This window comes from Moraxella cuniculi DSM 21768, assembly GCF_900156515.1.
GTDB classification, from domain to species: Bacteria; Pseudomonadota; Gammaproteobacteria; order Pseudomonadales; family Moraxellaceae; genus Moraxella; species Moraxella cuniculi.
The window spans coordinates 57,672-101,302 of the sequence record NZ_FTNU01000008.1 but is presented as its reverse complement, the minus strand read 5'-3'; the positions used below and the strand labels follow the sequence as shown (position 1 = coordinate 101,302).

Genomic DNA, 43,631 nt, shown 5'->3' with positions numbered 1-43,631 from the left:
AAGTAATGGTAATTTGTGTCTTCATAACCGTAAATTACCAACTTTTGTGCAAGTTGTCTTTTTAGTTTTTGTTACAGCATACTTTTTGGACTACTACCAGTTCTTTTAGCTTGGCATTTTCCCAATGACTCAAATAATTCCACCTTGTCTGCCCCACATTATTCACCGTGCTTGCTGTACTGTCGCCTATGGTTGTGCCTAGGGTTGCTGATAGGGTTCCTACTACCTATCATAAATTATAACCCCACCGATCAAAAACATTCTCCTTTAGGCTACCACTTTTACAAACACATTACAAATAAAAACTCTAACAAAATATATAAATACGGCAAAAAAGATAATTTAATCGTTTTATAAAGAGGAAGGGTTTCCAACAAAGATTTTTATTTAAATCACACCCCACCCTTCGACCATCAGGCAAGCAAACTAAAATAACTTAGGCAAAACCAAGCACAAAAGCCAAACTCTGTATCATACAAAACTAAGCCTTATGGCTTGGTTGCCAAGTTTAGATTTTGGTCTTTAAACCCATCAAAATCAAGCATGATTCAATAGACCAAACACAATCACTGCTTATGCTTATCACTATAGCCAACCCAAAAATCAGCATTGTCAATACCCACCTTTCTTGGGTCAAAAACAGGATTTATGCCTTTTTTCATTTGTGCATCATAGTCTTTTAGCACCTTAAAGGCGGTTTTGCCAAGCAATACGATGGCGATAAAATTAAGGTAACACATGGCACCAAAGCCAATATCGCCCAATGCCCACATCATGCCCGTTGATTGCACACTGCCAACATAGCAAATAATTAAAAATACAATTTTTAGTATTACTTTTAAATACGGATAACGCAGTTTATTATCCAAATACACCAAGGTTGTTTCGGCAATATAATAATAAGCAAGCAGGCAAGTCCATGCAAATAAGAATATGGCTATTGCAACGAACGCAGGGCCAAAATCCAAAAACACGGTTGAAATCGCCGCCTGTGTAAATGCCGTACCAGCCGCCACATTTGGCACATTTTCAACCAGCATGGTACCATCAGGACCTGCAACATTGTACATGCCTGTTGAGAGAATCATTAATGCTGTCGCCGTACAGACAAGCACAGTATCCACATAAACCGAAAAGCTCTGCACCAACCCTTGTTTGGCAGGGTGCGATACTTCGGCAGCCGCCGAGCTAAATGTCGCCTCGCCCGCACCAGCAACATTAGAAAAAACCGCACGGCGGACACCCCAAGAAACTGCCGTGCCAACAATACCACCAAACACTGCATCCATGCCAAATGCACTTTTTACAATTAGGGCAGTCATGCTAGGTATGGCAGAAATATTTGCAACTAGCACCACTGCCATCATTAAAATGTAGAATATCGCCATCAATGGAACAACTTTGTCAGCAAATCTAGCAATCCGCTTAATGCCGCCAAAGATAATAAAGGCCAACGGCATAATCACAATCAAACCTGTTATCGCTGGAGATAGCCCAAAAGCGGTGCTAAACGAATCACTGATTGTATTTGCCTGCACACCTGGCACCAAAACCCCATAAGACAGACAAATAACAGCCGCAACAAAAATTGCAAACGGCTTCATTTTTAAACCTTTTTCGATATAATAAGGCGAGCCACCGCGATACTGCTTATCGGCACTTTCTTTATAGACCTGAGCCAGAGTGGATTCAATAAAAGCACTTGCCCCACCCAATAGCCCCATGACAATCATCCAAAACACCGCACCCGGCCCACCAGCTGCAATTGCGGTAGCCACGCCAGCGATGTTGCCCACACCAATACGGCCAGACAACGCCATACAAAACGCCTGAAATGAGCTAACGCCTTGCCCCGAATTGTTTTTGTCAAACAATAGGCGAATCATCTCTTTAAGATAGCGAAATTGCACACCCCTTGTAGCAACAGTAAAATAAATTCCCACAGCCAAAGCCAAATACACCAGAGCATCGCTCCAAATATAACCCACTATTGTATTGATAAAACCTTCCATATCCATTTCCTTAAGTTGCAAAAACCCTACCAATGGAATACAAACTCCAAAGGTTGTTACCACAAGTAGGGTTTTAAAAGTCCTTATTGCTTAGCAGATTGCCCAGATGGTCTTGGTTTGGCAATATTGCTCCAATGCCTCCAGTCCATTGTCCCTGCCGCCAAATCCTGATTGCTTGTAGCCGCCAAATGGGGTTGTAATATCACCCTCTGAGAAGCCATTAATTGATACCGTGCCAGCTTGGATTTGTCTTGCAACCGACAATGCACGCTTGAGATTTTGGGTATAAAATGACGCTGCCAGACCATAACTGCTGTCATTTGCCAGCCTTACCGCTTCTTCTTCGCTGTCAAATGCCGTTACAGCCAAAATAGGGCCGAACACTTCTTCTTTAAACAAAGTCATGTCAGCAGTTACATTCTCAAAAATAGTCGGTTCGATATACCAGCCACTGCCCATGTCTGCACATACCTTGCCACCTGTCAGCAATGACGCACCTTCGGATTTGGCGGTTTCTAGATAATGCACCACTTTGTCAAAGTGTGCCTGCTCAATCATCGGGCCTAGCACAACATCATCTTGTCGTGGGTCGCCCAATTTCCAAGCGGCAAGCCCTGCAACCAGTTTGTCAAGCAAAAGCTGTTTTTTGCTGCTATGCACCAGCAATCTGGAGCCGCAGCTGCAGTTTTCGCTCATATTCCAAAAAGCTGCAGACAAGACATTATTAACCATATCTTCATCAATAACAGCGTCTTCAAAGACAATCTGAGGACTCTTGCCGCCGCATTCTAGGACAATTTCTTTTAGATTGCTTTGTGCTGAATACTGCAAAAATAACCGCCCTACCTCAGTTGAGCCAGTAAAAGACACCATATCAATATCCATGTGTCTGCCAATGGCTGCACCCACAACCTCGCCGCGTCCACAGACCATCTGCAAAGCATCTTTTGGCACGCCTGCCTCATAAGCCAGCTCAATCATGCGATAAGCCGACAGGCTGGTCAGTTCGGCAGGCTTGACAATGACGCTGTTGCCCATGATTAATGCAGGTGCCACCTTCCAAGCAAACATCTGTGCAGGAAAATTCCACGGAAGTACAGCAGCCACCACGCCAATGGGTTCTTTGACAATCCAAGAAACCACACCGCCATCTGTTGGTGCCACCTTGCCAAAAACCTTATCAATCGCCTCGGCATACCAATCAAAAGTATCCAGCGTTGCTGGCATATCGGTATTTATGCACTCGCTGATTGGCTTGCCAGCATCAATGCAATCCAGTGCTGCCAATTCTTCGGCGTGTTTTTTCATAAGGGCTGACCACGCCTGCATGATTTGCTTTCTTTGGGCGGGGGATTTGTCCTTCCATGTGCCATTATTAAAGCAAGCTCGTGCAGCCTTGACCGCTTGATTGACATGCTCTTCGGTGGCATCATCAATTGTGCCAATCGCACTGTTGTCAATTGGGGTGGTATTGGTCATTGTGGACTGACATGGGTCAGCACCGACAATCAAATTGCCTGCATACAATACGCCCTGCTTGGCTGCCGAAAAAACAGCCTCTTTATTTTTTGGTGTTGTCATGATACAAACCTCAACTATTTAACAATGATAAAAATTCTTGTTTGTCTTCATTACTAATATCAACCAATGGCAGTCGAACTCCACCGACATCAACCGTACCTTTTAGACAACCAATTTTGGCTTTTTGGTTATAATCGCCAGATTCCATCGAGCAGATTGCAGGATAAATTTTGCTCATGATGCGGCGAGCCTCGTCCCAGTTTTCGTTGCAAGCAGCTTGATAAATCGCCACTTGTTCATCAGGGAATACATTGGCAGCACCTGCAATCCAACTTCTGGCTCCCCAAAAGAAGAAATCCACAGGCTGGTCATCACAGCCGCATACAATCTCAAAATTTGCAAACTTAGCCCGCAACATTCGCAAAGCATGGCTAAAATTACCACTGCTTTCCTTAATGCCTATAATATACGGATTTTTGGACAAATACTCAACCGTTTCAAACTCAATATTAACGCCAACACGAGCAGGGAAATTATACATGATGATGGGCATTTTTACCGTATTTGCCACTTTTTCAAAATGAGCAATAATCCCTGCTTGCTCTGGCAAGCTGTACGGATTTGCTGACAACATCAACCCTTCATAACCCATTTGCTTGGCTTGATGGGCAAGTTCAATGGTATAATCTGTTGATAGGCTATTGATGCCAGCAATTAGGCTAACTTTGCCTTTGGCGTGCTTGGCGATGGTTGTCATCACCACCTCGCGTTCTTTTGGTGATAAGGCATAATACTCGCCAGTTGTGCCACAAGCCACGATACCAGCCACGCCTTTGTTAATCAAACAACCAACCAATTTCTCCAAAGTTGGTACATCTACCGCACCATTTTTGTCAAATGGGGTAACAATTGGCACCAAAACACCATGAATATTCATCTAGCATCTCCTTAATTTGCTATGTTTATTAAAACTTAATAAATATTACTTTAATGGTTGCCCAAATCGCTCTAATTTGTAGGCAGTGCAATCAATGGCTGTCGGTCTGCCAAAGTGCAAATCGCTAATTATCTGCCCACTTACCACTGCCTGCGTCAGCCCTAGATGCTGATGCCCAAAATTTAGATAAACCCTACCAATCTTATCAATCACAGGTAAGGAATCCGCTGTTGATGGCCTAAACCCCATCCAAGGCGTAGATTGTGAGCTGTCCAAATCCTGATTAAACATAGGATTGGCAAGTTTGAGCAAATTATAGGCACGCTGCATATTGGGCGGTTTTTTTAGCCCAGCAAACTCAACAGTGCCTGCAAGCCTAAGCCCTGAGTGCATCGGCGTCATGATAAAGCGGCGATCCATACTCGTTACAGGGATATGTAGGCGATTGTGTTCATTGGGCAACATCAAATGATAACCTCGTTCGGTATCAAGAGGTACTTCAACGCCAGTTGCCTGTGCGACAAGCGACTTTGAAAATGCACCAGCACTGATCAAAATATTTGGTGCCATGATTTCACCTTGTGTGGTTATCAAGCGTACAAACTGCCGCTCATTGTAAATTCTCCAAACCTTGCAGCCCTCATAAATAACACCGCCCATGCCAATAAAATGCCCAATCAATGCTTTGTACATTGCAGATAGATTGCCAACATGACCCGTATCTGGAAAAAATAACGCCCCCAGTTGATTTTTTGCCAAAGCAGGCTCTCTGGCAAGCAATTCATGCTGAGTGATAAAAGTATTTGCCACGCCAAGAGCGGCCAATTTTTTGCCATGCTGGCGAAGCGACAATAAAGAAGACTCACTTTCTGCCACCAGCAAGGAGCCTTTGGCAAAAACCCAATTAGCCAGCCCCCATTTGTGCGAAAAATCCTGCCAAGCGGCTAGACTTACGCCATTGATTTGCTTTAATGCCGCATGAATTTTTTGTGATGGCTCTTTTTTCATTGATAATAGCAGCTTCATAGCCCATGGCAATAATTTGGGCAGATAAGTCCAATCAATCCTTAAAGCCCCCAAAGGATCAAACAGCATGGCAGGCAACTGTTTGATAATGCCAAAGTCTGCAATTGCAAAAACTTGCTCCGTTGCCAAATGCCCTGCATTGCCAAAAGATGCACCAGCAGCCACTTTATCGGCTTCCAAAATAGCCACAGACTGACCCTGAGACTGCAACTGCAATGCTGCACACAGTCCAATCACACCGCCGCCTATGACATAAAAATCAGCACCAGAGTTGATTGCGTTCATGGTTAAAATCCCCAGCAAAATGGATCGTCTGCCTGCATGATAAGTTTGGTTTCGGCACTGATATAGGCATTGCCCCGAATGGTTGGGACAATTGTTACGCTCCCATATTGATTGTGGTTGCCAGCCGTCTCATAGCTTGCCAAAAATACACTGCCTATAATGCTCTCTTGTCGCCATACGGTTTTTGGCCGTAGCTTGCCATCAGCTGCAAGACAAGCAATCTTGGCACTGGTGCCTGTACCACACGGCGAACGATCATAGACCCCACCTGGGCATAGAACAAAGTTGCGACTGTCGGCAATATTTGATTCATCAAATAATTCAATATGGTCAATCTCTTTGCCATCAGCTCCGACAATGCCTTGATTTTTCAGGGCTGATTTGATTTTTAAAGCCAGCTCGGTTAATTGCTTGACATTTTGCAGGTGCAGATTTTGCCCATGATCATTCACCAAAAAGAACCAGTTGCCACCCCATGCAACATCGCCATGGACAACACCCAAATCAGGCACCTTAAGCCTGACTTGCTTTTGGTAGCGATAAGATGGCACATTGGTAATGCTACAACTGCCATCATGATGCAAGGTAGCCGTAACAATCCCCACAGCAGTCTCTAAGCGATGCTCACCGACCCCAATTTTCCCCTGATAAGCCAAAGATGCAATCACCCCGATACTGCCATGCCCACACATACCAAGATAACCCTCGTTATTAAAAAATATAACGCCAGCAACCGCAGAATCATCACTTGGTGGCACAAGCAAAGCACCAACCATCACCTCGCTACCTCGCGGCTGCAAAATAATAGCTTGACGAAGATGGTCGTAATTTTGTTTAAAATCATTCAGCTTATCGGCAACGGTATCACCAAGCAGCCTAGGAAACCCTTGGTATACCATACGCGTAGGCTCGCCACCAGTATGTGAATCAATCAGATAAATGCAGATATCTTGTTGGTTCATGGTTATTCATTCCTTGTTGATTTTTGGCCAACTTTTGGTTTATGTTAGCGGTTTGGCGAATATAATGCTTGATAAATTTCTAACAAAAAACGCCGAATTTGGCACAGTTTGGTAAAATTATCCTTATATTTGCTATAATTTTTATATGATGGAGTGAAGAATATGCACAACGATACTTTGTCGCAATTGCACCTATTGCACCTTGATAAAAGCAAGGCAGATGGACGGTATGCGGTAGCCAACCTTGATGGTTTTATTGCCAGTATTTGGGCAATTATTCCTATTCTTGACCTATTAAGCTCAACGGTATTTTTTGTAAAAAATACCCAAGCTCAATATATGATTGTTAATAAAACCTTAAAAGCAAGACTTGATATAGAGCATGATTCGCAAATTATCGGCAAAACGCCTGCACAAATGTTTGGCGACAAACAAGGCGGTGAATATATGGCACAGGATTTAAAAGTTCTAGAAGGGGTATCTATTGTTGATAGGCTGGAGCTACATACTTATCCATCGGGCAAGTTAGGCTGGTGCATGACGCACAAATTTCCGATTTATAACCACAACAATCAAGTGGTGGCTATGGTTGGTGTTTCTATTGATATTGACAAGGACAATGGGCATCAATTAAAAAATCACGAAAAGCTGGCAATCGCCATCGATTATATGAAAGACCATGCCGAGCATAAACTCACCATCGGCGAGCTTGCCAAGCAAACAGGGCTGAGCATTTCAAGACTTGAACGGTTATTTCGTTCGGTTTTGCAATTATCACCACAGCAAATGTTGCAAAAAATCCGCCTAGAAAAAGCCATCGATTTATTAAAAAATACTAAACAATCTGTGGTTGAGATTGCCTTGCAGTGTGGTTATGCAGATCACAGTGCATTTAGCAGGCAATTTAAGCAGCTCACAGGTTTATCACCAAGTGATTTTCGCAAAAGGCTGACATGACTTTACCAAAGTCTTTAACGCTACTACATTACGCCATCGCACGAACTTTGGCAATTTGACCACCATACAAAGACGTGGCGACAACCGATTATCACGCCAGCAACAATGGCGAGGTAGCAATAGCAAGCATGATGGCGTTGATAATCACAACCACAATCTCAAACTTGCAGCCACCCACCCTGACGGCAGCAAGAAATCAATTAATCAGTCTAATAATCAACCGAAAATGCTTGGCTTAAGGCATCATCAAGCCTATCAACAGCAATAATCCGAATGCCTGCAAACTGCTCGCTGTTCTCTTTGGGGGCATTGGCTTTTGGGACAATGGCATGAGTAAAACCATGTTTCATCGCCTCACGCAATCGCTCTTGACCATTTGGCACGGGACGAATCTCTCCAGACAATCCCACTTCGCCAAATACCGCCAAGCGATTTGGCAATGGTTTTTCGCGAATGCTTGAGGCACAGGCCAAAAGCACCGCCAAGTCTGACCCAGTTTCCATAACCTTCACCCCACCAACCACATTGACATAAACATCCATGCCGCTGGTATGAATGCCTCCGTGTCGGTGCATGACCGCAAGTAGCATCGATAATCGCTGATAATCCAATCCCAATGCCATGCGTCTGGGTTGTCCTTGTGTACTATCCACCAAAGCCTGCACCTCAACCAATAGTGGCCTTGTCCCCTCTCGGCTCACCATCACCACAGAGCCTGCAATCGGTCTATCATAACGGCTCAAAAAAATCGCCGAAGGGTTGGCAACTTCTTTTAGCCCTGTATCAGTCATGCCAAAAATACCCAGCTCATTGACAGCACCAAAGCGATTTTTTACCGCCCGAATCATACGAAACCGACTGTCTGCCTCGCCTTCAAAATACAGCACAGTATCCACCATGTGTTCAAGCACACGCGGCCCTGCCAACGCCCCTTCTTTGGTAACATGACCCACCAAAAATAACGCCGTGCCTGTCTGCTTGGCAAAGCGTGTCAAAATCGCCGCCGATTCACGGATTTGTGCCACGCCACCAGGGGCAGATTGTATCATTTCGGTAAATAATGTCTGAATAGAATCAATGATGGCAATTGCAGGCTGTTCGCTACTTAATGCCATGCAAATAGCGTCCACATTGGTTTCGGCAAGTACGCGTAAGCGATCGGTTGGTAGACCCAGCCGCTTGGCACGCATGGCAACTTGGGATAAACTCTCCTCACCTGTAATATACAGTGCAGAACCTGCCAGCGAATCGCTAGATGCCATGTTGGCTGCCGTCTGAAGCAAAATGGTAGATTTGCCAATACCGGGGTCGCCACCAATCAGCACCACTGAACCTGCCACCAAGCCACCACCCAAGACACGATCAAACTCACCAATCCCTGTAGGCATACGAGTCTCAAGCGTCAGCCCTACATTGTCAAGCGTCATCACACCACTGACCGCACCAGCATAACTTGCCGTCTTGCTTGCAGGCGTGCTGGATTTGGCTTTTTGATGATGTGGCAAGGTCGTACTGACCGCCTCAACAAGCGTGTTCCACTCGCCACAATCGGTGCATTGCCCCGACCATTTGCCATAGATTGCACCACACTGCTGGCAGACATAGCTGCTTTTGGCTTTTGCCATAATGCCCCACTGTTTATTTGTCAAATACCAGCATTATTGTAGCATTTTTGGGCGACTTTGTGGCAAGATTACAATCTTGAACAGCCATAATATAGCTATCAAAATCCACAAATGCCAATCATAACCATGCTAACGCCTACACATAAAGCAAACTTCACACTTGTCATGTTGCCCAAAATATACATCAAGTTGTCAAAATTGTTTGCTTATTGGTTGTTTTTATTCAATATTTGCATTCTAATAATGAACAAAATTAATACTTTATTGCCATAAATATTATCAAATTAAAAAATATATTCATTTATTTTTTGAATAATGCTTATCATTTGCCAGCTTTTGTGGTTTAATACAGTTTTTTAGCATATTTTGCATTGTTTTGTTACATATCAAGTGCTAATTTAGCACGCACAAATGACAGTGATATGACAATTTTAGCAAATTTGCTCAATTTTTATCAAATGAGATTTCATCATGACCACAAAGATTACCGCTCCAGCATTTGTTCGTCATCAAGCCCTAATTGACTGGGTTGCCGATATTGCCGCTTTAACCAAGCCTGCCGACATTCAATGGTGCGATGGCTCTGAAGAAGAAAATCAACGCCTGCTTGAGTTGATGATTGCCAATGGCACCATGGTCAAACTTAATGAGCAAAAGCACCCAAATTCTTATTTGGCATTTTCTGACCCTTCAGATGTGGCTCGTGTTGAAGATCGCACCTTTATTTGTTCAGAGCATGAAATTGATGCAGGTGCCACCAATAATTGGGTTGAGCCAAAGCAAATGCGTGCCAAGTTAAATGAATTGTTTGATGGCTGTATGGCTGGTCGCACTATGTATGTTGTGCCATTTAGCATGGGTCCGCTGGGTAGCCACATTGCCCAAATTGGCATTGAGATTACTGACTCGCCTTATGTGGTGGTAAGTATGCGAAAAATGGCTCGCATGGGCAAGGCGGTCTATGATGTACTAGGCACAGATGGGGCGTTTGTGCCTTGTGTGCATTCGGTCGGTATGCCACTGTCAGCAGGACAACAAGATGTTGCTTGGCCGTGCAATGACGACAAATACATTGTGCATTTTCCAGAAACTCGTGAAATTTGGTCGTATGGCTCAGGTTATGGTGGCAATGCCCTGCTTGGCAAAAAATGCCTAGCGTTGCGTATTGCTTCTGCCATGGGTCGCGAGCAAGGCTGGCTGGCTGAGCATATGCTGATTTTGGGCGTAACCAATCCAGAAGGCAAAAAACACTATATCGCTGCCGCCTTCCCATCAGCCTGTGGCAAAACCAACTTTGCCATGCTAATCCCACCAGCTGGCTATGAAGGCTGGAAAGTCGAAACCGTTGGTGATGACATTGCTTGGATTAAGCCATCAGCTGACGGCAAACTATACGCCATCAACCCTGAAGCAGGATTCTTTGGCGTGGCTCCCGGCACCAACACCAAGACCAACTCAAACTGCATGAGCACCTTAGGCTCTGATGTTATCTACACCAATGTTGCCGTAACTGATGATGGCGAAGTATGGTGGGAAGGCAAAACCAAGGAAACACCAGCCAACCTTACCAACTGGAAACGCCAGCCACACACAGGCGAAGAACGAGCCGCTCATGCCAATGCTCGCTTTACCGTTTCGGCTGCACAATGCCCTTCTATTGATCCTGAATGGGAAAATCCTGAAGGCGTGCCAATCTCTGCCTTTATCTTTGGGGGTCGCCGTGCTGACACCGTGCCTTTGGTATCAGAGGCATTTGATTGGGTAGATGGCGTATATAAAGCTGCCACAATGGGTTCTGAAACCACCGCTGCTGCTGTCGGTCAGCAAGGTGTTGTGCGTCGCGATCCTTTTGCCATGCTGCCTTTTGCAGGTTATAACATGGCGGATTATTTCAACCATTGGCTACAAATGGGCGAACAAATCAATCAAAAAGCCGCCGCTTCTGGCAATCAACCACCAAAAATGTTTAAAGTAAACTGGTTCCGCCGTGATGAGAATGGTGATTTTGTTTGGCCGGGCTTTGGGCAAAATATGCGTGTATTGCAATGGATTATCGAACGCTGCGAAAACAAAGCCGACGCCGTACAAACACCGATTGGGCTGGTGCCAACCTACGAGGATATCAATTGGGATCAATCGGATTTTAGCAAGGCACAGTTTGATTTGGTAACCAACCAAGACAAACAGCAGTGGCTTGATGAGCTACAAAGTCATGCCGAGCTATTTGACAAACTTGGCGAGCGTATGCCAGAAGCCCTCAAGCAGCACAATCAAAAACTCATCAACGATGTTCAGGCATCATAAGAGCTTATGACATTTAAGGGTGGTTTTGCCACCCTTATTTTATTTTGGTGAATTTACATTTATAAAAAGCAGAATAAGTTGGCAATCTCCTGTAAGCATTAATCACTTTTAATCACTTGGTGTAAATCAGGGGTAAAAACAACAACCTTAACTGCATTATTACGCAAAACTGCTTGTATAAGCCCAATGCTACCAAAATAAAGACAGCCAGATTATCTAAAATCCTGCATTAAATCATCAATCAAGGCTTGTACACTACGGATTTCTTTGATAAGCGTCACGCCATTGCCCACCGAAATATAGCCCTCGTCCAAATTGCCTTCCAACATTCCCAGACGCATTCCTGTGCCGAATTTGCTTGCTTTTTCAATCTCATCACGGCTCGCACCTTGAGCGTCCATCGCCACTAATTGCGTGCTGAGTGCGGTTGGGATTGAGCGGTAATAGGCTGGGTTGGTGCGATAAATGTGTAAATCGTTGGCGGTGGTGCTGACAAGCAACTGCTTGACATTGTCCGCCATACGGTTCTCAACGGTCGCCAAAAATGCCGTGCCGACATAAACGCCCTCTGCCCCCAACGCCAACGCCGCCCGTACGCCCCGCACATCGGCAATACCGCCCGCCAACATCACGGGAATGCTGATTTCATCAACAATATGCGACACCACCGAAAACGAACCGATTTGTTGGGTCGGCAGCGTACCGCCCTCGTCAAAGCCCGTACTGATGAAAATATCCGCCCCCACTTTCTCGGCAAAGCGTGCATTTTCAAGGGTTGGATTGAGCGGACGGAACAAAATTTTCAGCCCTGCATTTTTGAGTTTGGCGATAATCGGCTCAAAATCGTAGCCCTCAAAATAGTTAATCAACGCCACTGGCACTTGCTCGGCAATCAACAAATCGCTAATCGGCTCAATCATCGCCAAATCATAAGACAGCACCACTGGCACGCCAAACGGCTTGTCGGTCAAGGCTTTTACCTTACGGATTTGCTCCTGCAACCGTGCCAACACTTCTTCATTGGAACAGGGATTGGTTGTCTGCCCAGCGTGCGGTGCAAGAAATCCCAAGCCCCCAGCATTGCTCACCGCCGCCACAAAACGGGCGTCCGTCAGCCACGACATCGGTGCTTGAATAATCGGATAACGGGTCCCCAAAATTTCGCAAATACGGTTAGTTTGTTTCATAAAAAATTCCTTAATGGGTAAAAATTGGGGAAATTTTAACATCTTAAAATTTACGCTAGAATAGCGATTTATGGGAAGTTTGTTTTCATTTTTGGAAATAACAAGCGGTGAGATTGGCAGAAATTTCGTCAAATCTTACTGCTTGTACAGTTACGAATGTCAATTAAAAGCAACATTTATTAGAACTAGGTTAGTTATTATTTGGGAGTTGAAAAATGTGAAAATGTCCTTAAAATAACCAATAATAATGAAAGAAAAAGAGGGCAACACAATGAGTTTCAGGTATATGAAAGAAATATTAATCACACCATCTATAGGTTTATTTAAATGTGTTGAACTTTTTGAAATTATTGGTATAAAAAACAAACAGTTTCCATTTAACATTTTTACCTTAGCTATTGCTCAAGAATTAGAACTTGATTTAATCAATGAAGAAAAAGTTACCCCTCATCCCATTCAGTTGAAAAAAGATAAGTCTCTTAAATTTGGTATTTTTAGAAGTGTTCTTTCTATAGATGATTTTCTTGATAGAGCAAGTAATTTGGATAATGGCCAATGGAAAAATAATCAGAAAAAACAACTTTCTTGCGGAAAGTTAAGGAGCATTCCAAATGTTTATGTTCCAGCTTTAGAAAGAGGGAAAAATGAATTTTTAGGCTTGCTAAAGAATAATTTTTTTGGTGGTCCTCATCTATTTGAATGGTTTGATGAAAGCAAAGAATATGTTCAAGGGTTAATGGAAAACCATTTAGCGCTAATAGAGCTTTCTGAAGAATTACAAAAATATCTACCCATCAAAATAGGTAGTCATTCGGACAGGTTGGGAAATTTTATTGTTCAAATTCCTTGTTCATCAGTTGCTTTTCAAATCAAAAGAAGAGATAGGGAAAGCCATCAGTTAATTTCCAATTTATCTATCAATCCCACCATCATAAAACCTTTGAATTTAACAGGCATTTTTTGGAGAGAAATTAATGGGAGTATTATTGATTTTCAGAAATTACCTCTTACTTTAGGAGAAAATCCAATTCCTTTTAAGCAAATTAATGGAACTGGATATTACACAGTATGGGATGAAGACAAGCAAGTTATTTGTTCAGGTGGAATGATTCGCTCTGTTATGGAAAGTATGAATTTTTCTATTAGTATGCAGGAATCAAATCAAAGGATTTTTAAGCTACCTAATGGTCAAGAACAAAGAATTAGTATTTCTATTCAAGCTTCGCAAAGTCAGATAGGTAAATCATCTAAAGATTATCGTGATTGGGTGGCGAATAGATTAATTAAGTTTGAAAAACAAGAATTGCATGACTCCTTAAAACTCCGACAGTTCAAACAGAATATGCGTGAGGAAGCATTAGCATTTATTCGAAAGTTAATTAAACGATACGGTAAAAATGGGATTTATTTATGGGATCTATATTTGAATTCTAGAGATTTACTAGAGACCGTATTTTTTAATCCTTACGCAAATACTCCTATCAAAGCACTTACTGGACTAAAAACTTTAGGGGAGTCTAACGCTAAAACACTATACAAAAGTGAGCTTGAACAAGCGACCATTGAAAATGGTTGGTTAGACTTAATATTTCTTAATGCTGATAAATCTAAGGTTGGAGATTTTCATGATAGATTTATTATATTTCCAAAGAATCAAGATAGTTCTGCCAGAGCTTGGTCGTTAGGAACGTCAGTAAATAGTTTGGGGACAAGCCATCATATTATCCAAGAAGTAGAAGATGGGCAAATTGTCGCTGATGTTTTTGAAGAAATGTGGGAGCAGTCAATCGTTAATAAGGAAAATATTATATGGAAATCCGAGAGCAGCTAACCGTAAAAGAAATATTCAATTTGGCTAATATGCCCGATGTTATTCGGGCAATACCTGATAAAGTATATAAGTTCTTTGAGGTCAATTTTGATTTTGTACAATGGAAATGGAAAGAAAGGGAGATATTTTGGCAATTTCTTGATGAATATTATCCTCAATTTATAGATTATCAGAAAGATATTGTCTATGTAGATGAGTTATCTAAAAAAGAATGTCTTATTGGAAGTATTTCTTGGATTTTTGATATATTGCGAGATGAGCAAGCCACACTAGAAAATCAAAAAATTGCCTTTGAATTAACTTGTTGTGTACCTAATTTTTGGAAAATTAGTCATGAAGAAGGATATTTATTTTCCGACTCTAGTAAAAGACTAGCGTTATCCTATCTATCTACAATAGATACTAATTTACTAGTCAATCATAATGTCCATATTAATGAAAAAGAAACTATAGAAACTCTTCATATCTCCTTGAAAAATTGCCAATGGAAAGAGATTGGAGATAACCATCATCAAATATCTAATATATTTGGACAATTAGCTATAAACCATCACTGTACTTATTCATTTATCGTAGAGCATCATATTGATGAGATTTTAAATCTGATTAATAATGAAAAAAGAGTGTGGCAACTTCTTTACTGGTTGGCACTACTCCCAGAACAACATAAGCATAACATTGTATTGAAAACTAATAATCAACTTGCACAATTTCTATTGCTATTAAATTTAAGTCATCGCATTCGTAATGAATTTCAGCAAGAACAACTTCAATTATCGGAAATTTGGCATAAGTGTCCTGTAGAATGGTTTCAATTGTTCAATAAATATCCTTGGCTACAACTTGAGCTAGGAAAATTTATAACTTCTACAACACACAAACAAATTCAAATCTATATTGATAGTATAGAACTCTCTACCTATTCTGAGAATATTCAAGAATGTCTAACATATTTTCTTAAACATGCTGAGCAAGAAAAAATTCATTATTTTTGCAAATTAGCTTACCAAAAATGGAAAACATGGGATTTTGAATATTCATACTCAATAAAAAGAAGCAGCCTAGATAGAGCCATAGTCAAATATTTCCAAGATGTTGCAACAGTTCAAGAAAGAGCTGATTTCATTCACAATGAAATGACTTTTATTTTATCCTTTAATAAGTATTGGTTTACCAATATTGTAGAGTTACATAAATTTATTTATTTTCATTTATCTAGAATGCAGCCAGCCTATATAGCTGATAAGTTGCAACAAAATAATTCGCTATTATTTGACGATTTAAATAAAAATTTTTATTACCCAAACTTATTTCAAGAGGACAAAAGATGGCGAAATTGGGCTAATTTAGATAGATTGTAAAATCTAAACTAGATTTATACAATATATATTAATCTATTTATTAAGGCATTTTCTGTTTGCCCCATAAGCAATTTCCAAGGTAAAACCAGAAAAGCTAATTTCTCTGAATGATAAAATAAAAACATTACTCCAAACGGTGTTTGATTCCCCTTTTATTTTCTCACCCCATACTGATACGGTACACCCAAATGCTCACGCAAGGTATCGCCCTCGTAATCGGTATGGAAAATGCCTCGCTGTTGCAAAATCGGCACGACCTGTTCCACAAAATCACGCACTCCTTGCTGACTGTCTGGGGCGAGTGAAAAACCGTCTGTTGCTCCAGCCTTGAACCATTTTTCCATAAAATTCGCCACATCTTCTGCCGTACCGACCACCACAGGGTGATAGTTAATTACACCATTAGCCAGCACATCTTTGGGGCTAAGCCCCTGCTTAATCAGCTCCACTGCACGAGGCGAACGCGGATCGTGTGGGTGCGGCATGGCCTGTGCCTGCAAATGTTTCGGCAAGGGTGCATTGATATCTAAATTCATCAAATTAACCCCGATCATCGCCGATAAATAGCGGATTTGTCCGTAAAATTCATCATCACTCATAAAATCAAGCAGTTGATGACGGCGAGCCAAAGCCTCTTCATAAGTTTTGCCAATGGTGAACATAAATCCGCTAAACATGTTGATTTCATTAGGATTTCTGCCATATTTCATCGCACTTTGTTTTAAGCGATTGCGGTAGGCTCTCGCCTCCTCAATGCTAAACGGATTGGCATAAACGCCACTGGCAAACTTGCCTGCAAGCTCCACCCCTTCTGGGCTTGGGTCTGCCTGAAAAATCGGTGGCTGACCTTGCGGTGTGGCTGGAATTGGCAACGCCCCTTTGACTTGATAATGCTTGCCGACAAAATTGGCTGGCTGAATTTGACTCATCTCCGCAAACACGCCTGTCGCTTTGTCGGTGATGTAGGCATGTTCGCCAAAAGTTCCCCACAGCGTTTGCACCGCCTCCACCATCTCGTGTGCCATTTCATAGCGAGTGGTGGTATCGGGCAACGGCTTGTTGCCAAAATTATAGGCGGTTTGTGGCGAGCTGGTGGTAACCGCATTCCAACCGACACGCCCACCGCTTAGAGTGTCCAATGTTTTTAACTGACGAGCTAAGTTATACGGTAGATTGTATGTGGTGGAGAAAGTTGCCACCAAACCGATTTTTTGCGTGGCATAAGCGACCGCCGAGAGCATTACCATCGGTTCAAGCGGAAAGGCAGGCGTGCGTGTGCTGATATCCGTTCCGCCTCCCGCCCCACCAAACGAGGGCGTATCGGCGATAAACAGCGTGTGGATTTTGCCTTGCTCGGCAATTTTCGCCAGCTCTACATAATAGCGGACATCGGTATAGGCTCGCTCATTGCTATCGGAAAGTCGCCAAGACTGAAATTCACCGCCGTAGCCTGACACCAGTTGCAGAGCCAGTTTCATTTGTTTATTTGAATTGTCTAAATAATCATTCATTTGCGTTATCCTCATTTGGAAAGTTGGCGATAATATAGCAACGCAAGAATGAAATTGGAATGGCGATTTATGGGAAGTTGGTTTTCATTTTTGGAAATGTAAGCGGTGGGATTTTTTAAATTTTGCCAATCGCACCAATTTTTATTTTCAGGCAGCCTGAAAATAATTTTACTAAATTTTTAAATAAAAACACCGCCTGTATTGTTACAGGCGGTGTCAAAACTACCCTTGTTTCAATTCGCTCCAAGCTCTTAAAATAATTTCTTTACCAGCCTGTAAAGCCAAAAATGCCAAAATAAATGCCACAATCAAATCGGGGTATCTGGACTGAAAAAAATAAACAGCCACCCCTGCTAAAATTACCGCCATATTACCAATCGCATCATTACGAGAACATAGCCAAACACTACGCATATTGCTATCACCATCACGAAAATTTAATAAAATTATCAATGCAGTTAAATTGACAAATAATGCCAATACCCCAACAATACTCATCTCAGCATAGCTAGGAATTTCACCATAAAATATGCGGTAAATAGTTGTTATTAAAATAAATAAACCAAACCCACTCATAGTTAAGCCTTTAATTAAAGACGCTTTGGCACGATAGCTTAATGCCATTGGCAATACAATGAGGCTAATCATATAGTTAGCACTATCGCCCAAAAAATCCAAACTGTCTGACAACAACGAAGTTGAACCAGATTTAATCCCCATTACAATTTCTACAAAAAACATTGATAAATTTAATATCAACACAATCCACAAGGCTTTTTTATATTTTGGCGACTGATGATTAGAGGGATTTGCACTACAACAATTTTTACATGCCATAAAGAACTCCGATGAATAACTACAAATTGCACAATGATTGATGGGCTTGATTTTCCCATTACGGATAGCATAATAATCCTTAACCTTTGGTTAAGGTCAAGCAAGGAACTCAAAAAAATGCACATTAAACAAGTTGCCGATTTGACAGGATTATCTGCCAAACAAATTCGCGATTATGAAAAACATCAATTATTGCCGAACGTCCACCGCACCCTGTCGGGCTACCGCACCTACAACGAGCAAGATATTGAGCGGTTGAAATTCATTCATCATTCAAGAGAAGTGGGCTTTTCCATCGCTCAAATCAAAGAGTTGGTACATCTTTTAGATACCCCTTCCCCACATCAATGCAAAGATGTGAAACAATTTACCCGCTTGCATTTGCAATTTCTCACGCAAGAAATTGACCGCCTAGAAAAAATGCGACAAACCTTACAGCAATGCTACGATGCGTGTGCTGGCGATGAAAACGCTTATTGTGTAATCCTAGAACATTTGAAAAATTAACATGTAAGCGGTAGGATTTTTTAAAATTTCGCCCTGCCGATGGTTTCCCCCCCCTACCCCTTGCTATGCAAGGTACTTCCTCCGTAAACGAGGGAAGATCGTCTCACTTTCGGGCAGTGCTAACCAGCCCCTTTTTTGCAAGGGAGGCGGTTGAGTGAAACGAAACCTAGCGAAAAATAAAAAACGGTGAGATTTTCAGAAATTTCCCAAAATCCCACCGCTTGTATCGCTTTATTTTAAATTTGCCTTAAAAAACGCCTCGAATTTGTCGTAAGGGATTTTATTGGCTTGGTTGTCGTAGAGATCAACGTGGCTGGCGTTTGGGATAATCATCAACTCTTTGTTATCGCCTTTGAGTTTTTTGAACGCATCTTCGGCAAAATAGCGAGAGTGGGCATTTTCGCCGTGTACCACCAACACAGGGGCTTGGATTTCGTCCGCGTAGCTTAGCTGTGGCATATTCATAAATGAAAGAGGGGTGGTTGCTGTCCAAGCTCCGTTGGAATTGACCGAGCGTGGGTGAAAGCCGCGTTCGGTTTTGTAGTAATCAAAATAATCTTTGACGAATTGCGGTTCATTGCCCGTCAATTTTTCAGGCAGGTTGTTAGTTGAGCGAGCCACTTCGCCTTTTTGGGCGTCTTGGGTACGGATTGCATTTAATGCTTGGCGGGCTTGGTAGCGTGCCGCGACATCAACGCTGTCGTTGTAGCCGTTCGCCATCACGCGGCTCATATCGTACATCGTGGAAACCGCCGTCGCTTTGATACGCGTGTCCATCGCCGCCGCATTCAACGCCATTCCGCCCCAACCGCAAATGCCCAAAATGCCAATTTTGTCCGCGTCCACATTGGGTAAAGTCGTTAAAAAATCGACCGCCGCACTGAAATCTTCGGTGTTGATGTCGGGCGATGCCACATTGCGAGGCTCGCCACCGCTTTCGCCCGTGTAAGAGGCGTCAAACGCCAAGGTAACGAAACCACGCTCCGCCAGCGTTTGGGCATAAAGCCCCGAACTTTGCTCTTTCACCGCACCGAATGGGCCGCTCACCGCAATCGCTGGCAATTTTCCGCTCACGCCTTTGGGCGTATAAAGATCGGCTGCCAGCGTAATGCCATAGCGGTTTTTAAATAGCACTTTTTGGTGATTCACTTTGTCGCTTTTGGCGAATTTTTTGTCCCATTGTTGCACAAGGGTGTCCAAGGTTGGGGTGGTGTTAGCATAAGTCATTGAGGTTGCTCCTAATAATGATGAACCGATGAGTAAAGTTGAGACGAAGGTTTTAAGTGAAGTTTTTAATCGCATTTTTTACTCCATTTGTTTTGATATATGGATTATAGATGTGATATAGTTGCATAAAAATCAATAATTCAAGAATAAACTATTCTTAAAATACGAACAATGTTAAACAAATTTGATGCAATTAAATACTTCTGCTCAGCCGCAGAAACCTTGAATTTTCGGGAAACGGCGAACCGATTTGCGGTTTCTCCCTCCGTCATCACTAGAGTTATCAACGAGTTAGAAGAAACCTTGGGCGAACCCTTATTCAAACGCAGTACCCGCCATATCTCTCTTACCGATTTTGGCGAACAGTTTTTGCCGAATGCAAAGCAACTTTGGCAAGACAGCGAAAAACTGTTCCGACCCAAGCAAAAACGCAATGACATGGCAGGCATTGTGCGGATTACCGTGCCAAGTTTTCGGCATAATGATGAAGTGCTGACAGATTTGCTTACTGCCCTTGAACCCTATCCCGAGCTGCTCATCGATTGGCGTGAAGGAATGGAAAAAGCCGACCAAGTACGGGAAAAAATCGACATCGGCTTACGCATCGGGCTGGAACCCGACCCGAATTTCATCGTGCGGAAAATTGCCGAAGTGGGCGATTTGTTGGTAGCGAGCCGAACGCTGGTGGCACAACTGGGTGAGCCGACCGACCTTGCCGATTTTGAACAACGCTATCCATTTGCCGTCCCCATCAATGTGGCGACAGGGCGAGCGTGGGATTTGATTTTGAATGAAACCGACCGCTTGCAGCCGAGAAAAATGGCATTTATGGCAAGCGATCCCTACAGCCACCTGCAAGCGGTGCGATTGGGCAAAGCGGCAGGGCTTATCAGCGAATTTCTCGCCAAGCCCTACCTGCAATCGGGCGAATGGGTGCAACTGCTCCCACAAATCCCCATTGAAAAATGGCAACTCTACCTCTACCGCCCCTACCAACAAACCACCCCAGCACGGGTGCGACAAGTGTTTGAGTTGTTAGAAGAGATTTTGAAAAAGCATTGGACATAAGCAAGTGGTGGGATTTAGGAGATATTTTGACCGATGACGAAATAATCGCATAGGACACTAAGTGGCAATGGAAGACAATGCATTGCGTCTTACGGAATAGGATAAGCGATTTTTATGAAATCCCACCACTTGTTTTATTCACGCTCCGTTTCCCACAAACGCTCGCCGCCAGTCGTTTGGGGTGATTTGGTAGCGGGTTTTGAAATGTTGGCGGAAACTGACGGTATTTTGAAAACCTGCCCGTTCGCTGATTTGCTCAATGGATAATGAAGTATTTTCTAATAATGTAAGGCTGTTTTGTAGGCGAAGATGAATAATCCATTGGGTCAAACTCGTGCCAGTCGCCTTTTGGAAGTGGCGGGTAAAGGTGCGGCGGCTCATTGCCAGTTGTTCGGCAAGTTCGTCAATGCGGTAGCAAGCGGTCGGATTTTGCTGAATTTTGGCAAGTAGTTGGTTGATTTGCTGGTCTTTGCTCACAATCGGCAGAGGTTGGTCAATAAATTGTGCCTGTCCGCCCTCACGGTGGGGCGGAACGACCATCATTCGTGCGATTTTATTGGCGACACGGCTGCCGTGAAATTTCCGCACGATATAAAGACAACAATCCAAACTCGCCGCCGTGCCGGCCGAAGTAATCAGCCGATTTTCGTCCACATAAAGGGCGTTGGTATCTAGCTGAATGCTCGGAAAACGCAGACTGAAATCACTTTCGGCAAACCAATGTGTTGCCGCTTTTTTGCCGTCTAGTAAGCCTGAATATGCCAATGCATACGTGCCATAGCACAAGCCGACTACCATTGCCCCACGTGTATAGGCTTGACGTAGGGCATGCTGCACCTCGGGTGTAGGTGGTTCATTGATATCGTGCCAGCCTGCCACAATCAGCATATCCATTTGTTCGGCAAGGGATAAATCCCCATCGCAAGGTAGCGTGGACGATTGGTCGGATGAGGCGTTGAGAATGAAAAGCTCAAACCATTTTTCGGCGTAAAGGTCGCCAAACACCATCTGTGGCACGGCAAATTGAAACAGATTGACTTTGGACAACCCTCCAAAATCAAACAGACCGATTTTTGGGCAATTGGGCATAAAATTTTTTCCTGTTTATGAAAATTGACCCAATTCTTTCGTAAAATGACTTAAATGTCAATTTTCTCTCGGTATGATTCTTGTGATAATATGTGTCTATTCCGCTACAAGCGGTTAGTTTTTCAAAAAAATTTACTAGAGGCAAAAATGACCACACAAATTCACTACCAACATATTCGCAACGCCACCGCTCGTTTGACTTATGCAGGGGTAACTTTCTTGATTGACCCGTATTTGGGCGAAAAAGGGGCGTATGCGGGCTTTGAAGGCACAGTCAATAGCGAATTACGCAATCCGTTGATTGACTTGCCTTTTTCCATTGCAGAAACCTTAAAAGGCGTGGACGCAATTATCATTACCCATACCCACGATGACCACTGGGACGAGGCGGCTCAAAAGCACTTGCCCAAAGATTTACCGATGTTTGTGCAAAATGCTGGCGATGCGCGTTTAATCCGTTCGCAAGGTTTCCAAAATGTGCAGGTGATGGGGCAAGGCACGGCATTTCAAGGGGTAACGATGTTTAAGACAGGCGGTCAGCACGGCACAGACCAGATGTATTCAATCCCAATGCTTGCCGAAATCGCAGGCGATGCGATGGGCGTGGTGTTTACCGCACCCAACCAAAAAACGCTCTATTTGGTGGGCGACACGCTTTGGAATCATCACGTTGAACACGCCTTGCAAACGCACCGCCCTGATGTGTTGGTGCTCAACGCAGGACAGGCAAAATTACAAGGCTTTGACGGTAGCCTGATTATGGGACGCGAAGATGTGTTGCTCGCCAGCCAAAAAATGCCGAATGCCCAAATCATCACTGTGCATATGGACGCCGTGAACCACACCACCGTAACCAGCGAGCAAATGCGTCAATTTGTCAAAGAGAACGGCTTGGAAAAACAAGTTGCCGTGCCAAAAGAGGGCGAAACCGTAACCTGCTAATTTTGGCAAGCGGTGGGATTTTGGGGAAATTTTACCAATCCCACCGTATTTTGTTTTCAGGCAGCCTGAACGCAAAAACAATGGTAAAATCGCACCGTTTTTTTTCTAACATCTTATCAACATAAGGAATTTTTATGACTGCATTAACTACTGTCGTGAATTATTTAACCGCCCTTGATAAAGGCGACATGCCAACCGCTTTTTCCGCCTTTGCCGAAGACGTGAAATGGCACCAACCTGGTAACAACAAATTTTCAGGTTTGAAAATCGGTGCAGGGCAAATCGGCGAAATGATTGGGCAAATGATGGCAGACACCCAAGGCTCATTCACCCTTGCACCAAATGGCAATTTAATGGTCAATGGCAATTTGGTCGCCTGCCCCGTGCGTTTTTCGGGCAAAAAAGCGGACGGCTCGCAAATGGATATGACAGGCATTGATTTGTTTGAAGTGGTGGACGGCAAAATCCAAACCGTTTGGCTGTTTTCAGACGACCAAACCGCCGAAGATGCGTTTTGGGGCAAGGCGTAACGCAATACAAGCGGTGGGATTTCTCAAAAGTTTTGCAGAATCCCACCGCTTGTTTCATTTACTCGCTAGGCTGACAGCCACATTTTTGCGGCGTGCATTGACAATGCTCACAGCAAGGATTTTCCTGACAATAGCATTTTTCTGGGGTGCATTTGCAGTTTTCGCAGCACGGTGTGTGAGTGTTTTTCATTGTGTATTCCTCTTTAATCAAAAGTTGTAAAACGATTGATGGGCTTGATTTTCCCATCACGGGTAGTATAATCCCTAACCATAGGTTAAGGTCAAGTAAGGAGCTTAAAAAAATGCACATTAAACAAGTTGCCGATTTGACAGGATTATCTGCCAAACAAATTCGCGATTATGAAAAACATCAATTATTGCCGAACGTCCACCGCACCCTGTCGGGCTACCGCACCTACAACGAGCAAGATATTGAGCGGTTGAAATTCATTCATCATTCAAGAGAAGTGGGCTTTTCCATCGCTCAAATCAAAGAATTAGTGCGTTTTTTGGACGATACGCAACGTCAATGCAAAGATGTCAAACAATTCACCCACCTGCATTTGCAATTTCTCACGCAAGAAATTGGCCGCCTAGAAAAAATGCGACAAACCTTACAGCAATGCTACGATGCGTGTGCTGGCGATGAAAACGCTTATTGTGCAATCCTAGAACATTTGAAAAATTAACATGTAAGCGGTGGGATTTTTTAAAATTTCGCCCTGCCGATGGTTTGCCCCCTACCCCTTGCTATACAAGGTACTTCCTCCGTAAATGGGGAAGACTACACCAACTTTACAAAAATCTTAGCATCATTACAGACCAAATCTGCCCCCACCTGAAGGGAAGTGGCGTGCAGTGCCGTAGGGGGCAAAAAGCGGTGCAATCTTGCAAAACTTTTGCAAAATCCCACCGCTTGTTTTCTTACTTGCTCAAATGGGGTTTATGCTGGAAAAATAGCATGTCCAAAATACATCAATTCCCAAAGTGCCTCACCTTGTTCGCAAGCAACTCGGCCTTCATTAACAAAATGCTCCACCGTAACCAATCCTGTAAACCGTAAATAAGCACCATCTTCGCCCGACATTTCCAACTTCGCACGCTGGTCAGGCGGTGCTTGGTCAATAAATCGAGATGCCAAAATGGTTTTTGTTCGTTCAAAAGTAACAACATAGCGATTATTACCATTGATTGTTTCATATTTGACCAAATCGGCAACAGGCTTTCTGGTGGTTTCATCCACCTGTATTTGTTCGATTGAAAATTTAACGCAACGCTCATCGTCCGCTAAAATTTCGCCATTTTTTGCCAGCAAAAATACGGTTTGCGGAATATATTCAAATTGTTGTGCCGCTGTGATGTTTGAGGCGATGACGGTAAAATCTCCCACCTGTGCCCTGCCCCAATACCAATGGTGAATGAGCGATGCCATAGGTGCATTGCCCCAGTTGTGATCGTGGTAGCCAGTGCCTGTTGCACGAAATGTTTCATCGCCTACGCGAATCGTTGCCAAAACCGCCCCTTGCGGCACACTTGGCAACCAAGCGAATAACTTTTCATTGCCTTTTTGTCCGTAATACATATGCCCTGATTTTGGTCGCCAAGGTCTGATTTGCCCTTGCAATTGCACTTCAACGGCAACATCATCAATGCTTGCTTGAATTGTGTAACTGTTTAAGTCGCCATAAAAGTGGTTGTTTGCAATTTTAACATCACAACATTCAGTAGAACTGCTAAAAACTTCCGCAGGAAACATTTGGCTTTTTTGTAGCGAGCGACCATCTGGAAGCTCAAGACTAATACGGATAAACGGCGACAGCGGCAGATGAGGCATGGTATTTGGTTTTGTATAGAATACCACCACCATTTTTGCACCATTATTCAAATGAGCGTCAAAATACCACCACTCCCAAGTCCCTTCACTTGCACCTTCAATCCTCATACCGTCTTCAAACGGTTGCACGACCATCGGGTCAATGCCCAATCTCTGATAATCTTCCGAACGATCCGCCAGATACATTAAAGGGGAATTTGTTATAGGTTGCGACATTTTGGTTTCTCCGTATGGCAAATAACTGAAAAATACGCCATCTTGCAAAACAAGATGAGAGAATTTTAGCCAATTATCAGGATAAAAAACACCATCAAAATAGGCTTGATTTGCTATAATAACCATACAAATTTTAAAAACTGTATAGTTAAATCAGCAAAAATAGGGAAAATCGTTATGCCGTCTGAAAAACAAGATTTGCGGGTTATCCGCACGCACGCCTTAATCAAAAATGCCTTGATTGACTTATTAAAAAATCAGGAATTTGAAAAAATTTCGGTGCAAGATATTGTAGAAAAAGCGATGGTCAATCGGGCAACATTTTACAAATATTATTCAGGCAAAAGCGATTTGGCGGGCGTGATGATTGATGAGCTCAAAAAAGATTATGCTGAACTTTTGCTGCAAAAAGAACAAACTCGCAATATGAACGATTTTATTCAACATGTTTTGCCTGCATTCCATCAAAAACGGCAACTGATTTTGGCATTATGGAAAATCAAAACAAAACGCCATCATTTGTGGGACGATATGTTTTTGATGATAAAAAACAACTATATTCGCCAGCAACAAAGTCTGTTTGTGCATCAGGGTTTAGATTTTCAAGGTGAAATATTAGCCGCAATGCTGCTCAAAACCGCCCAATACTATTTTGAACAAGATTTACCCATTCCCATCAAGCAAGTATGGCAAGAGATTGCCATTGTGCTAAAAGTGGTGCAACAGGCTTCACCCGACAAATAAAGGTCGGATAAAAGTCCGACCCAAATTTGAGCTTTGGCTACATTTTCGCCAACACATTTTCTGCCAAATCTTGCAACACCTCGGCAGTTGGGCGATTGGTGGGTTTGAGATTTAGCGTAGTGTGTGCCAAGCCTTGTGTTTTCTGCTCTTGCCAAAATTCACGCAACGCATTTGAGCCACCTCGCAAATAAATGTTGTTAAACAGTTGGGCAGGGGCGTTCGGATTCTCCAATACTTCTACAAAATTAGCGTAACCAAACGGATGCCAAAAACCGTCTTGATTTAATTCAGCCAGCGTTTTTACAATATTTGCCGTCTGTTTTGGATCGACACCATGCCAAATCCACGCATCAGGCACATTGGCAAGCCACTGCATTTCCTGTCTTGCTCGCCCAATCGCGACCATCGGCAGAGGCTGGGTCGGTTTCGGCAACAAATCCAACTCGCCTGTCAGATTGCCGTAATGCTTGCCTTGATAATGTGGAAAAGTCTGCTCGGTCAAGGTTTTAATCATCTCAATGCTTTCACGAAAACGCTCGGCACGATTTTCAAAGGCAGCCTGAAAAGCAGGATATTCAATCGGACGGTCGCCACTAGACAGCCCCAGCACAAACCGATTGTCGCTGAGGGTTGCCAGACTGACCGCCGTTTTGGCGATATGAATTGGTGAGCGAAGCGGTGCAACTAGCCCTGCTGTGCCAAGAGCGATGTTATGTGTTTTGGCGGTCAAAAAGCCAAGCGTGACGATAGGGTCAAGCCCCTGCCCCACATCGCCAAAATTGGGGTCAAAAAACGGCACATCTCGCACCCAAAGCGCAGAAAACCCCAATTTCTCCGCCAAAACCGCCGTATCACCGATGTCGGTTAGATTATCAGGGATATGCTCGGCATAACCCTTGAAAGGGGCGATTAACCCAAATGTCAGCTTGTCTTTTTGAAAAATTTGCGAAAAACCTGCGTGATTGGCAAGTGTTGGGAGAAGGTTAAGATTTTGCATAGTGCATCGTTCAGCTTAAAAATAAACGCTATTCTAATTTGGCATGAGTGGAAATAGAATAGCGAAAAATGGAAAGATGATTTCTATTTATGAAAACAAAGAGTGCAATCCTGCAAAAGTTTTGTGAGATTTTACTGTTTGTTAGGGTGGAAGTTTCGGTTGAATGGATTTTGTATCATGAAATTTATTTAAAAATGTGATTTTTGAACTTTTTTTATTTGAAAAATATTTTCTGATTATAATTTTATTTTAGATGATAAAATAAACTGAAAAGTATATTATTGCATAGGATAGTTTATCCATGTAAAATATCAATGTTGTGGTTTTTAATTGAGGAAAAATATGAGTATTCAAGATTACGCCATTCAAGGTGAAGCATTTTATTTGAGTGGAATATTCAGTTCAAAATTTCAATATGAAATTCCCGATTATCAGCGACCTTATTCTTGGGAAGAGGAACATATCAAGCAATTATTTGATGATTTGTACGAATTTTATCAACGAAAAACCGATGAGAGCTACTTTTTAGGCAGTGTTGTCGTCATCAAACAAGATAACAAACCCAAAGCAGATGTAGTAGATGGGCAACAGCGTTTGACTAGCTTAACCATATTAATCGCAGCTTTAACACACCATTTTTCAGATGAAGATAAATCTGAAGGTCAAGAGATTTTGCAGCAACCAGCAAAGAAATCACAAAACCTTACCGCACAACCAAGGCTAACTCTTCGCCAGCGTGATAAAGATTTTTTCAGAAAATATATTCAAGAACTGCAATTTGATAAATTAAATAATTTAAATATAGAGCACGATTGTAAAAATGACGCTCAACGAAATATAGTTAAAAATGCTAAAGCTATACTTAAGTGTATTGAAAATAAATTTAATAACGACAGTACAGCCGTTTTTAACTTTTTCAGTTTTTTAATTCAAAAATGCTGCTTAGTGATTGTATCTACCCCTAGCCAAAAATCAGCATTTCGCATTTTTTCTGTGATGAATAACCGTGGTTTGGATTTGTTACCAACTGATATTTTGAAGGCTGATTTAATTGGAAAAATTACTGATAAACAAGATGAGCATACCAAAAAATGGGAAGATTTAGAGCAAGAGCTAGGACGAAATCTTTTCAATGAGTTGTTTGCTCATATCCGTATGATTGAATTAAAGAAAAAAGCCCAAAAAAGCATTTTAGAAGAATTACAAGAATTGATTGTTCCAAAAATTCCATCTATCCCAGCTTTTATTGATAATGAATTATCTAGTTACACTGCTGCATTTAGAGCATTGAAAAATAGTAACTATCAAATAGACCAATATCAGGTAGAAATCAATGAATATATAAAATGGTTAAATCGCATTGGTTTTTCTGAATGGTTGCCTGCTGCTATTCTATTTTTACATCAAAAGCCTAGCAATGAACAGACATTGGCATTTTTTCAGCAATTTGAAATATTAAGTTCTTATCTGCATTTATCAGCCAAAGATGTTAATAAGCGTATTGAACGCTATGGTTTGATATTGAAAGAATTGCAGGATAATCCAAAAGCGTGCAGTGAGAGCCTGCGATTAAGTGATGAAGAAAAGCAATCTTTTAGAAAACTATTGGATGGTAATATTTATAATGAAATGACTGCGGTCAGAAGAAATTACATTATTTTAAGATTGGATGCAATGATTTCTGATGGTGGGGCAACTTATCAACACAAAGATGGTTTGCTAACAATTGAGCATGTGTTGCCGCAGACTATTGTCCCTGAAAGCCAATGGCAACAATGGTGGTCTGATGATAAACATCAATTATGGCTACACCGATTAGCCAACCTAGTACCGCTTAATAAAAGAAGAAATTCTGCTGCATCCAATTGGGAGTTTAAAGTTAAGAAAGAAAAATATTTTCGTGGAAATAACAATGTTTCATCGTATGCTTTAACTACTCAAGTGTTAGATAAAGAAGAATGGACACCAGAAATAGTAGAAGAAAGACAGAAAGAATTATTAGATTGTCTGTATAAAGGCTGGATGCTTTAAAAAGTAATGCTGTCTGAAACCAACTTCTAGACGGCATTTTTATTTACACCTTCACCAAAATCTTCCCAATCTGTTGGTTGCTTTCCAGATAGTGGTGAGCTTCAATCATTTCATCAAAGGCAAAAACCTTGTCAATTTCAGGCTGCAACTGACCGCTTGCCAAGCCGTCAAACACGAATTTTTTCGCTTTGGCGAGCTTTTCTGGCACGGTGGTGATTTCAAACAGTTCATAGCCTCGCACCGTGAGATGTTTGCCCAAAATTGGGAACACTGGCACGGCAATATCATCGTGGCTTAATGCACCGTAAATGATGTAACGCCCATTGTGTGCCATTGCATTGATAATTTTTGCCGCTTCTTTACCGCCCACTGGGTCAAACACCAAATTCACGCCTTTGCCGTCCGTGATTTCCAGCAATTTGGCAGTAACATCGTCTTCGTTTGTGGCAATCACAAAATCCGCCCCTTTTTGTCGCAACACATCGTCTTTGGCGTGGGTGCGAGACAGGGCGATCACGGTTGCCCCTTGCTGTTTGGCGATTTGGATTGCCGCCAGCCCCACCGAACTGGTCGCCGCCCCCAGCACCACAAAATCGCCTGCCTGAATGTTGCCGAATTCCACCAATCCGCCATAAGCGGTAACGAACATCATCCAACTGGCGGCGGCTTGTTCCAGCGTGAGATTGTCAGGGTGTTTGACCACAGCGTGAGCGGGCAGATTGACCACTTCGCCATAAGTGCCGTATTCGGTGAACATAAAGGACGGAATCACGCTCACTTTGTCGCCAATGGCAAATTCGCTCACGCCCTCGCCCACCGCCACAACCTCGCCTGCCCTTCGTAGCCCATCGTGGCAGGGAAAATGGGCTCAATCACATACACCCCTGCCCGATACATCGCTTCAGCACGGTTTAGACCTAACACCGACATTTTAATTTGTACCTCGTGCGATTTCGGCTCGGCAGGGCTAATCTCAACGATTTTTAACACATCAGGCGAACCTGTTTGATGAAATTGAATTTGTTTGCTCATTGTTTTTCCTTAATGTAGATGATTATTTTGTCTCAAAATACGCCATTTTATTTCTGTAAAATGAGCCGAGATAATAGGTTTTTCCCACTGGTAACACGGTCGAAACACCGCTAAAATCTTGAGTATATTTGCCTTTAAAAATAGCATTGGTTGCCAAATTATCAGGGTTGATGGTCGTAATGTGATAATCTTTCAGGCAGTCATAAGTCATTGAATTACCACAACTTTCCGTGCGAGAACCTGCGGTAATGAGCTTGTCGTCCACCCAATGCAAATTATCAAAAACACCATAATCAAGCGTAGCGGTTGCGACAATTTTGGTCGGATTGGTATTGGTGAGTTTGCTGATATTTTTCATATGGGCGACATAAATAAATTGCCCGTCTTTGGATAATTCAATGCCGTTATTGCCCGTAAATTCCGAACCTTGCAATTTTTCAAATTGGCGGGTTTTGGGCGTCCAGCGATACACCGCCCCCGTGATTTTGCCGGCAAACATATCCGCCAAAGTGTATTGGGGGTGCATCATCACCGTGGCATAAATTGAGCCGCCCGCCCCCGAAACCACGCTGTTTGCCGCAAAATCATTCGGCATCCGCACATTGCCCAGCCAAGTCAAAGCAGGCTTGGCACGGCTTGCATCAACTTCAAAAATTTCAATGGTTTCACGGGTGATATTGTTGTCTTTGCCGTTGTGATTGACGACATACAACAGCGATTTCCCCTGCCCAATTTCACGCAAACTGATACCGTGAGCCTGCATTTCATCAGGCAGCGGTTGTGGCTGACTGTCAGGATATTGCTCTGACGGCAAGCTTGCTTTCGGGGCGATCCATCTTTGGCTGATTTTGCTTTCGCCATCAATCAAGTGCAAACCGCTGTTATTCGCCATACCGCTCGCTATCAGCCATTTGGTATTGGGGATTTGCACCAAATCCTCAGGGCTTTGTAAACCATTGATATATTGCAGATTTTCAACCTGCGTAACGCCATCAAGCGAAGATTGGGCGGATTTGGCTTTAGCAAGCTGGCTCATCGGCGTACACCCCACGCCAACCAAACCCAAAGCAACAACGAGTAAACTGCGGTGAAATAATTTGTTCATAAAAAATACCCTCAATACATAAAAGTTGAGAGTATTTTAGCCTTGTGAATATTGAAACGGAATAGCGATTTATGGGAGGTTGATTTTCATTTATGGAAATAACAAGCGGTGGGATTTTTAAAAATTTTTGCAGATCAGATTTTTAAATTGGATAGTTATCATAAAAATGAGATAATTTCAGAGAAAATATCAAAATAACTTCCATATATAAAAAGGAAAACCGATGGATTTAAACAACCTCCAAGCGTTCATGTCTATGACATAAGCCCAATCAGATGGATTGGGCTTATATTTATGCAATGAACTACGGTTTATCGGGCTAGCCTTTGGTAAGCTGTATCATCAGCCAGCCTATTGCATTCATGCATTATGCAAATCCTGCAAACGATAAACAGCAAATGGCAGCTTCACCTGATACGCCATACACATCGCCTCTGCTGCACTCATTGTCGTAACATAGAACAATTTTGCCTGCAAAGCACTGCGGCGAATCAAGAATGAATCCTCTTGAGCCCGTTTGCCTTCGGTGGTATTAATCACCAAATGAATTTCACCATTTTTAATCATATCTACAATATGAGGGCGACCTTCATTGACCTTATTAATACGCTCACAATCAATACCTGACTCAATCAGCACCTGCTGTGTACCACCAGTTGCCACCAATTGAAAGCCATAATCAACCAACTGTTTGGCAATTTTTGGTAAGTTTTTCTTATCACTATCACGCACGGACAAGAAGGCTTTTTTGACCTCGCCTGCTGTTGGTAATCCCGGCAAGCGTTCATTTGAGCCAATCACCGCCTTATAAAATGCCTCGCCAAAGCTCTTACCAACACCCATTACCTCGCCTGTCGATTTCATTTCTGGGCTTAGAATTGGATCAACGCCCGGGAATTTGGCAAATGGAAAAACCGCCTCTTTTACCGAATAATGCTTTGGCACAATCTCGCTCACAAAGCCCTGCTCGACAAGCGACTTGCCTGCCATACAGCGTGCAGCAACTTTTGCCAGTGATACACCAATGCACTTTGAAACAAAAGGCACGGTGCGGCTGGCACGCGGATTCACCTCAAGAATATAGACAGTGTTATCCTTGACGGCATACTGCACATTCATCAGACCAACTACGCCCAGCTCTTTTGCCATGGCAATGGTCTGCTCGCGAATTTGATTTTGGATTTCATCGCTTAGCGAATACGGCGGCAAGCTACAGGCAGAGTCGCCAGAATGCACCCCTGCTTGTTCAATGTGCTGCATGATGCCGCCAATCACCACATCTTTGCCATCTGATACACAATCCACATCAACCTCGATGGCATCGTCCAAAAATCTATCCAGCAAAACTGGTGCTTCATTGGAAGCCTGTACCGCCTCACGCAAATAGCGTTTTAGTTCATCTTCGTTATAAACAATCTCCATCGCACGACCGCCCAATACATAAGAAGGACGCACCACCAAAGGATAGCCAACGCTTTGTGCCTTAATCAGCCCCTCTTCGCTGCTGGTTGCTAATGCATTTGGTGGCTGATTTAGACCCAACTGGTGAAGCATACGCTGAAAACGCTCACGATCTTCGGCACGGTCAATGGCATCGGGACTGGTGCCGATGATTGGCACGCCTGCCTCTTCTAGCGAACGAGCCAGTTTTAATGGCGTTTGGCCACCATACTGCACAATCACGCCTTTTGGATTCTCGGTGCGTACGATTTCTAGCACATCTTCTAAGGTTACAGGCTCAAAATACAAGCGATCAGAAGTATCATAATCGGTTGAAACCGTCTCTGGATTGCAGTTCACCATGATGGTCTCAAAACCATCTTCACGCATTGCCAAAGCCGCATGAACACAGCAATAATCAAACTCAATCCCCTGACCGATACGGTTCGGGCCACCGCCAATCACCATGATTTTATCCTTGTTGGTTGGATTGGCCTCGCACGCTTCATCATAGCTTGAGTACATATAGGCTGTTGAGGTTTCAAATTCGGCAGCACAAGTATCCACGCGTTTATACACTGGATATACGCCAAGCCCCCAACGCTGCTTACGGAATTGTTTTTGGCTGATACCCATCAAATTGGCAATGCGTAAATCACTCATGCCTTTTCGCTTAAATTGACGAACATTATCAGCAGTCAAATCACTAAGCCCAAGTGTTTTGATGTGATTTTCGGTCTTGACAATATCCTCAATCTGCACCAAGAACCATTTATCAATCTTGGTATATTCAAACACTTCATCAATACCCATACCATGACGAAACGCCTCCGCCAAATAGAAAATTCTCTCTGGCGTTGGAATGCTTAGGCGGTTTTTGATTTCGCTGGTGATTTCTTCATCTGCCCTACCCTCAAGCTCAATCACCTCATCAAAGCCTGTCGCTCCCGTCTCAAGTCCACGCAGTGCTTTTTGCATGGATTCTTGAAAATTGCGACCAATTGCCATCACCTCGCCCACAGATTTCATCTGTGTGGTTAGGGTATTTTCTGCTTGTGGGAATTTTTCAAAATTAAAACGAGGCAATTTGGTAACGACATAATCAATAGACGGCTCAAATGATGCTGGCGTCTTGCCGCCTGTAATGTCATTTTTTAGCTCATCAAGCGTATAGCCCACCGCAAGTTTGGCAGCAATTTTGGCAATCGGAAATCCTGTCGCTTTTGATGCCAGTGCCGATGAACGGCTGACACGCGGATTCATCTCAATCACCACCATGCGGCCATTTTGTGGATTGATACCAAATTGCACATTAGAGCCACCTGTCTCAACACCAATCTCACGCAAAACAGCAATAGAGGCGTTACGCATTAGCTGATATTCTTTGTCAGTAAGCGTCTGAGCAGGGGCAACAGTGATGCTATCGCCTGTATGCACGCCCATTGGGTCAAAGTTTTCAATAGAGCAAACGATGATGCAGTTGTCATTTTTATCACGCACCACCTCCATCTCGTACTCTTTCCAACCGATTAAACTCTCGTCAATAAGCAGCTGATGGGTTGGTGATAAATCAAAACCTCGCTCGCAGATTTCAATAAATTCTTCACGATTATAAGCAATGCCACCGCCAGAGCCGCCCATCGTAAAAGATGGGCGAATAATCACAGGAAAGCCAAATCGTGCCTGAATCTCCAACGCCTGTTCCATCGTCTCTGCCACATCAGCACGCGGACATTCCAGTCCGATTTTTTTCATCGCTTTATCAAACAGCTCGCGATCTTCTGCCTTTTCGATGGCTTCTTTGGTAGCACCGATTAGCTCGCAGCCATATTTGGCAAGCACTCCATGCTTATCCAAATCCAATGCACAGTTCAGTGCCGTCTGCCCACCCATCGTTGGCAAAATCGCATCAGGACGCTCTTTGGCAATAATCCCCTCGACAGTCTGCCAAGTGATCGGCTCGATATAAGTTGCATCTGCCATCGTAGGATCGGTCATGATGGTCGCAGGATTTGAGTTCACCAAGATAACTCGATAGCCCTCTTCTTTTAAGGCCTTGCAAGCCTGAGCTCCTGAATAGTCAAATTCACAGGCTTGCCCAATCACAATCGGACCTGCCCCAATGATGAGAATGGATTTTATATCATTGCGTTTTGGCATAGGATTTCTCTCTTTTTAAATTTAATATCAAATGAATTAAAAAGCCATTACAAGCTGCTTATTTGACTGCTGACCATTTGGCTTGTTTGTTTGATTTTGCTGGTTAAAATCTATAAATTGGTAAGTTAATCAAATCTTTATATCAGGCAGGGCAATATAAATTACTTTTATTTTTGAGCCGTTATGAAGCAAAAAGCAATATCTTAAAATTAGCCCAAAACATAAAGAAACGCAAAGTACGAACGCTCGTACTTTGCTGATATTTTACGCCTTAGACTTCTCAATCTCACACACAAATCTATCAAACAACACGCTACAATCATGCGGACCAGGGCTAGCTTCAGGGTGTCCTTGGAAACTAAATGCAGGGTGATCCGTCAGCTCAATGCCTTGATTAGAGCCGTCAAACAATGAACGGTGTGTAGGCTTAACATTGGCAGGCAAGCTTGATTCATCAACGCAGAACCCATGATTTTGACTGGTAATCATCACCGTCCCATCGGCAAGATTTTGTACAGGATGGTTCGCTCCATGATGGCCAAATTTCATTTTTAAAGTTTTTGCCCCACTTGCCAAAGCAAGCAACTGATGCCCAAGACAGATGCCAAACACAGGAATATCAGTCTTGGTAATAATATGACGAATCGCTTCGATGGCATAGACACATGGCTCTGGATCGCCAGGGCCGTTGGACAAAAAAATCCCATCTGGATTGTGTGCCAGTACTTGCTCGATTGGCGTGGTTGCAGGCACAACCGTTACATGACAACCTCTATCCACCAGCATACGCAAAATGTTGGTCTTTACGCCAAAATCATAAGCAACAATGCGGTATTTTTGCTCAATATCTACAGTCAATTGGCGAAAACGACCGCCAGTTTGGCTTGTTTTGCCATTGCGTCCATCATGGGCAAGCTGCCATGAGCCTTCTGTCCATTCATAGCCCTCTTGATCGCAGCATACTTTTGCCAAATCCTGACCCTTCATTGATGGTGCCGCTTTGGCAAGTGCCACCGCCCGTGCTTCATCAATCTGCCCATCAGCATCTGCTGTCATAATACAGCCATTTTGTGCACCTGTGTTGCGTAGCAAGGTTGTCAGGCGGCGTGTGTCAATATCAGCAATCGCAACAACCTGCTGGGCTTGCAGATATTCTGACAAAGAAGCTGTGGCACGAAAATTGCTGTGCAATAATGGCAAATCACGAATAATCAGACCCGTTGCCCAAACTTTGTGCTGCCGACCTGACTCCACATCTTCGTCATTGCACCCCGTGTTGCCAATATGCGGATAGGTCAGCGTAACCATCTGCCCTGCATAGCTTGGATCGGTCAAAATTTCTTGGTAGCCTGTCATGGCTGTATTAAATACCACCTCACCGACCGTACTGCCCGCTGCACCAATGCTTATACCACGAAAAATCGTACCATCAGCCAGTGCCAAAATCGCCTTTTGGGTTGCTTGAGCGTTCATGAATCTGCCCCAAATTTATTATTAAATATAAATAATTATTAAATATAAAATAAAATTTGCCAAATTTTGGATAAAATTTTTTTGCGAAAACTCGCTCAAATACCAATCGATTGGCAAAAATCACCCACAAAAAAGCGAATGATTAAAACAAATAACTTATCCTTGCGTTACTGCTAAGATAAAGTTAAAAGTCTTCATAATCACTCGCTCGTTGTAGATTTTGGTTATTATATACAAAAAAATACAAAAAAGCTAGACATTAGCAAAATATTTTTGGCAAATGCCAAGAAAATCACCCAAGCCCAGTGGTGTCACACGCCTGCCTTGTCATTGGCGTCCAATAGCAAAGCTGCTGAGTTGATACAATAACGCAGCCCTGTATCAGTAACAACATTATCATCAAATACATGACCCAAATGCCCACCACAGTGATGACACACAACCTCTGTACGCTGCATACCATGCGATAAGTCCAGTCGCTCATCAACCGCACCATCGGCAATCACAGCATCAAAACTCGGCCAGCCACAGCCTGAATGAAATTTGGCACGACTATCAAACAGCGGCGTATGGCAACCCTTGCAGCGATACACTCCTGCCAGTGTCGTGTCGGTATAAGCACCTGTAAACGCTCGCTCCGTACCCTGCTGCCTGAGCACATGATACGACAAGGCATCTAGCCTGTGCTGCCAATCAACCTCACTCATCGCATGAATGGTTTGTTTGTCCAAAATTTTCATGACGCAATTTCATCTCCTGTTTTAAATGAAATAACAAATGCCATCATTTGACAGTTTAACTTGCCAATAAATCAAAATCAACACGCCAAAAGCCAATTTGTCGTAGCATATCAGCCATTAAATTAAATCCTCATGACTAGATACAGCTTTGTTTAAAACAATCTGCGTGTCAGTATCTTTTCCATCATAACATTGACAATGTTGGCACTTGGCACTACATTTTGTCGTTATTTGCAATAAGCAGCTCATTAAAATATCTCCATTTGTCCATATAGTCTTCTGATAATTTTTGCAATTTTTTATCAAATTTGGAAAATTTTAATAACTGCTCCTTTTTAAATAAAACAAACTCCATTAAAATCCCAAGCCATTGCTCATCATCAAATTCTACTAAATATTTATTTAACAGAACAAACATATCTTTTGTGTCAATATTGTTCCTAGGGTGCGATAATAAAGTCAAAACATCAAACCAATAATAACCAACGCCAGACAAATCCCAATCTATTATCTTTGCATCGTCGCCAAGCACCATGATATTGTCAGGGTGTAGATCGCCATGTATGATGGTTTTTGTTAAGAAATTATTGATAATCTTTATATTCTTTTGATCATGAAAAATCTCTTGTATGGTTGGCAGCTGAGCCAATCTATAATGCTTGAGCATGGTGCCGTTTTGCATACCCAAATTCTTAAATGAGCTTAAAATTTTATCGCAGTACTCATAAATTTTGGAGCCATCTTGTATGTCCGAAAGATGCACAGACCCATAGTAGGCAGCTCTTAGAATCACCTGATTATTTTTATTGATGATTTTCAATTCATCTGTAGCATTAAAATACCAATTGGCATAATCAACGCTACCAACCAAAGAATCTTTATGCTCTGTTGGATATACTTGGTCAAAATAAAGCTGATTGTCCTCGTATGATATTGCGTTGATTTTTTTGGTGAGTGGATTTTTTGAAACAACAAAAGACCAATTTGGTTGAGATTTATACTGTATCACAAACAAAACGACAAGCAAAGCAGAAGCAACAGCCAACACCAACCAATTGCCATATACAACATCTTGGTAGAAAAAAGACACACCAATATGTATAAGGCTTGTGATGACAGCAGTAAATAGCCCGAGCATTGACAAAGCAGTAGCGATGGATTCTTGAAATGGTATGCGGTTGGTCAGCTCAGCTGAAATAAACGGTCGAAAACTTGCCTTAAAAACGCACAGCAACAAAAATCCCAAAATAAACCAATCACTTGTTGATAACAGTGCATAAGAAACAGCAAATAGCACAATCAGAACAGCCAGCTGTCGCTGAAAATTTGGCATTTTTTGGCAAAATTTTAAAAAATATTTCGCACCCAAAGATGAGGCAATATTACCCAAAACAAAACTCACCCCAAGCGTGATAAGCACATTAAACTGCCCCAGACTTGCAATCTGCGACTGGATTGTCTTATGGTTGATTAGCACCACTGAACCAAAAATTACCCCAATCAACCAAATAGCAAGATACGCTTTATTCATAAGCGTAAAGCCAATGACTAATTTTAACCTGTTTTTCTCTTGGGCAATTTGGCTTAAGACAGATTGTTTGGCAATAAATTTGCCACATTCTGGCAGTTTTTGCAAAAAAAGCAGCCCAGTTGCGAACAAGATGATTTGTAATACAAAAGCAAGTTTTGGGGCAAAAAAATAAGCGATACAGCCAATAATTAAAAATAAAATACCAACAAAATAAAACCGAGATTCTAAGTCAATGACAAAATTTTGAAACTCAGTGTTGCTTTTGTGATTGGCAACAAAGGCACTTTTTAATAATGCCATATCCGCCCCAGAATAACAACACTGGGCAACAGCTATGCTGATTAGATACAAATGATAAGCCAAAACAGAATCAATAAAAATCAAGACAGCACAAGAGATGATTTGCAAAATAAGACCCAGCGATAATATCTTTTTTTGCCCAAACTTATCTGCCAACATACCAAATGGCAGCTCAAAAATCATCGGCAAAAGATAATAAATCCCTGAAATCAATAAAATATCAGCAACTGTCAGCCCCAGCTGCTCTTCCAAAAATAGAAATAAAATCGGTACAATTAACGCTGTGGACTTACAATAATAAAACCAAGAAAAATTCTTTTTGATTTTTGTCATGCTATTCATGTTTATACTTCCTTGTTAGCCACAAAATCCCTGCCCTACATAAAATATATTTTTAAAATATCGCTCAATCATATCACACTCCCAATCTATGCTGCAATATAATAAAAACACCAACACCACACGATAGCAAGTCTGCCAAATAGAACTCAATCATCTTGCAACTATTTCTTGCAAAATATCAAAATTTCATCAAAAATACACAAATCAGATTAAAAATAAATAAAATAAAGCTCAATTTCGTATAGAATAACTTGCAATCTAGCACCACTTGGCATATAATCAGCAAAAATTTCACAATCTCCCTTATGAATAATACAAAGCAAACCGCCAAATCTCAAGGCATACGCCTAAAAAACAGACGCAAGGCACTTGGTCTGTCAGCCCAAGAACTTGCTGACAAAATGGCCGCACTTGGTACGCCTGTCAGTCGTGGTGCGATTGCCAATTGGGAGTGTGGCAAAAATGGCATTGTCATCAGCAAACTTCCTGCATTGGCAGCGGCATTACAAATTGACGAAAGCTACCTGCTGACTGGCACAACTTATAATACCACCCCCAATCAGCACAACGCATCAACACAGCCAGCCTCTGGCAGGCACACCCAAACCCACCCCACCCACCTGCGAGAACAGTCCATGTCCGAACCAGTTTTACTCAAAAAATCCAACAAACTTGCCAATGTTTGCTATGACATTCGTGGCGAGCTGCTACAAACTGCCAACCGCATGGAGGCAGAAGGTCAGCGTATCATCAAGCTAAACATTGGCAACCCTGCCCCTTTTGGACTGCTGGCACCTGAAGAGATAGTCCGTGATGTGGCGATGAACCTGCCTGAGGCCTCGGGCTATTCGGATTCACAAGGGATTTTTGCTGCTCGCAAAGCCGTACTGCAATACTATCAAGCCAAAGGCTTGGTCAGTGCCACTGATGTTGGTGATGTTTATATTGGCAATGGGGTCAGCGAGCTGATTGTCATGACCATGCAGGCACTGCTTGATGATGGTGATGAGGTGCTAATCCCAATGCCAGACTACCCCCTGTGGACGGCAGCAACCAATTTGGCAGGTGGCAAGGCGGTGCATTATCGCTGCAAAGAAGAAGATGACTGGCAGCCTGATTTGGCAGACATACAAAGCAAAATCACCCCTGCCACCAAAGGCATTGTCATCATCAATCCAAACAATCCAACAGGTGCTGTCTATCCAGAGCATACCTTGCGAGCCATCGCCGATATTGCCAAAAAACACAATCTGGTCATCATGGCAGATGAGATTTATGACCGCATTTTGTACGATGATGCGGTACATATCCCCATGTGCACCATCAGCAACGACTGCTTGGTACTGACCTACAACGGTCTGTCAAAATCTCACCGCATTGCAGGCTATCGCTCTGGCTGGCTGATGCTGTCAGGCAAAAAAGACCACGCCCAAGACTTTATCGAAGGCTTGACCATGCTTGCCAGTATGCGACTGTGTGCCAACACGCCAGCACAATACGCCATTCAAACAGCGATGGGCGGCTACCAATCCATGCAAGCACTCACCGCCCCCACAGGCAGATTGTGCAAGCAGCGAGATTTGGCAGTTAGCAGGCTAAACGCCATCAAAGGCATCAGCTGCACCTTGCCAAAAGGAGCGTTTTATTGCTTTGCCAAAATCGACCGCAGCGTCTATCCTATTGATGACGACATGAAATTTATGATGGAACTGCTCATCGAAGAAAAAGTACTGATGGTACAAGGCACGGGATTTAACTGGGATTTACCAGACCATTTCCGTGTGGTGTTTTTGCCGAATTTAAGCGATTTGGAAGATGCCATGGACAGACTGGAGCGATTTTTTGCCAAAAAACGCTTAGAGTTTGGGACGGAATAAACAGCCAAATACAGCAAACAAGTTATTGCTTGTTTGCTGTGGTTTTTCTAATCAATCAAATCACAAACATGGTTGCAGGGTTGCAAATTGGCTTTGTTGAAATTGCCATAAATTTATCTATACAAATGCCAAAACCCATTTTCAAAACCCATTTTCAAAACCCATTTTCAAAACCCATTTTCAAAACCCATTTTCAAAACCCATTTTCAAAACCCATTTTCAAAACCCATTTTCAAAACCCATTTTCAAAACCCATTTTCAAAACCCATTTTCAAAATTTTAACTTTTTATCTTGCTGGGCATTTTGCTGTTTGAAATTCTGTCAAATCAGTTATACAATATCAACTTCTGTGCCAAAGTTTGTGGCTGCGTCAGCCGTAGCACCATCATCACCGCCAGCAAAGCCCCAAATAGCACAGCATATCCCCAAACCACTGGGCGATATTCCATTTTTGCATTTTAAATTTTTGTCAGCACCGCTTAACATGGTGCGTCATATTCATAAATAGCTACAACAAAAAGCTCCCATTAGCATTAAGCCAAAGGATTAACAATGTATCAATACAGCTATGCCGATCAAAAATTGGTTGATGAACGAGTTGCACAGTTTCGCGATCAGACTGAGCGTTTTTTGGCAGGACAATTGCCAGAGGAGCAATTTTTGCCTTTACGCCTCCAAAACGGCTTGTACATTCAGCGTCATGCACCGATGTTGCGTATCGCCATTCCTTATGGCTTAATGTCAAGTCAGCAGCTTCGAACTTTAGCAGAGATTGCTCGTGATTATGATAAAGGCTATGGACATTTTACCACGCGTACCAATATGCAGCTGAACTGGGTTGAGCTGGCTGAAGTTCCTGACATTCTTGCCAAGCTGGCTGCCAATCAGATGCACGCCATTCAGACCTCTGGCAACTGTATCCGCAACACCACCACCGACCCTTATGCAGGTATCCATGCTGATGAAATCGCCGACCCTCGCCCATATTGCGAGATTATTCGTCAATGGAGTACCTTCCACCCTGAATTTGCTTTTTTGCCTCGCAAATTCAAAATCGCCGTCATCGGCACAAAGGCTGACCGTGCCGCCACACAGGTGCATGATATTGGTCTGCACTTGGTCGAAAAAGATGGCGAAATTGGCTTTGAGGTTTTGGTCGGTGGCGGCTTGGGTCGCACGCCAATCATCGGCAAGGCTATCAATGAATTTTTGCCACGCCGTCATTTGCTAAGTTATCTTGATGCCATCTTGCGTGTCTATAATCTTGAAGGTCGCCGTGATAATAAATACAAAGCACGAATTAAAATCTTGGTCGAAAGTCTGGGCAAAGAGGTTTTTGCCGAAAAAGTTGAACAAGCATGGCAAGCCAGCAAAGATGGCGAGCTGACCTTGAGCGATGCCCATTTTGCCAAAGCCCAAAGCTATTTTAGCGAGCCTGCGTATGAAAGCATTGACACACTGACCGCCCAAGAAACGCTACAGCAGTTTTTGCAAAATACAGATTTTAACAACTGGTATCAGCACAACACGGTCGCCCATAAGGTTAATGGCTACAAGGCGGTAATCATCTCGCTAAAAGCTGGCGTGGTTGATGGTCGCTATGTGCCAGCAGGTGATATTACCGATAAGCAAATGTTTGCTTTGGCGGAGCTTGCGGATAAATACAGTCTGGGCGAAATCCGTGCCACGCACCAGCAAAACTTGGTATTAAGCGATGTCAAAATCAGTGATTTGTACCAATTATGGCAAGCACTTAGCGAGTTAAACTTGGCACGAGCAAATATCGGCACCCTAACCGATATGATTGTTTGCCCTGGATTTGATTATTGTGCTTTGGCAAATGCCACAACGCACAACATTGCCGAGTCCATCGAAAAGCAGTTTGATGATTTGGATTACCTATACGACCTAGGCGATATTCGCCTGAATATGTCAGGCTGTATGAATGCCTGTGCCCATCACCATGTTGGCGATATTGGCATTCTTGGCGTGGACAAAAAGGGCGAACATTGGTACCAAATCAGCCTTGGTGGCAACTCTGGAGAAAATGCCAAGCTGGGTCAAATTCTCGGTCGTGCCGTTGCCGCCG

General features: G+C 42.9%; 34 protein-coding genes and 1 pseudogene (1 of these 35 only partly in view). 14 read left to right on the top strand and 21 right to left on the bottom strand.

Translation table 11 applies throughout. From position 1 onward, the window contains the following. Positions 1-566 precede the first annotated feature (566 nt). From BW928_RS06120 to BW928_RS06100, 5 genes are all read right to left on the bottom strand, one after another. Positions 567-2,012 carry an alanine/glycine:cation symporter family protein gene (locus BW928_RS06120; protein WP_076555354.1) on the bottom strand — a complete coding sequence of 482 codons (1,446 nt, stop codon included), beginning with the start codon at positions 2,010-2,012 and terminating at the stop codon, positions 567-569. Positions 2,013-2,102: 90 nt separating this feature from the next. After that, entirely contained in the window at positions 2,103-3,593 is a 1,491-nt protein-coding gene (locus BW928_RS06115) for an aldehyde dehydrogenase (protein WP_076555353.1), read from the bottom strand. Between the two features lie 10 nt (positions 3,594-3,603). Further along, positions 3,604-4,470, bottom strand: a complete 867-nt coding sequence (gene dapA, locus BW928_RS06110) for a 4-hydroxy-tetrahydrodipicolinate synthase (RefSeq protein WP_076555352.1) — start codon at positions 4,468-4,470, stop codon at positions 3,604-3,606. 45 nt (positions 4,471-4,515) lie between these two features. Then, positions 4,516-5,781: an NAD(P)/FAD-dependent oxidoreductase gene (locus tag BW928_RS06105; protein WP_076555351.1), complete on the bottom strand. Its 1,266-nt coding sequence runs from the start codon at positions 5,779-5,781 to the stop codon at positions 4,516-4,518. A 2-nt stretch (positions 5,782-5,783) separates the two neighbouring features. Beyond that, the gene (locus BW928_RS06100; protein WP_076555350.1) at positions 5,784-6,743 is read right to left on the bottom strand and encodes a proline racemase family protein; all 960 of its coding nucleotides are present in this window, start codon (positions 6,741-6,743) and stop codon (positions 5,784-5,786) included. 162 nt (positions 6,744-6,905) lie between these two features. On the opposite strand from BW928_RS06100, the gene BW928_RS06095 reads away from it, so the two are divergent. Beyond that, positions 6,906-7,700, top strand: coding sequence for an AraC family transcriptional regulator (locus tag BW928_RS06095; protein WP_078310442.1), 795 nt, complete (start codon positions 6,906-6,908; stop codon positions 7,698-7,700). Positions 7,701-7,909: 209 nt separating this feature from the next. Here BW928_RS06095 and radA read toward each other — a convergent pair whose 3' ends face one another. After that, entirely contained in the window at positions 7,910-9,325 is a 1,416-nt protein-coding gene (gene radA, locus BW928_RS06090) for a DNA repair protein RadA (RefSeq protein ID WP_076555349.1), read from the bottom strand. Positions 9,326-9,796: 471 nt separating this feature from the next. Here radA and BW928_RS06085 point away from each other — a divergent pair, with 471 nt between their 5' ends. Beyond that, positions 9,797-11,629, top strand: a complete 1,833-nt coding sequence (locus tag BW928_RS06085) for a phosphoenolpyruvate carboxykinase (GTP) (RefSeq protein ID WP_076555348.1) — start codon at positions 9,797-9,799, stop codon at positions 11,627-11,629. Positions 11,630-11,841: 212 nt separating this feature from the next. On the opposite strand, the gene BW928_RS06080 is transcribed toward BW928_RS06085, so the two are convergent. Continuing rightward, on the bottom strand, positions 11,842-12,816 hold the full coding sequence (locus tag BW928_RS06080; RefSeq protein WP_076555347.1) for an NAD(P)H-dependent flavin oxidoreductase: 975 nt from the start codon (positions 12,814-12,816) through the stop codon (positions 11,842-11,844). Between the two features lie 247 nt (positions 12,817-13,063). Between BW928_RS06080 and BW928_RS06075 the strand changes: the two genes are divergently transcribed. Together BW928_RS06075 and BW928_RS06070 are read left to right on the top strand one after the other, a co-directional pair. Next, on the top strand, positions 13,064-14,647 hold the full coding sequence (locus BW928_RS06075) for a VPA1262 family N-terminal domain-containing protein (protein ID WP_076555346.1): 1,584 nt from the start codon (positions 13,064-13,066) through the stop codon (positions 14,645-14,647). Further along, positions 14,626-16,008 (top strand): hypothetical protein, encoded by a 1,383-nt coding sequence (locus BW928_RS06070; protein ID WP_076555345.1) that lies wholly within the window; start codon positions 14,626-14,628, stop codon positions 16,006-16,008. Before BW928_RS06075 ends, BW928_RS06070 begins: the two co-directional genes overlap by 22 nt. Before the next feature lie 152 nt (positions 16,009-16,160). Here BW928_RS06070 and BW928_RS06065 read toward each other — a convergent pair whose 3' ends face one another. Beyond that, positions 16,161-17,519 (bottom strand): NtaA/DmoA family FMN-dependent monooxygenase, encoded by a 1,359-nt coding sequence (locus BW928_RS06065; RefSeq protein ID WP_076555344.1) that lies wholly within the window; start codon positions 17,517-17,519, stop codon positions 16,161-16,163. A gap of 222 nt (positions 17,520-17,741) precedes the next feature. Further along, the gene (locus BW928_RS06060; protein WP_076555343.1) at positions 17,742-18,356 is read right to left on the bottom strand and encodes a cation efflux transmembrane domain-containing protein; all 615 of its coding nucleotides are present in this window, start codon (positions 18,354-18,356) and stop codon (positions 17,742-17,744) included. Positions 18,357-18,473: 117 nt separating this feature from the next. Here BW928_RS06060 and BW928_RS06055 point away from each other — a divergent pair, with 117 nt between their 5' ends. After that, positions 18,474-18,863, top strand: coding sequence for a MerR family transcriptional regulator (locus tag BW928_RS06055; protein WP_076555342.1), 390 nt, complete (start codon positions 18,474-18,476; stop codon positions 18,861-18,863). A 231-nt stretch (positions 18,864-19,094) separates the two neighbouring features. Here the strand turns inward: BW928_RS06055 and BW928_RS06050 are convergent, their stop codons facing one another. Further along, the gene (locus BW928_RS06050) at positions 19,095-20,165 is read right to left on the bottom strand and encodes an alpha/beta hydrolase (RefSeq protein WP_076555341.1); all 1,071 of its coding nucleotides are present in this window, start codon (positions 20,163-20,165) and stop codon (positions 19,095-19,097) included. A 96-nt stretch (positions 20,166-20,261) separates the two neighbouring features. Here BW928_RS06050 and BW928_RS06045 point away from each other — a divergent pair, with 96 nt between their 5' ends. Beyond that, entirely contained in the window at positions 20,262-21,158 is an 897-nt protein-coding gene (locus BW928_RS06045; protein WP_076555340.1) for a LysR family transcriptional regulator, read from the top strand. Between the two features lie 138 nt (positions 21,159-21,296). Here BW928_RS06045 and BW928_RS06040 read toward each other — a convergent pair whose 3' ends face one another. Beyond that, positions 21,297-22,247, bottom strand: coding sequence for a GlxA family transcriptional regulator (locus tag BW928_RS06040; RefSeq protein ID WP_076555339.1), 951 nt, complete (start codon positions 22,245-22,247; stop codon positions 21,297-21,299). 147 nt (positions 22,248-22,394) lie between these two features. Here BW928_RS06040 and BW928_RS06035 point away from each other — a divergent pair, with 147 nt between their 5' ends. The 3 genes from BW928_RS06035 to BW928_RS06025 all read left to right on the top strand — a co-directional run bounded on the left by BW928_RS06035 (position 22,395) and on the right by BW928_RS06025 (position 24,408). After that, complete coding sequence (locus BW928_RS06035) at positions 22,395-23,189, top strand: MBL fold metallo-hydrolase (RefSeq protein ID WP_078310445.1); 795 nt, start codon at positions 22,395-22,397, stop codon at positions 23,187-23,189. Between the two features lie 134 nt (positions 23,190-23,323). Beyond that, on the top strand, positions 23,324-23,719 hold the full coding sequence (locus tag BW928_RS06030; protein WP_076555337.1) for a nuclear transport factor 2 family protein: 396 nt from the start codon (positions 23,324-23,326) through the stop codon (positions 23,717-23,719). A gap of 302 nt (positions 23,720-24,021) precedes the next feature. Then, positions 24,022-24,408: a MerR family transcriptional regulator gene (locus tag BW928_RS06025; RefSeq protein ID WP_076555336.1), complete on the top strand. Its 387-nt coding sequence runs from the start codon at positions 24,022-24,024 to the stop codon at positions 24,406-24,408. 254 nt (positions 24,409-24,662) lie between these two features. On the opposite strand, the gene BW928_RS06020 is transcribed toward BW928_RS06025, so the two are convergent. Further along, on the bottom strand, positions 24,663-25,769 hold the full coding sequence (locus BW928_RS06020; RefSeq protein WP_076555361.1) for a carotenoid 1,2-hydratase family protein: 1,107 nt from the start codon (positions 25,767-25,769) through the stop codon (positions 24,663-24,665). Positions 25,770-25,946: 177 nt separating this feature from the next. On the opposite strand from BW928_RS06020, the gene BW928_RS06015 reads away from it, so the two are divergent. Next, complete coding sequence (locus tag BW928_RS06015; protein WP_076555335.1) at positions 25,947-26,513, top strand: TetR/AcrR family transcriptional regulator; 567 nt, start codon at positions 25,947-25,949, stop codon at positions 26,511-26,513. A 37-nt stretch (positions 26,514-26,550) separates the two neighbouring features. On the opposite strand, the gene BW928_RS06010 is transcribed toward BW928_RS06015, so the two are convergent. Further along, a complete protein-coding gene (locus BW928_RS06010) occupies positions 26,551-27,510 on the bottom strand; it encodes a TIGR03571 family LLM class oxidoreductase (RefSeq protein WP_076555334.1) in 960 nt (319 codons plus the stop codon). A gap of 342 nt (positions 27,511-27,852) precedes the next feature. On the opposite strand from BW928_RS06010, the gene BW928_RS06005 reads away from it, so the two are divergent. Continuing rightward, the gene (locus tag BW928_RS06005) at positions 27,853-29,541 is read left to right on the top strand and encodes a DUF262 domain-containing protein (protein WP_078310452.1); all 1,689 of its coding nucleotides are present in this window, start codon (positions 27,853-27,855) and stop codon (positions 29,539-29,541) included. Between the two features lie 43 nt (positions 29,542-29,584). On the opposite strand, the gene BW928_RS06000 is transcribed toward BW928_RS06005, so the two are convergent. The 7 genes from BW928_RS06000 to BW928_RS05970 form a co-directional block, all read right to left on the bottom strand. Then, positions 29,585-30,364, bottom strand: a complete 780-nt coding sequence (locus BW928_RS06000) for a zinc-dependent alcohol dehydrogenase family protein (protein WP_228144122.1) — start codon at positions 30,362-30,364, stop codon at positions 29,585-29,587. After that, positions 30,343-30,573 carry a hypothetical protein gene (locus BW928_RS12100; RefSeq protein ID WP_076555332.1) on the bottom strand — a complete coding sequence of 77 codons (231 nt, stop codon included), beginning with the start codon at positions 30,571-30,573 and terminating at the stop codon, positions 30,343-30,345. Before BW928_RS12100 ends, BW928_RS06000 begins: the two co-directional genes overlap by 22 nt. Positions 30,574-30,595: 22 nt before the next feature. Further along, on the bottom strand, positions 30,596-31,678 hold the full coding sequence (locus tag BW928_RS05990) for an SMP-30/gluconolactonase/LRE family protein (RefSeq protein WP_076555331.1): 1,083 nt from the start codon (positions 31,676-31,678) through the stop codon (positions 30,596-30,598). 360 nt (positions 31,679-32,038) lie between these two features. After that, a complete protein-coding gene (gene carB / locus BW928_RS05985; RefSeq protein ID WP_076555330.1) occupies positions 32,039-35,278 on the bottom strand; it encodes a carbamoyl-phosphate synthase large subunit in 3,240 nt (1,079 codons plus the stop codon). Positions 35,279-35,542: 264 nt separating this feature from the next. Continuing rightward, on the bottom strand, positions 35,543-36,751 hold the full coding sequence (gene carA, locus BW928_RS05980) for a glutamine-hydrolyzing carbamoyl-phosphate synthase small subunit (protein ID WP_076555329.1): 1,209 nt from the start codon (positions 36,749-36,751) through the stop codon (positions 35,543-35,545). Between the two features lie 311 nt (positions 36,752-37,062). Then, a complete protein-coding gene (msrB, locus tag BW928_RS05975; protein ID WP_076555328.1) occupies positions 37,063-37,491 on the bottom strand; it encodes a peptide-methionine (R)-S-oxide reductase MsrB in 429 nt (142 codons plus the stop codon). Positions 37,492-37,705: 214 nt separating this feature from the next. After that, positions 37,706-39,664 (bottom strand): MFS transporter, encoded by a 1,959-nt coding sequence (locus BW928_RS05970; protein WP_076555327.1) that lies wholly within the window; start codon positions 39,662-39,664, stop codon positions 37,706-37,708. Positions 39,665-39,969: 305 nt separating this feature from the next. Between BW928_RS05970 and BW928_RS12220 the strand changes: the two are divergent. Both BW928_RS12220 and BW928_RS05965 read left to right on the top strand, forming a co-directional pair. Continuing rightward, a pseudogene (locus BW928_RS12220) lies at positions 39,970-40,131 on the top strand (aminotransferase class I/II-fold pyridoxal phosphate-dependent enzyme); the annotation flags it as partial. A gap of 168 nt (positions 40,132-40,299) precedes the next feature. Further along, complete coding sequence (locus tag BW928_RS05965) at positions 40,300-41,541, top strand: aminotransferase class I/II-fold pyridoxal phosphate-dependent enzyme (protein WP_076555359.1); 1,242 nt, start codon at positions 40,300-40,302, stop codon at positions 41,539-41,541. Positions 41,542-41,868: 327 nt separating this feature from the next. Here the strand turns inward: BW928_RS05965 and BW928_RS12095 are convergent, their stop codons facing one another. Then, positions 41,869-41,991, bottom strand: coding sequence for a hypothetical protein (locus BW928_RS12095; protein ID WP_259741474.1), 123 nt, complete (start codon positions 41,989-41,991; stop codon positions 41,869-41,871). Positions 41,992-42,094: 103 nt separating this feature from the next. Here BW928_RS12095 and BW928_RS05955 point away from each other — a divergent pair, with 103 nt between their 5' ends. Next, positions 42,095-43,631 carry the 5' portion of a nitrite/sulfite reductase gene (locus tag BW928_RS05955; protein ID WP_076555325.1) on the top strand. 140 nt of this gene lie beyond the right edge of the window, so the window shows 1,537 of its 1,677 coding nt (coding positions 1-1,537); it begins with the start codon at positions 42,095-42,097; the stop codon falls past the right edge of the window.

Coding starts and splice junctions, on each gene's coding strand:
- BW928_RS06105 (WP_076555351.1), bottom strand. CDS start 5,781: ATGAACGCAATCAACTCTGGTGCTGATTTTTATGTCATAGGCGGCGGT.
- msrB (WP_076555328.1), bottom strand. CDS start 37,491: ATGAAAATTTTGGACAAACAAACCATTCATGCGATGAGTGAGGTTGAT.
- BW928_RS12100 (WP_076555332.1), bottom strand. CDS start 30,573: ATGAGCAAACAAATTCAATTTCATCAAACAGGTTCGCCTGATGTGTTA.
- BW928_RS12095 (WP_259741474.1), bottom strand. CDS start 41,991: ATGGAATATCGCCCAGTGGTTTGGGGATATGCTGTGCTATTTGGGGCT.
- BW928_RS06050 (WP_076555341.1), bottom strand. CDS start 20,165: ATGCGATTAAAAACTTCACTTAAAACCTTCGTCTCAACTTTACTCATC.
- BW928_RS05965 (WP_076555359.1), top strand. CDS start 40,300: ATGTCCGAACCAGTTTTACTCAAAAAATCCAACAAACTTGCCAATGTT.
- carB (WP_076555330.1), bottom strand. CDS start 35,278: ATGCCAAAACGCAATGATATAAAATCCATTCTCATCATTGGGGCAGGT.
- BW928_RS06060 (WP_076555343.1), bottom strand. CDS start 18,356: ATGGCATGTAAAAATTGTTGTAGTGCAAATCCCTCTAATCATCAGTCG.
- BW928_RS06025 (WP_076555336.1), top strand. CDS start 24,022: ATGCACATTAAACAAGTTGCCGATTTGACAGGATTATCTGCCAAACAA.
- BW928_RS06055 (WP_076555342.1), top strand. CDS start 18,474: ATGCACATTAAACAAGTTGCCGATTTGACAGGATTATCTGCCAAACAA.
- BW928_RS06005 (WP_078310452.1), top strand. CDS start 27,853: ATGAGTATTCAAGATTACGCCATTCAAGGTGAAGCATTTTATTTGAGT.
- carA (WP_076555329.1), bottom strand. CDS start 36,751: ATGAACGCTCAAGCAACCCAAAAGGCGATTTTGGCACTGGCTGATGGT.
- BW928_RS06075 (WP_076555346.1), top strand. CDS start 13,064: ATGAAAGAAAAAGAGGGCAACACAATGAGTTTCAGGTATATGAAAGAA.
- BW928_RS06085 (WP_076555348.1), top strand. CDS start 9,797: ATGACCACAAAGATTACCGCTCCAGCATTTGTTCGTCATCAAGCCCTA.
- BW928_RS06120 (WP_076555354.1), bottom strand. CDS start 2,012: ATGGAAGGTTTTATCAATACAATAGTGGGTTATATTTGGAGCGATGCT.
- BW928_RS06030 (WP_076555337.1), top strand. CDS start 23,324: ATGACTGCATTAACTACTGTCGTGAATTATTTAACCGCCCTTGATAAA.
- BW928_RS06010 (WP_076555334.1), bottom strand. CDS start 27,510: ATGCAAAATCTTAACCTTCTCCCAACACTTGCCAATCACGCAGGTTTT.
- BW928_RS06035 (WP_078310445.1), top strand. CDS start 22,395: ATGACCACACAAATTCACTACCAACATATTCGCAACGCCACCGCTCGT.
- dapA (WP_076555352.1), bottom strand. CDS start 4,470: ATGAATATTCATGGTGTTTTGGTGCCAATTGTTACCCCATTTGACAAA.
- BW928_RS06020 (WP_076555361.1), bottom strand. CDS start 25,769: ATGTCGCAACCTATAACAAATTCCCCTTTAATGTATCTGGCGGATCGT.
- BW928_RS06045 (WP_076555340.1), top strand. CDS start 20,262: ATGTTAAACAAATTTGATGCAATTAAATACTTCTGCTCAGCCGCAGAA.
- BW928_RS05990 (WP_076555331.1), bottom strand. CDS start 31,678: ATGAACAAATTATTTCACCGCAGTTTACTCGTTGTTGCTTTGGGTTTG.
- BW928_RS06115 (WP_076555353.1), bottom strand. CDS start 3,593: ATGACAACACCAAAAAATAAAGAGGCTGTTTTTTCGGCAGCCAAGCAG.
- BW928_RS06080 (WP_076555347.1), bottom strand. CDS start 12,816: ATGAAACAAACTAACCGTATTTGCGAAATTTTGGGGACCCGTTATCCG.
- BW928_RS06065 (WP_076555344.1), bottom strand. CDS start 17,519: ATGAATGATTATTTAGACAATTCAAATAAACAAATGAAACTGGCTCTG.
- BW928_RS06040 (WP_076555339.1), bottom strand. CDS start 22,247: ATGCCCAATTGCCCAAAAATCGGTCTGTTTGATTTTGGAGGGTTGTCC.
- BW928_RS06100 (WP_076555350.1), bottom strand. CDS start 6,743: ATGAACCAACAAGATATCTGCATTTATCTGATTGATTCACATACTGGT.
- BW928_RS05970 (WP_076555327.1), bottom strand. CDS start 39,664: ATGAATAGCATGACAAAAATCAAAAAGAATTTTTCTTGGTTTTATTAT.
- BW928_RS06070 (WP_076555345.1), top strand. CDS start 14,626: ATGGAAATCCGAGAGCAGCTAACCGTAAAAGAAATATTCAATTTGGCT.
- BW928_RS06015 (WP_076555335.1), top strand. CDS start 25,947: ATGCCGTCTGAAAAACAAGATTTGCGGGTTATCCGCACGCACGCCTTA.
- BW928_RS06095 (WP_078310442.1), top strand. CDS start 6,906: ATGCACAACGATACTTTGTCGCAATTGCACCTATTGCACCTTGATAAA.
- radA (WP_076555349.1), bottom strand. CDS start 9,325: ATGGCAAAAGCCAAAAGCAGCTATGTCTGCCAGCAGTGTGGTGCAATC.